This is a genomic window from Streptomyces sp. NPDC002403 (assembly GCF_053593015.1).
Window position 1 is genome coordinate 1 of record NZ_JBSFBQ010000017.1, and the last position, 57,671, is coordinate 57,671.

The following is a 57,671-nucleotide window of genomic DNA, read 5'->3' on the forward strand; positions in this document are numbered from 1 at the left end:
GCGTGGACGAGAAGTCGCAGATCCAGGCCCTGGACCGGTCCCAGCCCGTGCTGCCGATGATGCCGGGCGTCCCGGAACGCCGCAGTCACGACTACGTCCGCGCCGGCACCACCACCCTCCTCGCCGCCCTCGAGATCGCCACCGGCAAGGTCATCGGCTCCCTCCACCGCCGCCACCGGGCAGCGGAGTTCAAGAAGTTCCTGGCCAAGCTGGACAAGGAGGTCCCGGCCGGTCTCCAGGTGCATCTGATCCTCGACAACTACGCGACCCACAAGACACCCGACATCAAGAAGTGGCTGCTGGCCCACCCGCGCTTCCACCTGCACTTCACACCGACCAGCGCGTCCTGGCTGAACCTGGTCGAGCGATGGTTCGGCGAACTCACGCAGAAGAAGCTCAAACGCGGCGTCCACCGCTCCGTCCAGGCCCTCGAACGCGACATCCGTACCTGGCTCGCCGACTGGAACGACCACCCCAGGCCCTTCGTCTGGACGAAGACCGCCGACGAGATCCTCGACAAAGTCGCCCCCTACTGCCGACGAATCTCCGACTCAGGTCACTAGCGGGTCAGTGTCTCGAAGCCGACATCTTCGCAGTACTGCACGACGCGCCCCTCCGCCTCGGAGTCACTGTTGTTCATCGCTGCCACCGTCGCCTCCGCCAGGGTGCGGCCTCCGCCAACGGTCTCATCCCGGAGCGGTCGCACCGCGAGGAAGGCGTCCTGAGCGACGGCCCCGACCTCGTCGTACCCTGACGACTCCGGCGTGTCCGTGCCCGCCGCGTTCCGCGCCTTCTGCCATGCCCCCAGCTGCGTGCAGTAGTTCTCCCGCTGCGCCGTCAGCCGCTGCTCGTCCTTGCCCTCGGACGAGGAACACCCGGCTGTCACCGCCACCAGGGCGAGGACCGGGACTACCGCCTTAAGCACGCGCACCACGTTGCCTCCGACTGAAACTACGTCCGCTCGTACCTGTCACCTGCAACTCCCGCAGCAGGATACCCGCGTGGGACCCCTTGGCCGCCGCAGTGGTCGCTGACTCAGCGGCGCAGCGCCCGGCCGTCACCGTCACCCGCCTCTATGGGAAGGCCACCGCGCAGGCGTGGGACCGGCTGCATCCCCGGCTGACCACTCCCCATCATCGAGGGCACCGTCATCTGGCTGATCGTGGAGAAGCTGCCCAGCGGCGGGGTGAACAAGCCGCTCTGGCTGTGGTGGTCCGACACCGGCGCCACCACCACAGACGTCGACCGCTGCTGGCAGTCCTTCCTCCGCCGCGCTTGCGCAGGTGCTCGCGGATGGCGCGTGAGGAGTACGCCTTGTCGGCCAGAATCGTGTCCGGCCTGGTCCGGGGCCGCCCGCGTGGGCGAGGGACGCGAAGTTGGGCCATCACGTCAGGGAAAGCGGGCGCGTCGCCCGCCTGTCCGGCGGTGAGGACGAAAGCCAGAGGCCGGCAGTGGGCGTCGGACGCGAGGTGGATCTTTGTGGTCAGTCCTCCACGGGACCGGCCGATGGCATGGTCATGCGGCTCGCCGGCCGGGGCCCCTGTTGCGGCCCCGGCAGTGTGCTGGTGAGCGCGCACGATCGTCGAGTCCACCGAGACGTCCCAGTTCAGGTCCTCGTCGGCATCGGCCTGGGCCACAAGCGTGGTGAACACCCGCTCCCACGTGCCGTCAACGGCGCACATCCGCAGCCGGTTGTAGACGCCCTGCCAATTGCCGTACCTCTCCGGCAGGTGCACCCACTGCGAGCCCGTCTGGAACTTGAAAGCGATCGCGTCGATCACCTGTCGATGGTCACGCCACCGTCCACCCCGCTTTGGCGACCGGTCCGGAAGTAACTGCTCGATCCGCGCCCACTGCGCGTCAGTCATCCAGACCAGCGATCAGATGATCCAAACGAAACGGCCTAGTGTGGACGGGGTGAAGAACGTTCCGCTCGACGACGTCGACCACGTCGACCGAGCCGTCCTGCCGATCGGCACCGACTACCCGCCCGGCCACGTACTGGACTGGCACGAACACCGTCGTGCGCAGTTCCTCTACGGTGCCACCGGAGTCATGGTCGTCGACACCGCCGAGGGGACCTGGACCGTTCCGCCCGAGCGCGCCGTACTGATCCCGCCCATTACGCGGCACCGGGTCCGCATGCTGGGGGTGAGCACCCGGAGCCTGTACATCGAGCCGCATGCCGTCCCCTGGTGGCCCGCCACCTGCACGGTCGTGGACGTACCGCCGCTGCTGCGCGAGCTGCTCCTGGCCGCTGTCGAGTTCGATGTCGACTACAGCCTGTCCGGGCGTGAGGGAAGCATCGCCGCACTCCTCCTGCATGAGATCGCCGAGCGCGCCCCGCTCCCGTTCCACGTGGCGATTCCCGCCTCCGCCGACCTCGCGGAGCTCTGCCGGGCGTACCTGGCGGCCCCGGACGCCGACGCCACCAACGCCGCGTGGGCCGCCAGGACGGCGATGAGCGAACGGGCCTTCACCCGGCGTTTCCGCGTCGAGACCGGCGACAGCCCGGCCGTCTGGCGGGGGCGCGCCCGCCTGCTCGCGGCCGTCCCGCTGCTGCGCACCGGGTCGGTCAGCGAGGTCGGTGGCCGTATCGGTTACGCCTCTCCCGCGGCGTTCACCGCTGCTTTCACCCGCGCCTTCGGGATGCCCCCGTCCCGCTTCTCCGCGAGCCGCCGGGGCGGCGGCGGCTCGCGCCGACCGCCCGGGGAGGCGCGCTGATGCGGCGCGGCGACGGATGCGCCGGGGCGTGTCCGGCGGTCGGGTGGACCCGGGCACCGCGAGCGGTTCACCCGGGCTCGTCCACGAGTGCAAAAAATGTTGGACGACGATGTCGAGAACCCATGACCGGCTCCGTCCCTGCTATGAACGCGACCAGAATGGGTCGCATCAGCACCGAGGAGAGACACAATGGCCAAGTACTTGCTGCTCAAGCACTACCGCGGCGCCCCGGCCCCGGTGAACGACGTGTGCATGGACCAGTGGACGCCGGAGGAGATCTCGGCCCACGTCCAGTACATGCAGGACTTCGCGGACCGGCTCGAGAAGACCGGTGAGTTCGTCGACGGTCAGGCGCTCGCTCCCGAGGGGACGTGGGTCCGGTACGACGGCGAGGGGCGCCCGCCGGTCACGGACGGCCCGTTCGCCGAGACCAAGGACCTGATCGCAGGCTGGATGGTGATCGACGTCGACAGCTACGAGCGCGCCGTCGAGCTGGCCGGGGAGCTTTCGGCCGCCCCCGGGGCGGGCGGGAGGCCGATCCACGAGTGGCTGGAGCTGCGCCCGTTCCTGGGCGCACCGGCCACCATCACGGAGTGACCTCGGAGTGGACGAGAAACTGCTCCGGAGCCTCACTCCGAGCGTGCTAGGCATCCTCGTCCGCCGCGGAGCCGACTTCGCGGCGGCCGAGGATGCCGTGCAGGACGCGCTGGTCGAGGCGGTCCGTGTCTGGCCGTCCAATCCTTCCCCTGACTCTCCGGGCAGGGAAGACGCCATCCGGGACCCGAAGGGCTGGCTGGTCACCGTGGCCTGGCGTCGGTTCCTTGACGCGACCCGGGCGGACGCGGCCCGCCGCCGGCGTGAGGACCTCGTCGACGAGGAACCGGCTCCCGGGCCCGCGCCCGCGGTGGACGACACGCTCCAGCTCTACTTCCTGTGCGCCCATCCGTCGCTGACGCCGTCCTCCGCGGTCGCGCTCACACTGCGCGCCGTCGGCGGGCTCACCACCCGCCAGATCGCCCAGGCCTACCTGGTGCCCGAGGCAACCATGGCGCAGCGCATCAGCCGGGCCAAGCGCACGGTCTCCGGTGTGCGCCTGGACCGGCCCGGCGATGTCGCCACCGTGCTGCGCGTCCTCTACCTGGTCTTCAACGAGGGCTACTCCGGCGACATCGACCTCGCCGCCGAGGCAATCCGGCTCACCCGGCAGCTCGCTGCCGTAATCGATCATCCCGAGGTGGCGGGGCTGCTCGCCCTCATGCTGCTCCACCACGCCCGGCGTGCCGCCCGGACCGCACCCGACGGCAGCCTGGTGCCGCTCGCCGAGCAGGACCGCGGCCGGTGGGACACCAGGTCGATCAGCGAGGGCGTCGGGATCCTCCAGACGGCCCTCGCTCGCGACCGTCTCGGTGAGTTCCAGGCCCAGGCCGCCATCGCGGCCCTGCACGCCGACGCGCCCACCGCCGAGGAGACGGACTGGGTGCAGATCGTCGAGTGGTACGACGAACTCGTACGCCTGACCGACAGCCCGGTCGTCCGGCTCAACCGCGCGGTGGCCGTGGGCGAGGCCGACGGACCTCGTGCCGGTCTGGCGGCGCTCGCGTCCCTGGACGATTCGCTGCCCCGTTACGTCGCGGTGGCGGCGTACCTCCACGAGCGCGACGGTGACCTGACGACGGCGGCACGGCTGTATGCCGAGGCGGCCCTGAAGGCCACCGACCTCGCCGAGCGCGACCATCTGACGCGCCAGGCCGCCCGGATCAATACCCGGGGGCGTCGCTGACGATTCACGCTGGGAATTCACAGCAGTACTCGGCGTGGCCCATGGCGCATGCGGCCGAGCCGGCCCGGGCTCAGAGGCTCAGCACGACGGCGGCGCCGATGCCACCCGCGAACAGCGCGAAAGCGGCTTCCGGCCAGCCTCCCCTCCCCCAGCGGAACGGTCTGTCGAGGGCGAACCGGCCGGGACCGATGGCGGCGACGGCCAGCGCCACGGCCGCGATGCACACGTTGTATTCGGCGCCGCCCTCCGTCGCCCACAGGCCGTGTGCTGCGGTGACGGTCGCCATTGCATTGATCATCACGCCGATCAGGGCGGCCGATGCCAGTGGGGTGAGCAGCCCCAGGGCCAGGCCCAGGCCGCCGAGGAACTCGGAACCACCGCCGATGGCGGCATAGACCGCTCCCGGCCGGTAGCCCAGGGCCGCGAAACCCCTGCCCGTCGCATCGAGCCCTTCACCACCGAACAGTCCGAAGAGCTTCTGCGATCCGTGCCCGGCCATGAGGAGGCCGAAGGTGATCCTGACAAGCAGCAGTCCGCAGTCGCCGGCGGGGATCGCAGACCTCGCCGCACCGTGGACCGCCGACCGGGGCGGGGCGCGCAACTTCTCATCGATGAACTTCATTGGAGGCTCCTTCTCAGTCGGGGCTGCCACCCCCTCCTTCGAGCCGCCGTTCGCTTTCGTATCGAAATGCGCGGTACTGGATCTTCTTTCCATCGTTACCCCTCCCCCACCCGGTATCGACCCTGGAGCGATGGAGTGCGCGCGGTATCAGCAGGCGCGAGGGGGCTTGAGGACCCCTGCTGCGGACCCGATGACAGCGGGCTCGGGCCCTGAGGCCCCAGCCTGCTTTCATCAGCTGTCAACAGCAGACCGAAGCCCATGGGGCGCCGTAGGGCCCGGATTTGACGGGATTGAGGTGCGGGTCCGGGAGTACTCCGCGTCAGCTGCAGTTCACATAGACTGCGTCCGCCGCGTGGTGCGCGTCCGTGGAGCCCTTGGAGTTCCAGTCCTTGCCGCGGTCGTGCAGCACGACTGCCAGCCTCCCGCCGCTGATCCTCACGTTCGGGGCCGCCACCCACTGCCCGTGGTGGGCGACCTGGTCGATCGTGAAGCTCGCCAGCTGCGCCCCGGAGGCACTGCTCCCGGCGTGGACGGTGTAGTAGGACGGGGAGCCGCCGACATGCCGGATGTCGCTGGAATTGGGGATGTGCACACTGACGCGGCAGGAGCCCGAGGTGACGGAGCCTGTACTGAAGGACCAGGTCGCGTAATTGCCCGCGTCGCCACCGTCCCCGGACATCGGGATCGAGCGGAAGCGGCCGTTGCAGCCGTTGGAGGAGTAGCCGCCGACCGCGGTCGTCCACAGGTCGTCGTCGTTGGCGACCTTGGACGAGCCGTGCTCGCTGTAGGAGACTCCGGAGCCCGAGCAGTGCGGGCCCGCGTAGGCGGAGAACTGTTGGACCACGGTGGATTTGACGGTGGATCCGGCAGCCGTTTCCCCGCCGGCCGCTGTTCCCCCTGCGGCGGTCTTGGAGCCGGAGCCCGGCTTGGCGGATGCTTTGTGGTTCCCGGCGGGTGACGGTTCGTCGGCCGCCCTGCCCTTCCCCGTGGAGTCGGCGACGGCGTTGTTGTCCGGCGCGGGGGGCACCTTCGAAGTCGGCCCCTTCTTGTCGGCCGGCGCCTTGCCGCCGGGAGCCTTGCCGTTGTCCTGCTCGGCGCTGGGGACATATCCGGACGGGTAGGTGCTGGGGCCGTCGTATCCGGCGGCGGCGTTGTGGCTCTTGTTGTCCTTCGGGTCGTCGCCCGAGGTGGCGCTGATGATGAAGGGAGCGGCGAGGAGTACCACTCCACCGATCGCTGCGGCGGCGACCATGGGACGGGATATCCGGTTCGGGTTCCCCGAGGCACCGCCGGCCCCTGCGTCCGGATTCCCGTCGCCCGAGCCGCCGGACGCGGCGGCCGTGGCGGACCGCCCGGCGCGCAGCCAGGAGAACCGGGCGCTGGGCGCCGTGGCCGGCGCGGCGGTGGTGCCGGTCTCGGCGGTCGCGGTGGTGACGGCGGTCGTACCGGATTCGGCGGTCGCGGTGGCTGCCGACGGGGGCGTGGACACAGGCGGTTCCTCGGCCGTCGATGCCGCAGCTGTCTCCGGCTTCGCCTCGCGCTCGGCCGTCGGCGGCTCGGGAGCACTGCTCCCTCGCAGCGCGGAGGCGACACCCGCGGCGGTCTCGGGTTCGGCTTCGGCCTCTGCCACCCCTGCTGCCGCGGACCCGGTCTCCGCCTCCGCTTCGGTCTCCGCCTGGGCCTCGGCCTCAGTGTCCGGGTCCGGGTCCGCGCCGATCACGCCGTTACTGACGGACGCCGTGGCGCGCTCCCGGGCGGACGTCGGGGCCCCGGGCTCCTCCGGCCCGGTCCCGTCGGCGCCACCGGGGGTACCGCTCTGCGTCTCCGTGACTGCCACTGGTGCCTCTCCTCGTTGTTCTCGTCATGGGAACTGCTGATGGTCGTACCGGTCACTCGTCCAGTCCGAGTGCTTCCATGAGGCGCTCGATCTCCTGGACAAGGGTTTCTCCGTTGTCCTTCGGGGCCCGCCGCTGGGCCACCGTGTTCAGGAAGCCCGTCCTGCCGCCGGGGCGGATGAGGTCGATCGCCCGCTTGAATTCCTCGCGCTCGGCCCACAGGTCGTAGTCGGCCTCCGAATCCTCGAGCAGCTCGGCCAGGAAGTCGTCCTGGCCGGTCTCCTCCGATTCCGTCGGGTGCCTGCGGAGGTAGTCGCGCCAGTATCCGTCGATCCGCTGGAACCCGGCGGCCACCGCAGCCAGTTGCCCCGCCACAACGCTGATCTCTTCGAGTTCGGCCACGGACGGGACCGTCACGGGACCGTCGTCCGTGTGGCGCTCGCGGAGCCATTGGGTCAGGTCGAAGTGCGGGTTCACCTCGGCTTCGCCGATCGCCGCGAACACTTCCAGGGGTGTGGCGCCGAGGCCGGCGCCGGCCGCGGAGTAGGTGGTGAAGACCGCGGCGGTCGCCGTCCTGGTGTTGCCGTCGGTGAAGTACTGGTTCGACTTGATGTCCGAGGCGATGCGCGCGGCCCGCTCGTCGACGTCGACGGTGGTCCCGGCCTGGAGCATTGCCTTGCGGAAGGCGGTCATCCTGGTGTCGCGTGCGGCGGGGCTCGTCCCCTGGAACAGGTCGGCGTCGGCCAGTCCGGTCCGGTCCACTGCGCTGGAGGAACTCAACTGCTTGGCCAGGGCCAGCAGGGTATCGGGCAGCGCCTCGCCCTGCTCGGAGGGCGGCTCGGTTCCGGGCGGGCCGTTCACCGAGGACGAGTGGTTCGCCGTGGCGCTCCGCGACTCCGTCTCCTGCGTCATCGGGGGTTCCGACGTGGCCCCCTGGGTCGCCGCTTCCTTGTGTGCGACCCACTTGCGGACCGCCGCCGGTCCCGCTTCCCTGTTGCCGTCCCACAGCTCCGCCAGTTCCGAATCGCTCGTCCGGTGCTCCTCCACGTAGCTCCAGAAGTCCGTGATGTCCTTGTCCGTCACCACGGAGTCCTGGAACCAGGCCAGTTCGCCGGGCGCGAGTTCGAGTTCGGCGAGGCGCTGCCGCACCAGCTCCGCGTCGGAGAACGGATTGCCGTTCCAGAGCAACGTCGAGACAGTGCCCCTGCCGGGGACGGAGAGCTGCGGGATCCTGGTCAGGAGGTGGGGGGCGATGTTGAGAACGTCGGCCATCGCCAGCACGATGAGGGGGTTCGGTGTGCCGTTCCGCGCCGGGTCGTAGAACGCTCCGGCTGCCTTCTGGCCGGCCGCGTACCTCTGTTCCAGATGGACGGTCATCGGAAGGCGGCCCGTCTCCTTGCCAGGGCCCTCGATGTAGATGTGGGCATGCCCGGGCATGATTCCGAGCGACGTGGCCAGACGAGCGAGCGGGCGGGGGTCCGAATCGTCGGGGAGACTGTCGGCCGGGCCGCGCCGCCCGAGTCTCCACAGCGCCATGGCATGCGTCAGTTCCTTCAGTCCGCCGGGCGGACGATCCCCTGAAGCCCCGATCCACGCGGCGAAGTCGCCCCACGCGCTCTGTGGCACCGACACCCTGCCGAGCTGGGCCGCCATCCCGTCGAAGTCTCCGCGCGAGCTCCACCCGAAGTACCGCTCGGCAATCTGCTGCGGGGTGAGCGCTGCCCAGGCCTTCGGGTCGTGCCCGGCGAACACTCCGGGGTCGTTGATCAGTGCCGCGTTCATCACCATTTCCAGCCGACGCGGTTGGACGCCGAGTGCGAGGGCCTGCGTCACGATGTCCCGGCGGACCGGCCCCTGCGTCCGCTGCTCCCAGGCAGTGGCCAGGTCGCTGCCGGGTCCCGCGTGGATCAGGTCGGACACGGTGTGGCCGCTGCTCTGCAGATGGGCGGCGAGGTCCCACCAGTGCTCGACGCCGATACCGAACGCGCTCATCCGCTCGGTCAGCAGTCTCACGTCGTCGATGCCCAGCCTGGTGGACATCAGCCGCAGTTCGTCGATGACGGCATACGGGTCTCCGAGTCCGCGCAGGAGCGCCGCCGCGCTCGTCAGGTCCTGGGGGCGCAGGACCAGGACCTGGCTGAGAACGAAGAGGTGCCCCGGGTCGACGCCCATTCCGGCGGCCGCGGTCGCAAGGGCCTCGTCGGGCTGCCACAGCGGCGGCACTTCGGTGCCCTCGTCGGAGTGGATGGTGTAGTCGGCGATCCTCCACACCCCGTCGGCGCCGAGCTCGTGGTGGATCTCCAGGCGGACGCCCGGCTCGGGGAAGGCCTCCAGCACCAGTGTGTCAGGGGTCGAGCGCCCCTCGACGGGGCGACCGTACGAGGAGTGCTGCAGCGCGGCCAGGCGTACGCGGTCCGGCGTCCAGTCACCGCGCAGGCTCTCGGGGATCGTCAGATCGTTCCCGGCGCCGGTGTGGAACAGGTGGTTGGTGGCACCGATCAGGTCCTGCTGGGTGCGCTCGCGGTCGGCGTGGGGTGCGAGCTCCTGGGCGGTGTGCAGCTGTACGAGGGCGTCGACACCGGGTTCGTGGCTCAGTGCGTTCGGTCCGTGGTGTTCGAGCACCGCGGCGGTGTGGGCGCGCCAGGCGGAGTCGTTGGGCCTGCCGGCAGGCGGCATCCACTGGTCCGGGCCGAGGACGCGGGGGGCGGACAGCTTCATCGCGTCGTATCCGGAGCCGAGCAGAACACGGGTGTCCGCCATCCCGTGGGATGACGCGCGGTTCAGCAGATCGGTGTCGGGGCCGTTCCCGGTCACGTCGGGCTCGACCTCGAACACGAGTTGTGCCGGGCCGAGACCGGGAATCTCACCGAGGCCCAGCCGGGTGCTCCGCATCGACTCGGCCTGCATGCTCATGCTGTCCTCGGCCGACAGGTGCAGCACGCGGACGATGGAAGTGGCCTGTTCGCCGTTCGTGTACAGCGTCCGGAGCATCCGGTAATGCGCACCGTCGTCGGTGTGGAACTCGATGCCCTTCGTCCGGGCCAGCACCTCGTGGCTCCCTCGGGTCACCGGTTGCGGCTGGTGCCAGGAGGGCCGTATCCACTGGTGCTCGCCGTCGAGCACCTGCCCGTGCACCGGTACGCCCGCGACCACACCGTGCCAGATGTAGCCACCGGACGGCAGCACGGTGAAGTTGCCGTTGTTGAGAGCGTCCCAGTGGGCGTAGCCGAGGGTGCCGTCCAGTTGCCAGGACTGCCACTCGTCCGGGAAGACGGTGTTGAGGTTGCTCACACCGTCGGAGACGGCGACGGCCGGCCCCGGAGAGGTCAGGATGGACCGGATGTTCTGGTTCTGCGCGTTCTGTCGGAGTTCGAGGGAGTGGGCAGCGGCGCGGCGAGTTCCGGCGCGGGACCTCGTGTTGGTGAACAGGTCGTAGCTCACGGCCTTTCTGGTCGGGGGTGTGATGTTGTTCTGGGGGTTCTGGGCGGTATCAGCCGCAGGGCGCACGTGTCCGCCGATACCGTGGGAACGGTTGCCGATTTCGAGGAAGTCCCACAGCCGGTGGGTGGACATCGGCTCTCCGCCCTCGGCGAAGGGCTTCGAGCGCGGTTCGACGGTCGGGTCGGCGAGCGGGCGGGGGGCGAGGTCGCCCTGCCACTCCGACGGCTCGAAGTGGGTGATCGTGCCGTCGGGCCGGGCATGGCCGCGGATGCGCACTCCGTGGTGGACGCCCTCGAATTCGCCGTCCGGACCGATGTTCCCGTAACGCAGCTGGTCCCGGTGTACGTGAACGGCTGCTTCGGTGACCTCCTCCAGCGACCAGTGGTCGGGGAACATCATGATGGATTCGTTGTCGGGTCCTCCCCCGGCCGCACGGTAGGTGCCGTTGGGGTTGGTGTCGCCGAGTGGCTCGGGACGAATCCGGCCGCCGGTGCCGATGGGTGCCAGGTGGCCGGCCTTGCCGGTGGACGGATCGCCGCGCAGGACCCGTTCGGCGACGTGGAGCGGCAGCTCGGACCGCAGTCCGTCGTGCGGGGCGGGCTTGCGCCCGGCGCTCTTCCAGGTCTCCTCGATCACCGAACCGATCAGCCGCAGGTCGCGCGGCATCATCCGCTGGTTGTGGAGCCGGCCCTGGACTCTCTGGAGTGAGCCCACTGCGACGTTCCCGAAGCGGTCGCCGTGGACCGGGCCGCCCATGAGGGCCCGGTCGGTGTACACGGGGCGCAGCACGTTCGCGTGCTCCCGGTAGTAGTCCCACGGGCCGAGCAGATGGGTCAATTCGTGGGCGAAGACGGAGAGGTGGTCGCTGGGCAGCTTCCAGTCCCGTGCCTCCATGCGGCCACCGGGCTCGTAGGAGAGGTCGACGAGATGGATTCCGTTGCGGGGGCTCTTCAGCGAGCCGCCCGGCCAGCGATCCACGGTCACGTCGGCATCGGTGAACTCCACCGAGACGTGCAGCAGATCGCCATTGGACAGTCGGTATCGGGGAGCGTTGAGGTAGCGGTCGAGAGAGGTCTGGGCGACCTTCTTCGCGGCGTCGGCGAGGTGCTCCTGCCCGGGCTTGTGGAGCAGCTTGATGGGGATGACGACATCGGAGCGGATGTCCCCGTCGGGGAGTTCCACGCGCTGCACACGGAAGGCGCGGAGCCCGTTGGGTCCGAGGTAGTCGAGGAGCTTATAGTCCTGATCGTTCGGGGGCAGGATCTCGATGGTGCCGAGGATCTTCCCCTCGGCGGTGTCGTTCCCGCGCCAGGTCTCGACGTAGGTGAACGCCTCGATGGTGGGCAGCTCGCGCCATGCCCGGATCGCCGCATGCGGTGTGGTACCGAGGATCTGCTGATGGGCGAGGTAGCGGGCGAAGGAGTCCAGCTCCTCGGTCCCGATGGGGTCGACCATCGCGTGCCCGTCCCCTCCCATGGTGAGCGTGGAGAGGTCGGCCGTGGTGAAGCCGTGGCGCGCGAGGTCGACGCGGAAGGAGTCCACGGCCGCCCGGATCGCCTCGGGGGCCGCGGCGTGCTGGGCCAGGCGGCGCCCGAGCAGCTTCCCGAAGGGCCGCAGTGTGCCGGCGTCGATGCCCAACGCCCGGGTGAGTGGGCCGACTTCCTGGAGGCCCGCTCCGTGGCCGAGCGCCTCGGCGAGAGCGACGGCCTCCGCGAGACTGCCCTCGGTGAGGTGGTGCGTGACGTCCTGGTGGAATTGCGCGCTCGTGCCCGCGGCCTCGGCGGCCTGGCCGAGCCGCAGGAGTGCGTGTACGTCGATCTCGGCGGGGAGGTTGCCGATCTCCTGACGGGTGTCGAGGTACCAGCGCGCGACCGCCTCCCGCAACTGCTCGTCGGTGGTACGGGCCAGGTGTTCGTCCCCGCCGTTGTCGGCCTGCCAGCTGCGGAATGCGGAGAGCTGCGGTCCGTCGGTCGCCGTGGCGTGGGCCGCGTCGGTGTCCGGGACGGTGATGGAGAGCCGGTTCATCGTGTCCGCGAGCCGATCGCCGTCCTGCCGGTCCCGCAGCCGGGCGATCTCGTCACTGTGGGCGGCGAACCATTCGACGACGTGGGCGGTCTGGGTGACGGAGCCCTGCGGTGTGCTGCCCTCGATCGCCTCCACGAGCCCGTGGGCATCGTGCAGGCCATATGTGCGCAGGAGCCGTTCCAGGTGATGCGGCGACATTCCGCCATACCGTCCCACGACCTGGTGGACAGCTGCCGAAGGCACGTGGACGGGCTCGGCGAGCCAGTCCACGACGGCCTCACGGATGCGGGTGGGGTCGCCGGACTCGGCAAGTGCGGAGAGCGAGGAGCCGTCGCGGGCCAGGTGACCGTCGAAGGCGTACCAGTCGGCACGTCGGATGCCCAGGTTCTTCAGGTTCTCGTCAAGTGCGGCAATTCCGTCCCCCGGAAGGTTCAACTGGTCTGCCAGGTGGATGAGTTCCTCATCGAGGTCCGGGGCGGCGAGTTCCTCGCCGGGGGTCGGGTCGGCATATTGCTTGTCGAGGTTGGGGTCGGCGAGTTGCTCATCGGGGCTGACGGACGAACTGAGCACATCGAAAATGCCCTGCGAGATGGTGTTGCTGTCGTTCGGGCTGCCGAGCTCCTCGTCCTCCGAGACATCGGTCCGGATCCTCGGCTCCGTCACCTCTGGCACCGGCTGCGTCGGTGTCTTCCCCTCAACCACCGCCGGCGTCTCGGCCTCCGGCGGTGTCTCGTCCTGCGTCGACACTGTCGAGTTCTGGTCGACGTACCGGTACGTCCGGTCCTTCAGGTGCAGGAGGACGCCCGCCTTCACGTCGTCGACCTCCGCCTTGCCGCCGTCCGGCATGAAGGTGTGCAGCTTCCCGCCGTGTGCCACGGTCACCGGCACCTGCCACAGGGCCGCTGCCAGCGCCGGGTAGAGGTCCGCCGTGCCGTGGTCGGTCAGCACCTCGCGGTTGCCGTCCCGGCCGGCCGAGATCGAGGCGAGCGTGATGCGCTGCTGCTCCGTCAGCGCGTCCTTCATCGGCGGGACGGCACCGCGATCCCGGTACTCCCGTCCGGCCTTGCTCGTCGGCTCGTCGACCAGCTTGTCGAGCCCCGCCTGGCGTACATCCTGCTCGTCGAAAGCGTCCGCCAGGTCGGGCGGCACCAGCTTCGCCAGGTCAGCGAAGTACGACTCCCCAGGGTTCCCTGCTGTGCCGGCCGCCTTCGCGCCCAGTTCCTCGGCCAGTACGCGGCGGAGGTCCGAGCCGTTCACCTGCGGCAGGGCTTCGTCACCGCTCTGCTTGAACCCCTCCGCCAGTGCGTCGAAGAACCCCTCGCCCTCGTTCTCGACGTCCCTCAGCGGATGGGTCGTGCCGTCGATCGTGATGGCGGTCGGGTTGCCGTCCTCGTCCGTGACCTCCTTGAAGTCGTCCTCGACCTCCGGCTTGCCGTGGTCGTGGCGGACTATTTCCCTGAACTTGATGGGCTCCTCGGCCGTCGAGTTCGGGACGCTGAACATCGGGTCGGTGAGGCCGCGGAGCCGTACGTACTCGTTGCCGGCCTCGGCGATCTTCTTCTCCAGATCCTCCAGTCGCTTGCGAGCCTTCTCGTACTCCGTCGGGTTGTCCTCCAGGGCCTTCGCCCTGCGACGCTGCTCCCAGTACTCCTTGTAGTTGGCCTCCCACGCTTCCTCGGCCTGCTTGACCGCCGCGGCTGCTTCGATCTCGTCCTTGTTCAGCTCGTGCAGTCCCAGTTCCTTCACGCGCTCGTCGCTCAGCCAGACGAGTACGGTCGCCTCCGTCGTCCCGGACTGCAGTGCGCTGCGGGTGGTGAACGGGCGGCCGACGGTGCTGTCCTTTATGTGGTGCTGTGAACCTGCGGCCAGGTGGAAGGTCGCGGGAACGGCGTAGAGATGTCCGTGCCCGGCAGGGGGCTTGAGGTTGAGCCGGGACTGCTCGGCCTGAGCGAGCTTGTGCGTCTCACCGGTGGCGGTGTTGACACTGGCGACGGGGACACCCGGCGTGGTGGTCACACCGCTCTTGACCGCGGTTCCGGCGACGCCGGGGCCTCCCGCGGAGTTGCTGCTGATGGTGTCGGACATCTCGGTGCCGGTGCCGCTCCCGGTCAGGTCGTCGAACCTCATCTGGCCGGTGACGGCGATACGGCGCACCTTCGGCGACTTGAAGTCGAGGTGTGTGGCGACGACGAGTGTGGTGTCGATGCCACCGACGATGCTGTTGTTGGTGACGGTGACGGCGTGCTGTCCGGCCTGGGCGTGGCCCGAGGAGAGGGCGGCCGTGAGGGAGATGTCGTTCAGTGCCATGTCGAGCGCGTCGGCCCCGGAGCTTCCGGGTTTCACCACACCGCCGTCGTCGACGGCCTTCTTCACCGCCTTCGCGATCTCGTCGTCCCTGTACTCGTGCTGGGCCTTCAGCTTCCGGTCGTTGCTGTGGGACTTGGAGACGAGCAGCTTGCCGAGGTTCTGTACCTGCTCCGCACCGATGACCTCATGGATGTGGAGCCCGCCGTCGCCCTTGCGGGCCGACGGGCCGTTCTTCTTCGCGGTCTCCTTCAGGAGCGCGCCGGGGTCGCTGCCGTTCTTCGGGACCTCGACCGTCATCGTGGCCTTCGGCAGCAGGCTCGTGGGCTGTGTCTGCGACGCGCTGCTGTCGACCTTCGGCTCCAGCATCAGATACGACTCCGACGTGGTGACGGTGGCGTTCCACTTCACCGGGTCGATGACGTCGGTCCCGTCGGAGTAGGTGACGGTGACGATGGTCTCCCACTCGGTCTCCATCACCGCCTTGGGCCCGGGGACGGTGGTGACCTGGGTGACCACGCCGGAGACGGAGTCCGTCGCGGAGAGGGAGTCGCCGAGGCCGCCCCCGGCGGTGCCGGTGATCCCGCCGGTCCCGCCCGGACCACGCACCGTCTCACCGCCGTTGACGGAGTGCGCGTTGGACACCGCCGAGGAGTACGACTTCTCCTGCGAGGTGGTGCGGCCCGCCCCCCACTCGTGGTCGCCGAACAGGGTGTCGATGACCTTGGGCTTGCCGACGCGCCGGTGCTGGACGTTGATCGACACATCCTTGCCCAGGATGTTCAGCTTCTTGACGTGCGTCAGCGCGGAGGTGCGGCCGCGGGAGGTCAGCGTACCGCCGCTCTGGATGGCCGACCGGCCCGAACGGGCGGACACCATGCCGTTGATGGTGTGCAGGGTCTGCTCGGCGATGCCCGCCTTCCGCAGGTCCTCGCCGAGCTTCTTCAGCTGGGTGGCGTCCTGCGGAGCATTGTGCGCGAAGGCACCGCGGCTCGCCCCGTCGAGGCCCTTGCGGCCCTGCCATTCCACGTCCTCGATGGTGCCCTTGGGCACGTCGCCCAGGCCGTCCTTGATCAGCCCCGCCTTCAGCGCGTCGCTCTCCCGCATCAACCCGACCCAGCCACCCGGCTTGCGGATCACCGGGGTCCGGCCGTCGCGGGAGCTCCCGAAGGGGCGACCGAAGAAGCCCAGGGGCTTGTGATGGGCACCGACCCGGTAGTCGGTGTCGGCGACCACCATGACCCAACGATCGTTGCCCAGAACCTGGTTGAGGTCGCGCATCGAGGTGACGGACGAGTTGCCGCCACGGTTCCAGAACTTCTGCAGCCAGGTGTTGGACACGCCGCTCTGACCGCTGAAGTTCACATCGCCGGCCGCCTCCAGTCCGCCGAACGAACCGGTGGTCCCGAAGGCGCCTCCCGACGACCGGCCCTTGCTGAAGCCGAACGCCTGCTCCAGCGCGGTGTTCATCTCGGGCGACGCGGTGAACGGCTCGCCCACCACCTGCAGGTTGTGCCGGGTGCCGTTGATCGAGAGCGACTCGTCCCCCGCGAACAGCGTTCCCTTGTCGTGCAGGTTGCCCACGGTGTGACCGCCCGGTGAGAACACCTGGTCGGAGAGAGACGTGAAGGAGTGCTGCCCGAAGATCCGGCGGACCCGTTCCGACATGACCGCGCCCGCGTCGGTCAGCCGCCAAGTGCCCCCGGAGGTCTTCCCGATGAGATCGCGTACCGAACCGAACAGTGTCCGGTCCGATCGGGCCGCGAGGGTGACGGTGGCGAACCCCCTGGAGGAAATCTCGTCCGGCTCCAGGACCTCGGTCTCCGTGAGCACCATGGACTCGGTCCTCCCGGCGATCCGGTCCTGGTCCCCCTGCGGCATCTCCCCTGTCTTCGACAGACTGTCCGGCACACCGAAGGTGAACTCGATCGGATGCGGGGTGAGGAATACGGACTTGCTCCCGTCCTCCCGGGTCTCGCCCACGCCGCCCAGCCCGCTCTTCCTGTAGAGCCACTCCACGGCCTTGTAGTGCGAGTCGCTGCCGTACCGAGCCAGCGCCCGCCAGCCGCCCAGCGTGATCGCCTGGATGAGGGGCTGCGGGAACGAAGAGCGCTGAAGTTCGAAGGTCAGATCGCCGTTGAAGTCGTAGTAGTCGGTGCCCGGTGTGGGCGCGAACAGGTCCTCGCGGTTGGCGGTCCCGCCGGACTTCACCTGTCGCGTGGACCGGTACATGCCGCGGGCACCGATGCCGCCGGTGCCGGTGGCAACCGGTGCGCCGAACGCGTCCTTCTCGTTGCGCCGGGCCGAGAACGTCGCTTCCACGCCCGCACTCACGGTGTGTGTGATCTGCTGCGCGGTGTCGAACCGTTCCCCGCCGCTGAAGGCCTGGGTCGTGGTACGGCGAGCGCTGCCCACGTACACGGGCTGATTGAGATCGGCCCGGATCGTCAGGGTGTAACCGCGGTCCCGGGTGAACGACGAGCCGATCAGCTGCACCCGGACCCCCTCCTTGGTGGCCGCCTGGTGCATGCGACGGCCCATCCCCTGCTTGGCGACCGCGACCATCAGCGAGCGGGTGTTCGCCACCGCGTTGACGGAGACCCTGCCGCGGCGGAAGAGCCGATTGAACCAGCTGCGGTGCTCGTCGGCCTTCTTCACCTCCTCCCGGGTGGCCAGGGGCAGGTTCGGGTCCGCCTTCCTCAGGTCGTCGAGGAGGGAATCGACGAGCTCCTCCTCGGCTTCGCGGCGGTCCCTTTCCGAGGTGTTCCGAACGGTGGGGTTCTGGTCCTGATCGTGCTCGCTCGGGGTGTTCTCGTTCTGGTCGTTCTCGTTTCGTTCGCTCTCGTTCCGGTCGTTCCGATTCGGGGTTTCCTGGGGCGATGTCTCCTTGCCGAACTTGATCTCGCCGGTCCGCCCGGGGCCGAGCATGGTCACCTTGCTGTCCCCGCTGTCACCGGTGTTCCAGTAGGCCGGCTTCTTGGGCTCGTTGTCGCTGCCGACCCGCAACTGCTCCTGGTTGTCCCAGCCGGCCAGTCGCTGGGCCTCGCCGACCGGCATGCGCACCAGGCTGCCGACGGTGAACGTCTTGCGGGCGCCGTCCGGTGTCTCCACCGTGACGTCCGACTCCCGCATCACGAGCACCGTCCGGACGTCCTTCGGGGAGCGTTCGGCGTGCTTGGCCCCGGCGGTGCCGCCGAGGTTGGACGTGTTGCTGGAGGAGTGGCTGTAGCCCACTGTCAGGCCCACCTGGGCGCGGGGCGCGGCGTAGGCCTCGGAGTATCCGGTGGGGTCCACCGCACCACCCACGAATCCCGAGACGTCGAGGTTGTGGGAGCGGGTGACGTTGCTCTCGTTCTTCTCGCTGAACTGGGCGGTGTCACGCAGCTCGAAGTCGGTCGAGGAGTCGATCACCCAGTGGCGCTTGGGAACCGGGGCGCCGATGGTGACGGTGCCGGCCGCCGAGCCGTCCTTCTTGTGCAGACGCAGCGCAGGGACGGGGTCCCGGCCGTCGATCTGGGTGAAGTGCTCGGCCGAGAAGTGGTTGACGACCGCCTTGTAGTTCTCGCTGCCGATCGCGGAGTCGGTGTGCTGGAGCACCCAGTCGGTCATCGGATCGAGGTGGAAGTACGACTCGGTGTGCTCGATGCTCGCCCGCTCGCCGGACTCGGTTGTGAACTTCAGCGGGACCCGGTCCTTGCGCGGGTCGGGCCGACTGTTGCTGGTGGTGTGTGCCTCGGGAACCTGGATGACCAGGCCCTTGGCGACCGTGTGCTTGATGGTGACCGGGGTGTCGGGGGTGTTCTGCGTACCGGTGGACTCGGTGGTGGGGATGTCGTGCAGGGACAGCTCGTACGTGACGTTGGTGCTCAGCTTGACGGAGGGACCGTGGCTGCGGGTCTCGCGTTGCGAGAGCTGCTGGGTGTTGAGGTTGGCATCCCGGCTGGTGGTCATCCCGGGCGTGACAGTCCCCCGGCCCGCCACCCCGGCCCCGGCGACCGCGGCGGAGATCGGCGCCTGGATGGTGCTGGACTCGGAGAGGGAATGGCCCTCGGTCTGCTGATTGCGGGCGACGGTGTCCATCTTGACGGCATCGCCGGGGGCGCTCTCATGCTTCGGGACGAACTCCCAACCGTTCTGGTCGGGGATCGCCTTGACACGGAGTTCACGCGGCCGGCCGCCCTCCGTGACGATGAAGCGGCGGCCGTCGCCGAGGAAGGTGTTCGCCTGGTTCGCCAGGGCGAAGGCGAGCTCCGACGGAGTCTTCAGGGTCACCTTGGCCGCGTCGGCCAGTTCGTCGGCGAGCTGCGCGGAGTCCCTGTCGTGGTTGAGCTGGACGGCGTGATGCCCGCCGACCGCGCCCTTGAAGGGGATCTGCTCGCTCTCCTCGGCGTAGGTGGAGACATCGTTCAGGAAGCCCGGTATGTGGATGGTCTTCTTGTCGCCCTTGGAGTCGATGACCTCAAGGGGCGGGGCCGTGGTGGAAGCAGCGGTGGTGGTGTCGTTGGTCGCGTGATTCTGCTGAGTGCTGTCCTGGAGCTGATCGTTGTTGTTGCCGGTGTGGTCGTTGCCGTCGTTGCTGTTGCCGGTGTGGTCGTTGCCGTCGTTGCTGTTGGCCTGTCCGCTGTCGTTGCTGTCGACCGTTGACGTGATCGGCTCGGCCGAAGTCGACAGGTCCTGCATCTCGATGCTGTTCTGAACGATGAGCGGGTCTGCATGCGATTCGGTCCGGCGGGAGTTCAGCGGGCTCTGTTGAAGCATCTCGTTGAACTCGGAGGAGAGCGGCGTGGAGTGCAAGGGGTAGTGCTTCGTCGGATACGCACCGGAGTTGTTCCCGGCCGCGGAGGGGGCGGGATTCGGCGTCACCTGGGGTGGTGTCTGGTTCTGTGCGTCGGGCTGCGGTGCCGGCTGGTTCAGCACCTGCGCAGCTTTCTGGGGAGTCACCGTCGGGTTCGTCGACACCTCCGGAGGCACCACGGGAGACACCACCGGGGGAACCGCCGCGGACTTCGCCGCCTGTGTAGCGGTCTCGACCGGCGTCTGCTTCACGGCCGGTATGACGGGCGCTGCGGGCGGGGCCGCCGGCTGCTGCGCGTTCTCCTCCACCTCCGTCTCCAGGTCCGCGTTCGGGCCGGGCCCATTGTCCAGACTGACGGTCGCACGGTCCCCCGCACCGGGCGCGGGCGTCACCGTCGAGTCGTTCGGCACGGAATCGACCGCGGCGTTGTTGACCACGGCCTTCGGCGCGAACTCCCCACCCGGCTTGTCCAAGGTGTCGAACTTCGAGTGGAGGTCCTTGATGAAGTTGGCGAGCCCCGAGTCGGACTGGGCGATGAGCGGATGCACAACGGTGTGCCGCATCACATGGCTGAACATGGTCGGCGCGACGCCCGAGACGAACGTTTGCCAGCTCGTGGTGAACTCGCCCTGCGTCATCGAGTTGTACGTGCCCTCGGCCAGGTTCTGCGCGCCCGCGTCGACGAGCGCCGACGTTCCGTACAGACCCGCCGCGAAGCCGAACTTCTGCGTCCTGGTCAGCGTCTCGGCCATCGCCTTCGAGCTGAGGGACTTGGCCACGTCCTGGGTGATGGTGTGCGACAGCGTCCTCAGCGCGTCCGCGTCGACCTGGTCGCCGACGCTCTTGGCCAGGTCCTTGGCGATGCTGCCGGACACCACATCGATGGTTCCGTCCGTCGTCCAGTGCTTGTTGAGGGAACTCGCCCAGGCCTTGCCGACGTTCCGCGCCGCGTCTCCCTGGAGGTTGTGGAAGCCGAACTTGGCGAAGGCGTCACCCACCTTGTCGACGAAGCTGTCCGAGATCAGCTTCCCGGTACTCTTGTCGAGGTTCTTGACCAGCTCGCTCTCGGTCCCGCCGAGGATGTTGCCCAGCGAGTTCGCCAGCCCCTTGCTCGCGCCTGCCTTCGCCCCCTCCTTGGCACCCAGTGTGTCGAGGTGCTTGCCGATCTGCGTGCTCAGCCACTTGGTCGCGTCGCTGCCGATCGTCTTGCCGATCTGCTTGCCGAGCGCACCGCCGATCGGGCTGAAGACACCGCCGAACACGCCCTGCAACGCACCGAACCCGAGCGCACCCTTTGTGGCCTCCAGGTCCCAGTCGGTGCGGTTCCCCATGCCCTTCTGGATCAGCTGGACGGCGACGTCCATCGCCTCACCGATCACCACGCTCATGGCGGTGTGGATCATGATGCTCTTGACCAGGGCCTTGATGACCTGCTGGACCACTATGCGGAGCGTGATCTCCGCGGCAACCGTGTTGGCGTGGGCGACCGCGTTCAGGCCTGGAATCCAGCTCACCGCGGCCTCGAACGCCATCTCGGCCATCAGCTGGATGACCTGCCCGAGGATCATCCACTTCGAGTACTCCGCCTGGTTGGCGGTGTCCCTGGCGATCTTGGCCAGGTTCTCCGCCTGCACGGCGCAGGCGTTCAGGATCGATGCCTCGCCGCCTCCCGACAGGTACTGGGCGTACTTCTCGAACTCCTCCGCGCTCTTCCCGGAGAAGTTCTCCTTCACGTACTTCTCGACCGCGATGAGGTACGTCTGCAGATCCCTGAAGTTGCCGATCAACTTGTCGTAGTGGTCGGCGGCCTCGCGCAGCAGATCCTCGTTGATGGACGGCCATTTCTCGCCCGAGAAGACCATGAGCAGCGTCTGAGCCTCGGGCGACGGGGTCAGCACGGGCGCCGCCGAGCGATGGTGCGCGTCACTGGTCCCCTCCAGCCGCCTTCCAGTCCTTGGCCAGCAGGGTGGCCAGTTCCTCGGCCTCGCCGAAGAGCTTCTTGACGTCCTGGCCGTTCTCACCCAGCCGGGTGATCAGGATGTCGAGCATCTTCAGGCTGTCGGCGAGCGGCGGCATGCCGACCTCGATCAGCTCCCGGTACTGCTTCGAGGACTCGTCCTCGCCGTCACCGCCGCCTCGCTTGTTGAGGTCGTTGATGGATTCGACGTGGGCGTGCGTCTCGGCCAGGGTCGCGCCGAGTTTCCCGTACTCCTCGATCCCCTTCCAGGTCGCATCGCTCGCCTTCAGCTCGTTGCCGTCAGCCATCGCTGCGGCCTCCTCGGGGCTTGGACGCCTCGGCGGCGCCCTTCGCCATCTCTCGGAGGGGGGCCAGGAACTCCTCGATGGGGGTGCCGGCCAGCATCGAGCGGCGCATCTCGTCGCCCTTGCCGCGCAGGGGCTCGAACGCCTCGCGCGCTGCCTCGCCGCCTTCGCTCTGTGCCCGGCCGATCAGGTCCACCAGCGTCTTGCCGAGGCGGACCGGGTCCATCTGGCGATAGTCCTCGGTGTGGAACTTGATCTCGCGGACATCGCCCTGGGCACCCACGGTGATGCTGATGGTGCGGTCCTTGGAACGCACCGTGGAGGTGCGGGCGGCCAGCTCGCGCTGGACGGCGGCAAGCTTCTCGGCATGCTCGCGGACCTGCTGCTGCATCTCGCCGAACTGCTCCTGGAGCGTCGAGCCGAGGATCGACTCGAACTGCTCGCGCGCGGACAGCGGGGCGCGGGCGTCACCGCCGGCGCGCATGCCGCCGTCGTCGCGGCCCGTTCCTCCGTTCTGGTTCGCCATCAGCCGATCACTCCTGTCGTGGTGCACTCCTGGGTGCCCCACGTCTCCTCGTCCTCGTCCAGGTAGCTCTTCCGCTCCCGGTGCTGTTCCTGCCCCGACCCCGCGCCGGCCCCTGCGCCCGCGCCGGGAGGCATCATCGGTGACTGGGAGGAGGTACGCCGCCCGGTCCCGGTCGCTTCCTCGACCGCCTTCGTGCTGGGGTCGACGGAGGTGGTCCTGACCCGGCCGGTCGGCTCGATGCCGATGCTGTTCCTGCCGCCCTTGCCGCTCGTGTACTCGGAAAACGTACCGTCGGCGTTGCGGACCTTGAACACGCCCTTGCTCTGCTGCGTTCCGCCCTCGCCGTTGGTGCGCAGGCCGGAGTGGTCGCTGGACAGCCTGGAGCTCTCGCGGAGGCGTGCCAGCGCCTTCTCGTTGTCGCGCCGCTGCTGCTCGGCGCGCCGCTGCGCTTCCTCCTGCTCCTTGGCCTGCTGCTGGTACGCCTTCTGCTCCGCCTCGGCCTGACGGCGCAGGGTCTCCTGCTGCTTCTGCTGTCGCTGGAACGCGCCGGGCGGGGCCTTGTAGACGGAGCCGTCGGGGTTCTTGAGGATCTTGCCGTCCGGGCCGGTGACGGTGCCGTTCTTGTTGATCGTGGAGCCGGGCGGGAGGTTCGTCAGGCTGCCGGGGCCGAACGTCCCCGGGCCGGTGGTGTTCTGGTCGCTGCCGCCGATGCCCGTATCGCCATTGCCGGTGATGTTGTTGGTGCCGAAGCTTCCCGGGCCCTCGGCGTTCGGATTCTTGAGCTGGTCCTCCAGCGCCGAGCCGGGACCCTGACCCTCTCCCTCCGAGCCGTTCTGCTCGAAGGACGACCCGTCGCCGTCTCCGCTGAAGCTCCCGGCCCCTTCGCTGTCCGGGAGTTCCGTCTCGTCGCCGCTCCCGCCCCCGCCGGGCAGGTCGTTCGCGTCGCCCTTGGGGTTCGTCAGTCCCTTGAGCAGATCCGCGATGGCGTCGGACGTGGTGGAATCGCCGTTCAGCCCGCCCTTCCCGGGACTGGCGGGGGCGTCCCAGGTCGGCTTGCGCAGGAGGAGCAGCGCCTCCTTCGCCTTGCCGTATGCATCGACGATCTTGCCCCGGGCGTCGGTCGCGGGCTGGTCGAGACTCGCGGCGACCTGGTCGAGCCACCGGTTCTTGGCCTTCTGCTCGAAGGCCGCCCAGAAGCCCGCCGCATTCGGGTCACCGAGCGTCTTCGTCGTCAGCCAGCCGTTGTTGAACGTGTAGGAGCCCTCGCCGAACTCCTCGTGGAACAGGTCTCCCAGGATCTGGGCGGGCCAGGCGTTGTGCTCCGTGCCGTACGCGTACATCACGTGGTACAGGTTCTGCAGCTGCACCATGGCCGCAGTCCGGGCGTCGTCGACCTCCTTGGAGGGGTCGCTCGGATTGATCATCTGCGTGTGCAGATCGGCGAACTGGTTCGCGACTCCGATGAGCATGCTGCGGAACTGTCCCGCAGCACTGCCCTGCATCTCGGAATCAGGGACATCGATCCCGTCGGCCCAGCCCTTGACCGTCTGGAACCAGGTGTCCAGATACCGCTGGACGCCCTTGATCGTGTTGCTGACATCGTCGAAGCTGTACAAGGAGAAGACACTGCTGCCGCTCGCGAGCGCGTCGCCGAGGATGTCCCGGGCATGGAAGTGCCACTGGTAGACCGGCTTGTCCTGAGGCAGTGGGTCCTTCAGATCCGGGCTGATATTGAAGCCGACCTGGTAATTGACGGGCCAGAAGTTGTTCAGTTTCCACGGCTTGTTCCAGCCGAACTCGTAGCCTCCGGGCGGACCGACCTCGGGCCCCCACTCGAAGTGCCAGGGGTCCACATGGGAGTTGGCGATCCACTGCAGCTTGGTGACATCCGCCCGGCTTACCGGGGGAGACTTGGAATCGGTGAAGATCCCGAGAACCTCTTCCCAGCTCTCGACCGCCATCCTGCCTTCCCCTCTCCTTCCGATCCCGCCCCGCGCCCGGTCCCGGGGTCAGCTGCCGGTGTTCGTCGGCTGGTTTCCCGATGTCGGCTGTGTGGTGGTGCTGCTGCTCCCACCGCCGAACAGCGCCAGCGGCTCCTTGAGGTCGTCCATCATCGACTGCAGGGCGATGTCCTTGGCGTCCTCCTCGCCCTGCATACTGATGTGGTTGACGCTCAGCACCTTGTTGGAGAGGGCCAGCATCCCGTCCCTCAGACCGTCCAGGATCTCCGTGATCTTTGTGGCGTACTCCCCGAACTGATTCTCCAGGGCCTTCACCTGTTTGACCGGCGAGCTCGGTTCACCCGCGGCCAGGACCGCCACGGCATCGCCCCCGCCGGCCTTGCTGTAGTCGTGCAGCCTCCGGATGTAGGGGTCGTTCTTGAACTGCTCGAGGAACTGACCGTTGATCCTGTCCCGGGCGAAGCTCTCCAGGAACTCCGACGAGATCTTGTAGGTGCCGCCGTCCTCAGCCATGGGTCAGCCCCCGTCAGCCCGCCATGACCTTGGCACCGAGGCCGTCATGCTCGTGGTGGGTGTTGCCCATGTTGTTCAGGGTCTGGTGGCCCTGGTTGAACGCGTTGTCCATCTCGTTGATCGCGGTGTTCAGCTGCTTCTGGACCTCGCGCCAGGTGTTGGCGCTCTCGCCCTCGGCGGTGTTGGCGAGTTCCTGCACGCCCGCGATCAGCTCTTCCAGCGCGTTGCGCATGTTGGCCGTGAGCTGCTGCATGTCGTTGGTGGCGTCGCCAAGACCGCCCCAGTTGATCATGATGTTGCCGGACACGGTGTGCCCCCTTCTTGCCGCGATGGATGAGGCCGAATCAGTTGTTGTTGAGAACGCCCAGGATGCCGTCGGAGACCGCGGAGCTCTCGAACCCGCTCTTGGCGTGCTGGAGGGCGGCCTCCTCACCGGCGTCGAGCACGTTCTGCTGCTGGTTCAGCTTGTTCCAGACGTCGTCGACGGCCGCCATCGCCTTGGTGTAGCCCTGCTGCCACATCGAGAACTTGTCCTGGAAGGTCGCGGCGGACCCGTCCGTCGTGCTGTAGTGCGTCGCGACGTTGCTCCTGATGCCTTCGGCGACGCCGCCGGCCTGCTTCATGAACCCGAAGTGGGTGTCGAGCGCGACGACAGCCTTCCGTGCCGCCGCAGCATCCTTGACGAGCTGGGACACCGTTGTCTCCCTCCAGTCGGAACCCGATTGGTTGCGGGAAGGCACGACCCATGCGTCGCACAGTCCTCCCCAACCCCATCTGCACCAGAGAGATTATCTGATCTTGGGGATTCATGTCAGCAGCCGGGGAAGGCAGTTCACCGTTGCTTGTACATCTCTACAATCCCGCGCCGCATTGTTCACGGAGTTGTGTTCTCTTCTGCGGAACCTTCCCCTCCTCTCGGGCATCCGCGTCCACGACTCCGTCCTTCGAAACCCCCGACGGATCCAGCACGGGACCGCTCGGAAGAAGGCTCAACAATCGCCCCGGAACATCCACGGCGGCTCCCGCCGAATACCCGAGTTGTTTCAGTCCCGCGGCCGTCACCGGATAGGAAACGCCCGAATCCGTCACCAAATACATGGAGTTGCCGGTGCCCGCCGAGGACCGGGCCCGGACCAGCGTCCCCGTCCCCGGGCGCACCCAGATCCGGTCCACCGCCACGCACGCCGCCGTCACCCCCGGCTGCTTGTCGGGCAGCGAGCCGGGGACCCCGTCCGCCGGCATCAGGGACACCGTCGTCGTATGGCCACTGGCGGACGGCTTCACCCGGACACAGACCTGCTCCTGGGCCGGGTCCACCGTCGACACCTTCGGTGCGGAGGCCGGCAGCCCCGCCGCCACCTGCTGCGCCGCCGATGCGGGCGCCTGATGGGCCGCCAGGTCGGAGGGGCCCACCGGACGCTCGACAACGGCCTTTCCGCCGTAGGCCTGGTCCTGGGTCCGCGGGTCGCCGCGCAACAGCCCTCGGGCCAGCCCGGTCAGCGGGGCCAGCCCGTCCTTGCGCAGCACATAGTGCTGTCCCCCGGCCGAGAAGAGCTGACCGATGCGGGTGGCACCGCCCGCCAGCTCGGGTCCCGGGCGTCCCCGTCCGGCGATCTCCGGCGGGGCGAGCCCCGGCCCGGCGTCGAGCGCTGTCAGGAACGACGCGCTGACCGGTACGGGCGTGACGCCGGCCCAGCTCAGGGCCGCCTCCGTGCCGTGCTGGGTGTCGACCCGGAACCGGCGGCCGTTCCACACCAGTTGCCGCCCCTCCCCCGGTGCCGTCACCAGCACACCGCGGTCTGATCCGAGTCCGTCCTCAAAGTCCGCGGGGCCCGCCAGGACCACGCTGGTCAGTGGCTTCGTCCGGTTCGCCGGGCCGGCCGGCTGCGTACCGGCGCACACCGCCCAGGCCCCGGAGCCGGGTGTGCCCGGCAATCCGTCCGGGGCGCCCACGATCCCCATGGGCGTGCCGCGCGGCGCGTCCTCGATCGACCCCGCCGCGACCTGCTGCACCGCCATCCGGTCTCCCGCCACGAGCCGTGCGGACGCCTGGTTGAGCACCGGATGGAGCACCCCGCCCACGTTCAGGTAGCGGGTGCCGGTGTCCTTCACCACGACCAGCGTGCCCGGCGTCTGCCAGGAGGTCCCGCCCCCCGGCTTCACCAGTCCGAAGAGTACGGTGACCACGCAGGCCAGGGCCACTGTCAGGGCACCCCAGCGGATGCCCCGCCAGGTCCGCGCGGTCGGGGTGTCGGGCGAGTCGGGATCGTCCCGCAACAGGCCGCTGGAGAGCCGGCCCATCACGTACAGGTGCGCCTGCACCTGGTCCTTGCGCGACTGCACCGCCATCAGCCCCTCACCCCCTGATTCCGCGCAGCGCGCCGAACACCCCGGCGAGCAGCACCGCGAGCGGCAGCAGAACGAGCGCGCAGAGCGTGTGCAGCAGGTCGGCGATCCGGCCCCAGTAGGGGACGAGCCGTCGTCCCGGCACCGTCCATGCGGCGATCGCGGTGATCGCGGCCAGCACGGCGAAGGCGGCGGTGATCTCCAGCCGCCCCGGAAGTCCCAGGCCGATGGCGCGGAGCACCCCCGCCAGGGCGAGTCCGTACGCCCCCGGGACCGCCATCGCGAGCCGGTGCGGCACAGCGCCGACCACCCTCATGTGCAGGAGCAGCAGCGTGCTCAGCACCACGGCGAGCAGTTCGGCCGTCCAGCCGCCGTCGGCGGCGAGCAGCGCGGTCTCGCAGGCCGCGGCCAGCAGCCCGAGTGCCACGTACATGCCGGTCAGGTAGCGGTCGGCCAGTTCGGCTCGCTCGCGGACCTGTGCGGCGGGGAACGGGTCGATGCCTTCCTGCAGTTCGCCCGCGTTGGACGGCAGCGGCGGCATCCGCATCCCGGCGAACCTGAAGGCCAGGCCGGGTACGAACCCGCCTGCGAGGACGACCGCGACCGCCAGCCACCCCGCGACCTGGGCGATCGGCATCCCGGACAGCGCGACCGCGCCGGCCGCCGCGGTGAACGCGGCCACTGTGAACGCCCCGAGGAAGAGCGGTGCGAAGGCCCCGACCGCGGCCAGCGCGATGATGGCGGCGCCGGCCCCGGCCGCGCCCCCGGCCAGCAGCCTCGGGCCGAGCATGCTCTCGCCGTGCCCGGCGGCCGGGACCAGCGCGCCCGCGACGGCCAGGTAGGGCACGGCCAGCACGCCGAGTGCCGCCCCGGCGCCCGCGTCGCCGACCGCCCGTGAGGCGGCCAGCCCGCCCGCCACCAACAACAGCGCGACGGCACCGGCGGCTCCGGCCCGCCACATCGCGGCGCCCGGCAGCAGCACGGTGATCAGTCCGGCGGCCAGCGCCGTCACGGTGAATCCGATGAGCAGCCGACGCGTCAGCTCGGGCCGCCAGGTGTCGGGCCGGGCGCGCAGCGTCTCGCCGATCCCGTCGATGAGATCGTCGAAGTCGGCTTCCGGCAAAGTCTCATGACGGGCCCTCAGATATAGGGTCTCGCCGTCGCGCAGCTCCATCTCGGTCGGGGTGCGCTCCTCGTCGAGGGGGGCGGCGCCGAGCCGTTGGAGGGTCCAGCCGCCGTGTTCCAGGCCTTGTTCGTCGAGGTCCCCGCCGGCGTACTCGACCAGTACCGGCAGCAGATCGGCGAGCGGAACATCGGCGGGTATGCCTAGTTCGAAGGTTTTCTCCGGACTTCTGACGGTTATCCGGCAGAGTCCGGCGGTCTTGTCGCCCACGGTGCGCGATTCACTCCCGCCTGTATTTCCGATCGGGATTCGACCCGAGAACGAGTGCACATTATCGTGAAGTTCGTTATGACTGTACGTTCGTGCGACCAACCGATAATCGGCGGCGTGGGCCGCGGATTTCGAGTCGTCGACACTTCGAGTCGGGAGCCGGTTTGAGCACCGTCATTTTTCGACGGCCCCCGCGCCGGGTCGGCCCGCGCATGCCCGAGGGCGAACTGACGCTTCAGGAACCACCGTCCCTGCCGGAGCCCCAGGGCGCCATGGGCGGCATCATCACCTACCTGCCGATGGCGTTGAGTTCACTCGGCATGGTGCTCATCTTCATCCGGCCCGGCGACGGCAACGGGGTGCTGATGTGGGTGTCGGTCGGCATGATGGCCACTTCGGCCATCGCCATGCTCGTCGCCCAGTTCCTCCGGGCCGCCGGAGACCGCAAGCGCAAGCTGCGCGCCGAACGCCGCGACTACCTGAGGTACTTGACGACGAGCCGACGCCGCATCCGCAAGGTGGTCGAGCAGCAGCGGCAGGCCCAGGAGTGGCGCCACCCGCTGCCGCAGGCGCTGTGGTCGGTCGCCCGCACCGGGCGCCTCTGGGAGCGCCGCGCCACCCACGACGACTTCGGCGAGGCGCGGATCGGGACGGGTGAGCAGCAGCTCGCGCTAGCCCTCGCGCCGCTGTCCACCAAGCCGGTCGAGGACCTGGAGCCGCTCTCCGCGCACGCCTTGCGCCGTTTCATCCACACCTATTCGACGGTCGACGACCAGCCGGTGGCCGTACGTCTGCGGTCGTTCGCCCGGGTGCTGCTCACCGCCACGGACGAGCACCGCGCCGCTTCCCGGGCCATGGCCCGAGCGCTGGTCGCCCAACTCGCGGTGGCCCACGCCCCGGAGGACCTGTCGATCGCCGTGGTCGCGGACGGCGACGCGCTGCCGTCCTGGTCCTGGGCCAAGTGGCTGCCCCACGTACAGCATCAGGCCGATGTCGACGGGGTGGGCCCGGCCCGTCTGGTGGCCGAGACGGTCTCGGAGCTGGAGCCGCTGCTCGGCGAGGAGTTCGCCGGACGGCCGCCGTTCGAGCCCGGCGCCGAGCCGAGCCGCGACGAGCCGTTCACCGTCGTCATCCTGGACACCGCATCCGTGCCCCCCGGGGCCCGGCTCGCCGAGTCCGGCTACCGCAACACCGTCGTCGTCGACGTACGCGGCACGCTGGAGGGCGCCTGCCGGACGCGCGGCACCCTGCGGCTGCGCGTCGCTCCGGACGCGCTGACCCTGCTGTCCACCGCGCCGGACGGCAAGCCCTCGGAGACGGAGCTGGGACGGCCTGACGCGCTCGGTCTGCACGCCTCCCGTGCCCTCGCCACCACCCTCGCGCCCTTCCGACTGGGCGCCGCGGCCCGGGCCGAGCGCCCGCTGCAGGAGGACATGGAACTCACCGACCTGCTCGGCATCCGCGATCTGCACGCCGCCGAGGCGGCCGATCTGCACCGCCCCCGCGTCGCCGCGGAGCGGATGCGGGTGCCGATCGGCATCGGCCCGGACGGCGCGCACGTCGATCTCGACCTCAAGGAGTCCGCGCAGGGTGGCATGGGCCCCCACGGCATGCTGATCGGCGCCACCGGCTCCGGCAAGTCGGAGCTGCTGCGCACCCTGGTGCTCGCGCTGGCGCTCACCCACTCCTCCGAGACGCTGAACTTCGTTCTCACCGACTTCAAGGGCGGCGCGACCTTCCTGGGCCTGGACCGGCTGCCGCACACCTCGGCCGTCATCACCAACCTGGCCGACGAGGCGGCGCTGGTGGAGCGGATGAAGGACGCCCTGCACGGTGAACTCGTCCGCCGCCAGGAGCTGCTGCGCAAGGCCGGCAACTACTCGTCCGTCCGCGAGTACGAGGAGGCGCGGGCGGGCGGCGCCGACCTCGCCCCGCTGCCCACCCTGTTCGTGGTGGTCGACGAGTTCAGCGAACTGCTCGCCGCGCACCGCGACTTCCTCGACCTCTTCGTGATGATCGGGCGGCTCGGCCGCTCGCTCTCCGTACATCTGCTGCTCGCCTCGCAGCGCCTGGACGAAGGCCGGATCAACCAGCTGGAGGGCCACCTCTCCTACCGCATCGCGCTGCGTACCTTCTCGGCGATGGAGAGCCGGGGCGTGCTCGGTGTTCCGGACGCCTACGAGCTGCCTCCGCAGCCCGGCAGCGGTCTGCTGAAGAACGACGTCGGTGCGCTCACCCGCTTCAAGGCCGCCTATGTGTCGGGCCGTTACCGGGCCACCCGCACCTCGGCCCGCCGTGCCGTGGTCGCCGGACAGGTGGTGCCGTTCGAGGCGGGCTGGGTTCCGCCCCGGAACCTGCCCACCGCCCCGGAGACGGAGCCGGAGAACGAGCCGGAGGAGGAGAACGCCTCCGGGCCCAGCCTGCTCGCCGTCGCAGTCGACAAGCTGGAGCGCTCCGGGCCGCCCGCCCATCAGGTGTGGCTGGCCCCGCTGGACGAGCCCCCGACGCTCGACCTCCTGCTGCCGCCGCCCGGAACATCCGGCGGGAAGTTCCTCTCCGTCCCGGTCGGTGTCATCGACCGTCCCTTCGACCAGCGTCGCGACGAGCTGGTGGCCGACCTCTCGGGTGCGGGCGGCCATGTCGGCATCGCGGGCGGTCCCCAGTCCGGCAAGTCCACCCTGATCCGTACGCTGATCACGGCGCTCGCGCTCACCCACACCCCGCGCGACGTGCAGTTCTACTGCCTGGACTTCGGCGGCGGGACGCTCACCTCGCTCACCGGGCTGCCGCATGTCGGCGGCGTCACCGGGCGCCTCGACCCCGAGCGGATGGCGCGTACCATCGCCGAGGTCAGCCAGGTCATCACCCACCGCGAACTGCTCTTCGCTGAGCGGGGTGTGGAGTCCATGGCCGACTTCCGGCGCCGTCGGGCCGCCGGTGAGTTCCCGGACGAGGCGCACGGCGATGTCTTCCTGGTCGTGGACGGCTGGAACACCATCCGCCAGGACTTCATGGATCTCGGCCCCACCTTCAACCTGATCGCCTCGCGGGGCCTCAACTTCGGGGTGCACCTGATCGTGGCCTCCGGCCGCTGGATGGAGATCTCGGCCGCCCTGCGCGACCAGCTCGGCACCCGCTTCGAGCTGCGTCTCGGCGACCCCGTGGACTCGATGGTCAACATGCGGGCGGCGGGCACCGTCCCGACGATCCCGGGCCGCGGTCTGACCACCGACCGGATGCACTACCTCACCGCTCTCCCCCGCAACGACGGCGATCCGAGCGCGGAGACCGTCGCGGACGGCGTCGCCGCACTCGTACGGGAGGTCGCGGCAGGGTGGGACGGGCCGGTTGCTCCGCGGGTCCGGATGCTTCCGATGAGCCTTCCGGCGACCGAACTCCCCGCCCCCGACGGCGACCTGCGCGTCCCGCTCGGTCTGGAGGACCAGCGGCTCGACATCTTCCACCACGACTTCGAGGAGCATCCGCATCTCGTGGTCGTCGGTGATGTGGAGTCCGGCAAGTCGAACCTGCTCGCCCATGTGGCGGACGGGATCTGTGCCCGCTACACCCCCGACGAGGCCCGTATCGTGCTCGTCGACTACCGGCGCGGCCTCGCCGAGGCGGTTCCCGAGTCGCACCGCCTCGGCTATGCCACCGGTGCCAACCTGTTGGCGCAGATGGTCGACGGGGTGGCGCGGGCGATGAAGGACCGGGTCCCGGGCCCCGAGATCTCCCCGGCCCGGCTCAAGCTGCGCGACTGGTGGAGCGGGCCCCGGCTGTTCCTTCTCGTCGACGACCACGAACTGGTCTCCACGAGCGGGCTGAGCGGCGGCGATCCGTTCGGTGCGCTCCACGAGTTCCTCGCCCAGGCCGACGAGATCGGCTTGCACATCGTCGTGGCCCGCAGTGCGAACGGCTCCGGCCGGGCGATGATGTCCGACCAGTTGCTGCGGCGCATGGTGGAGGCCAACACCCCGGTGCTGATGATGAGTTGTCCGCCGGCGGAAGGGCAGGTGGTGGCCGGCACGAAGCCACGTATCCTGCCTGCGGGACGGGGCCTGTACATCACCCGCCGCCGCACGGTGCAGATCCAGACGGCACACCGGTCCTGACGGCCCGGCGCCCTCCCGCCACCCTCCTCGGCCGCCCGTGCCCGAGCCGCCCGCACCCCGATGCGGGCGGCCGCCTCGGTGGGGCCGGGTGCCGAGGAACCGGCGAAGGGCCGACCACGACGACGCAGAAAGGAACGCCATGGCCCGCCAGACCATCGTCGCGGACCCGTACCAGGGCATCACGTCGGCTCTCACCGCCGCCCGCCCGGGGGGTGTGATCCGCCTCCGCCCCGGCCGCTACGACGAGTCCCTGGTCATCACCAAGATGGTCACCCTCGTCGCCGACGACCCCGACGACCCGCCCGAGATATCCCCCCGTTCGGGCAGCGCCGTCCAGGTCGTCGCCGAGGCCGTCAAGCTCTCCGGCCTGATCCTGCGCGGCAGCGACGAGGACGCCCCCGTCGTCGATGTGCCGCGCGGCCAGGCCGCGCTGGAGAACTGTCGGGTGCACGCCCACTCCTGGACCGCGCTGCTCTCCCGCGAGCGCGGCTCCCTCGCCATGCGCGACTGCGTCATCGCCAACCCCGCGGGCGCCGGGTTCGTCGACCTCTCCCCCGAGCCCAGCGTCGTCGAGCACTGCGTCTTCGAGGACCTCGGCAGCTCCGGGCTGGTGCTGGGCGACGACTCCGCACCCGCGATCCGCGACTGTGCGGTCCGCGGCGCCCGCGGCAACGGCCTGCTGGCCAACGGGCGCGCGGGCGGCACCGTCGAGCGGCTCACGGTCGACAGCACCCCCAAGCCCGGGATCGCCCTGGAGGAGCAGGCCACCACCCGTCTCACCGATGTCCGCACCGTGGGGTGCACCATCGGCTTCCACATCTCCTCCACCGCCCAGCCCGTCCTCACCGGCTGCTGCGCCGTCAACAGCGTCACCCACGGGGTGCTGCTCTCCGCCACCACCGCGCCCGCCCTCAACAACGTGGAGGCCCGGGACTCGGGCGGCAGCGGCTTCGTCGCGATCGAGCAGGCCCGCGGCACCCTCTCCGACTGCCTGGCCGAGAACTCCCTCGCCGCCGGCATCCTGGTCCGCGGCAACGCCGAGCCCACCGTCCAGCGCACCCTCGTGACCGGCGGCAGGGCCGAGGGCCTCCTCCTCGACGCCGACAGCGCGCCGCGCGTCGACCGGGTGACGGTGCACCGTACGGGAGGACACGGCATCGTCCTCGCCGGCGCCAGCCGGGCCAGGCTCCGCGATGTCGAGATCGTCGAGGCCGGCGGCCACGGGCTGCACGCCCGTGACGAGGCGCGCGGACGTATCGAGACGAGCTCGGTCATCGATGCCGCGCAGTGCGGGGTCCACGTCGACGGGGCGAGCCCGGCCTTCCAGGACGTCGCCGTGCGCGGAAGCGGGGCAACCGGGTTCGCCGCTGCCGGGAAGTGCGCCCCCGAGATCGTCGACACCCTCATCGAGGACTCCGGCAGCGACGGCGTCACGGTCACCGACGACGGCGCCGGGCTGACCGCCGTCCGGGCCCGCGTCCTGCGCAGCCGAGGCCATGGCGCCCTCATCGGCGCGGGCGCCGCCGCCGAGCTGACGGAGTGCGAGTTCACCGGCGGCAAGGCCGACGGCATCCGGATCGCCACCGAACGCCCGGTGCGGGCGGCCGGCTGCACCGTCACCGGAAACGCCGGGGCCGGGGTCCGCCACACCGCCCCCGGCGGCAGCCTCGCCGCGGACGAGCTGACCAGCGAGGGCAACGGCGAGCCCGATGTCCTCGGCGGGCGGGGCGACGGCGCCACCGCCCCGGAGGGCGAGGGCGCGGGCGGCGGACCGCTCGCGGGGCCGCTCGCCCGGCTCGACGAGCTGGTGGGGCTGCGTGCCGTGAAGGAGCAGGTGGCCACGCTCGTCAACCTCAACAAGCTGGCCCGGCGGCGCCGCGAGATGGGGCTGCCCGTCCCGGCCACCGCCCGCCATCTGGTCTTCGCCGGGCCGCCCGGCACCGGCAAGACCACCGTCGCCCGTCTCTACGGGTCGATCCTCGCCTCGCTCGGCGTCCTGCGCTCCGGGCACCTGGTGGAGGTGGCTCGTGCCGATCTCGTCGCGAAGATCATCGGCGGCACCGCCATCAAGACCACGGAGGTGTTCGAACAGGCCCTCGGGGGCGTGCTGTTCATCGACGAGGCGTACACCCTCACCGCGGACGGCGGCAGCGGCCCCGACTTCGGCCGGGAGGCCGTCGACACCCTGGTCAAGCTGATGGAGGACCACCGAGAGGACGTCGTCGTCATCGCCGCCGGGTACTCGCGGCAGATGCGGAGCTTCCTGGAGTCCAACCCCGGTCTGGGTTCGCGGTTCAGCCGCACCGTGGAGTTCGAGAACTACTCGGTGGACGAACTGCTCACCATCGTGAAGCGCCAGGGCGAGCAGCACCGGTTCACGTTCCGCGAGGACACCGAGAGAGCCCTGGCCCACCACTTCGAGCAGATGCACCGGGACGAGTCGTTCGGCAACGCCCGTGCGGCCCGCAAGGTGTTCGAGGAGATGGTGGACCGCCAGGCCTTCCGGCTCGCCGAGTCCCCGGACATCACGGAGGAGGACCTGACCGTTCTCGTCCCGACGGATGTCGGCGAGGAGGCCGCGAGTGCTGTCGCGGGGCAGAGCGGTCCGGACGGCGGCCGGTCCGAGCGCCTCACCGCACTGCTCGCCGAACTCGACGGCCTGATCGGCCTGGAGGGCGTGAAGGCGCAGGTACGCGATGTCGTGAACCTGGTGTCGGCGGCGCGTCGCCGCAAGGCCGCCGGGCTGCCCGCCCCTGCCGTCGGCCACCATCTGGTCTTCGCCGGTCCCCCCGGCACCGGCAAGACGTCGGTGGCCAGGCTCTACGGCGAACTCCTGGGCGCGATGTCGGTGCTGCCGCGCGGTCAGCTGGTGGAGGTGTCGCGCGCCGACCTCGTCGGCCGCTACGTCGGCCACACCGCTCAGCTCACCAAGGAAGTGTTCGCGCGGGCCCGGGGCGGTGTGCTGTTCATCGACGAGGCGTACGCGCTCACCCCCGAGGGCGGTTCGGGCTCCGACTTCGGCCGGGAGGCCGTCGACACCCTGCTGAAGCTGATGGAGGACCACCGTGACGACACGGTCGTGGTGGCGGCGGGGTACGAGGGCGAGATGCAGCGCTTCCTGGGCTCCAACCCCGGTCTGGCCTCCCGCTTCGGACGCACCGTCGCCTTCGCGTCGTACAGCGCCGCCGAGCTGGTCGAGATCGTTCGCCGCCAGAGCACCCGGGACGGCTACGAGTGCACGCCGGCCACGCTGGAGGCACTGCACCGGCACTTCGTCGGGGTCGACCGCGGTCCGGGCTTCGGGAACGGGCGCTACGCCCGCACCGTGCTCGAACGGATGATGACCCACCAGGCCGGGCGGCTCGCGTCAGTCCCGGATGCCGACACGGACCAGCTGCGGCTGCTGCTTCCCGAGGATGTGACGGAATGACGGAGGAACACAAGCTGACCGGCGGGCACCCGAGGGCCGGCCGGTGTGCCACCTGCTTCGAGTCCTTCAACCCCGCGTGCCCGCGCGCGGTGCTGGACGAGAGCACGCGGGAAGTCCCGCGGCGGCCGGCGGAGCCGGTGCAGCCACTGAACCCGGTGGACCGGCGCCGTACCACCGCCGGTCCCACCACACCCGAGAAGCCCGCCACGTCCGAGAACCCGGGTGACACCACCCGGCCGAGGGTCGCCGCGCAGCCCCCTGCCACCTCCCGTCCCCGGAGCACCGCCGCTTCATCGGGCTCGGCCGCTCCCGCCACGGGGCTCCGTGCGCCGGGGCGCTCCTCCGTCCCGGTCCGTGACCCGCGCCGCCCCAGGACGGACGCGTCGACCGGCCCGACACCGTGGCAGGAGCGCACCGCACCGCGCTCGGCCCCCGGTCCCGCCCCCGCACCCGGTACGGCGGACCGCACGCGCACCACGACGCCGGGCGCCGTACCTGCCCGTGCCCCGCGCCCCGGCACCGCTGCGCCCGGCAGGGCCGAGGCCCCGGCGACGGAGGGGGGCACGTCGCGATGACCCGGCCGCCCCGCAGGGCAGTTCGTACCCTTCCCGTGCTGCTGGCCGCCGTCCTGAGCGCGGCGGGCCCACTCCTGGCGGCCTCCCCCGCCGCGGCCGACCCCGGCCTGCCCCGGATCTCCACCGCCCCGCCCCGGGACGGCGGCTGCGTCAAGCCGTCCCGGCAGCATCCCGCCGACGTCCCGTGGCCGCAGCAGTACATCGCACCGTCCCGCGCCTGGGACACCACCCGGGGCGCGGGCGTCACCGTCGCCGTCGTCGACACCGGTGTGGACGCCGCGCACAGTCCCGCACTCGCGGGCCGCGTCACACCGGCCACCGCGGCCGCCGGGACCGACTGCATCGGCCACGGCACGTTCGTCGCGGGCCTGATCGCCGCCGCGCCGCGCGCCGGCACGGGGTTCGCAGGGGTCGCCCCCGAGGCCGGGATCATCGCTGTCCGCGCCACCGCGTCGGACGGCACCGCCACCGCGAACAGTGTCGCCGCCGGGATCGACGCGGCCGTCGCCCGTCGTGCACGTGTCATCGACGTCCCGATCGCCCTGGCAAGGAGCAGCCCGGCGCTCGTCGCGGCGGTCCGTGACGCGGGACGCAACGGCGCGGTGGTGATCGCCCCGGCGTACGCGTCGGGCAGCACGGTCACGGGATCCGGGGACGCCCCCGCCCCCGCCGCCTATCCGGCCGCGTTGCCGGATGTCCTGGCCGTGGCCGCACTCGGACCGGGCGGTGTCCCCGATCAGAAGCTCGCGCCCCGCACCCGGCCCGATCTGGCCGCGCCCGGCAATGCCGTGATGAGCGTCGGCCCCGGCGGCACGGGCAGCTTCACCGGCGACGGCGCCGAGCTGGCCACCGCCTTCGTCGCGGGCGCTGTCGCGCTCGCCGTCGCCGCGCACCCGGATCTGACACCCTCTCAACTGTCCGACCGCCTGACCGCGACGGCATATCACATCCCGGCCGACAGGGCGCTGGTCGGCGCGGGCACGGTGGATCCGGCGGCGGCCGTCACCGCCCCGGCCCCCGATCCCTCGGCCGCCCCGTCCCCCACGGCCCCGGCAGCCCTCCGCATGCCGCCCCCCGAGGCCCATTCCGGCCGCACCACGGCCATCGCCATCACCTCCGCCGCCGGGGCGGCCGTCCTGATCACGGGCTTCGTCGCGTTCACCCTCCCCCGGGCCCGCCGTCGGGGCTGGCGGCCGGGAGGATCGGCGCCGTAGGCGGCAGGCCGCCGGACACGGGCCGGGGCGAAGGGCTGTTCGTGGCCCGGCTCCGGCCCGGCGTGCCGCGTCAGACGGCCGGAGCGCCGGCGATGCGATAGCCGACACCGGGAGTGGTCGTGATGACGGGCGGACCGCCCAGTTTGCGGCGCAGCCGGCCGATGGTGACGGTCACGGTGTTGGTGAACGGGTCGGCGTTCTCGTCCCACACCTGCTCCAGGAGGTCCTCGGCGCTCAGGAAGCCGGGCACGGCACGCAGCAGGGCCTCCAGGACGGCGAACTCCTTGACGGACAGCTCCAGTGGGCGGCCCTCGCGCAGGGCGGTCCGCCGTACCGGGTCGAGTTCGAGGCCCGCGGCGCGCAGGGTGCGGGCCCGGGCGGCCGGTCTGCGGCGGGCCAGGGACCGGATGCGAAGGATCAGCTCCGGGAAGTGGAAGGGCTTGGCGAGGTAGTCGTCGGCGCCGAGGGTGAGACCGCTGACCCGGTCGCCGGGCGCCCCTGCCGCGGTGAGCATCAGGACCATCGCCCGCTCGTCCCGCTCGGTGATCATCTGGCAGAGCGTGTCCCCGTGGATGCCCGGCAGGTCGCGGTCGAGAACCACCACGTCGTACGCGTTCACGTCGAGCCTGGCTGCGGCGGCCAGGCCGTCGTGCGCGACGTCCACGGCCATCCCCTGGTCCCGCAGTCCCTCTGCGACGACCTCGGCGAGCGACCTCGCGTCCTCCACGACCAGAATCCTCACCGCCCCGCTCCTTCCGAACCGGCCGCCGTCGGCAGCGCCGCGCCGACGCGCAGGCCGCCCTCCGGCCGGGCCATGAGGGTGAGGCGGCCGCCGTGAGCCGCGACGATCGCTGCGACGATCGACAGTCCCAGGCCGGAGTTCCCCTCCGGTCCCGTGCGGTCGGCGCCGAGCCGTACGAACGGCTGCGTCAGCCCGTCCACCCGGGCCTGGTCGAGTACGCGCCCGCCGGTCTCCACGACGAGCCGTGTCCCGGTGTCGTCGTGTCCGGTGGCGATCCGGATCCAGCCGCCCTCCTCGTTGTGCACGATCGCGTTGTCGACCATGTTCTCCACCATCCGGGACAGCAGTGCCGGATTGCCCCGGGTCCAGGTATCCGGGTGCGCCTCGTCGTCGACGGTCAGCTTCTTCGCGGCGATGTCGGCGGCCCGGACGGTCAGTGCCTCGCGGGCCAGCTCGCCGAGCGACACCGGACTCTGGCCGGCGAGGGTGCCGTGCTGCGCCCGGGCGAGGACGAGGAAGCCGTCCAGCAGGTGGTCCACCCGGTCGAGCTCTCTGCGCAACCGTCCGGCGAGCGCGACGGTCTGTGCCGCCGGCTCCGGTTTGGCGACGGCGACGTCCAGCGACGCCCTCATCGTCGCGAGCGGCGTACGCAGTTCGTGCGAAGCGTTTCCGACGAACCGGCGCTGGGCGACGAAGGAGGCCTCGAGACGTTCCAGGAGTCCGTCGACCGTGTCGGCGAGCTCCTTGACCTCGTCGACGGGTCCGGCGACGGCGAGCCGCTGATGCAGGTTCTCGGCGGAGATCCGCCGTGTCGCAGCGGTGATCAGCCGCAGCGGGCGCAGGACTCGGCCGGCGAGAGCCCGGCCGAGCAGGAGCGAGACGCCCGCCATCACCGCCAGCGCGATCAGCGAGCCGACCAGCAGCCGGTGGTTCTGCTGCGCGTGCACGTCCGAGAGCTGCCGCTGCAGATCCCGGATCTGCTGCTCGGCCGCGGCGAGGCCGGGCCGGACGGCCGGGGGCTGTTCAGGGGCGACACCGGTCACCCGGCCACCCGACATCAGGTAGGTCAGGGCGAGCAGCACGCTTCCGGACCCGAGGAACCCCGAGGCGTACAGGATCGTGAATCGCCGTCCGACGGTACCGCTCCGCACTCTGCCCATGTGTCTCTTCCTCCTCGGGTCCGGCCGGACCCAGGTTGTCCCACCGCGCCTAACAACGACATGACAGCAGGGGTTCGGACCGCGTTATGCCCCGATCCGTAGAACCGGGTCCATGCTCACCACCAACGAAACACTTCAGCTGCTCCGGCGGGAGTGGACCCGGTTCCGACGCCCGGGCCGGCTTGTCGCGATGGCGGCCGCGGCTCTGGTCGTCGTCGCCTTCGGTCTGCTCTCCGCGCTCGGCGGCCACGCATCCTGCGACGGTCCGTGCCCGGCCGAACCGACCGGGCCGGACGGCTCCCGCGTCGACGACCAGTTCTACTTCCTCCATCGCGACCTGGGCGAGAACGGCAGCATCACGGTCCGGCTGACGTCCATGTCGGGAACGATCACCTATCCGCCGCCGGACCACGACCGGATCGTCCCGGGCCTGGTGCCGTGGGCGAAGGCCGGAATCATCATCAAGGACGGGATCCGTCAGGGGTCCTCGTACGCGGCGCTGATGCTCACCGGCAGCCACGGGGTGCGGATGCAGTACGACTACCACCATGACATCGCGGGCGGCGGCGGTGGTGTCTCGGCCGGGTCGCCGCGCTGGCTGCGGCTGACACGGTCGGGCGACACCGTCGCCGGTTACGAGTCCGCCGACGGCGAGCGGTGGGCGAAGGTCGGCACGGCACGGCTGTCCGGGCTGCCCGGGAGCGTGCAGGTGGGCCTGTTCGCCACCTCTCCCGGCGACCTGACACTGCGGTCCGTGGGCCTCGGCGGCGCCACGGAACAGGTGCGTTTCACGCAGGCCGGCGGTGTCTTCGACAACGTCGCCCTCAAGGGCGCTGCCCCTGCGGGGGGTTGGAGCAAGGATGCCGTCGGCGAGATGAACCGGACCGACTGGGAGAAGTACCACAAGGCGTCCGGAGCGGTGGAGAGGAACGGTACGTTCACCGTCACCGGCACCGGCGACATCGGGCCCGGAAGCACTGAGGGCGGCGGCCTCCCGGTGGAACGCTCCCTCGGCGGCCTGACCCTCGGGCTGATCGTCGTGCTGGTGGTCGCCGTGCGGTTCGTCACCCCCGCCCCCGGCCACCGCCGCGGGTCCGCGGACGGCATGCCGGTCACCCGCCGGGCGCTCGCGGCGAAGGCGGTCGTCGTCGGGACCGTCACATTCGTGACCGGTCTCCTCGCCACCGGCATCGTCATCCCGGTCGCCGTGGCGGCCTCGACGGGGAACGGGGCCTCCGTCGTCGAGGTGTCCGCACTCACCTCGGCGCGCGTCGTCGTCGGAGCCGCCGCCGTCCTCGCCCTCGCCGCCGTGTTCGCGCTCGCGCTCGGTGCCCTGCTCCGGCGCGGCCGGCTCGCGATCGCCGTCGTCGTCCTGACGATCGCGGTCCCGTACGCCGTGACCTCGTTCCCCCTGCTGCCCGACGGCCTGTCGCAGTGGCTGCTGCGGGTCACTCCGGCCGCCGGCTTCGCCGCCCAGCAGACCCTGATCGAGTACCCACAGGTCGTCGCCCACCACGTACCCTCCACCGGATACTTCCCCCTGCCGTGGTGGGCCGGACTCGCGGTGCTGTGTGCGTACACGACGGTGCTTCTCGGGCTCGCCCTGAGCCGCCTGCCGCAAGCCGGACGGCGCACCGGACAGCCGGTGAGCCGGAGCTGACCCATGAGGGCGCGGGAGCTCGTGAGTGCTCGTGAGTTCCCGCGCCCGATCAGCTGCAGCAGCCTCCGGCGTCGGCCTGACCGGCTGCTCGGTCGTCGAAGAGTCCGGCGCCGCCGCAGACTCCTGTTTCGGGGAGGGTGAGTTCGACACGGTCGGCGGAGTCGATGTCGCCGGCGATGGCGGCGGCGACGGAACGGGCCTGCTCATAGCCCGTCATGGCCAGGAACGTGGGCGCCCGTCCGTACGACTTCATGCCGACCAGGTAGATGCCGGGTTCGGGGTGGGAGAGTTCGCGGTGGCCGTGCGGGTAGACGGTGCCGCAGGAGTGCTGGTTCGGGTCGATGAGCGGGGCCAGCGCGGTGGGGGCCTGGAGGCGTTCGTCGATGCCGAGGCGGATCTCGGAGAGGAAGGACAGGTCGGGGCGGAAACCGGTCGCCACGATCATCTCGTCCACCGGGTCCAGGCGGCGTCCGTCCTCGCCGGCAATGATCAGTCGGCCGTCCTCGTCACGCTCGATGGCCTCGGTGCGGAAGCCGGTGACCGCGTCCGCGTGGCCGTTGTCGACGGCGGCCTTCGCGGCCAGGCCGAGAGCGCCCCGGGCGGGGAGTTGGTCGGCGGTGCCGCCGCCGAAGGTGGAGCCGCTGATGCCGCGGCGCAGGATCCACACCGTGTGTGTGCCCGGCTCGTCCTTCGCGAGGTCGGCGAGGGTGGCCAGGGCGGTGAACGCGGAGGCACCGGAGCCGATGACGGCGGTGCGCCTGCCCGCGTAACGGGCTCGGACGGCCGGGTCCTTGAGGTCGGGGACGCGGTAGGTGATGCGGTCGGCCGCGGTCTTCTCGCCGAGAGCCGGCAGGCCGTCGGCCCCGGCCGGGCCGGGGGTGGTCCAGGTACCGGAGGCGTCGATGACGGCGCGGGCGAGGACGCGCTCCTCGCCGCCGTCGGCGGTGGTGAAGTGGACGGCGAAAGGCTGGGTTTCGCGGTCGGCGTCGACGACACGGTCACGGCCCGCGCGCGAGACTCCGGTGACGGTGGCGGTGTGGCGGACGCGCTCGCCCAGGGCATCGGCCAGGGGCTGGAGGTACTGCTCGGCCCAGTCCCCGCCGGTCGGGCAGGTGGCCGCGTCGGGCCTGGTCCAGCCGGTCGGGGCCAGGAGCTTCTCCGCGGCCGGGTCGGTGATCTCGCCCCAGGTGGAGAACAGCCGCACGTGCGACCAGTCGCGTACGCCGGAGGCGGCGGCCGGTCCTGCTTCCAGGACCAGCGGTTCGATGCCGTACTCGACCAGGTGGGCTGCGGCTGCCAGCCCGGCGGGGCCGGCCCCGATGACGACGACCGGAAGGTCTGCAGTGGTGGTCATGGCGGTGTTGTCCTCCGAGATGGATGGCGTGACCGACAGTTGATTCGATAACTGTCGATATCCCGAGCTTGGCATTGGGTATCGACGAGTGTCAACATAGACACATGTCGAATTCAGAGATTGCGGAGCTGCCGGTCCTGGACGCGGAAGCCGTGGTGCCGTGCTGTCCGCCGATCACTGCCGGGGAGCTGTCTCAGGACGACGCGGAGAAGATGGCCGTCATGTTCAAGGCCCTGTCCGACCCGGTGCGACTGCGCCTGTTCTCCAAGGTCGCCTCGCATCCGGGCGGCGAGGCGTGCGTGTGCGACATCTCCGATGTCGGCGTCTCCCAGCCGACCGTCTCCCACCACCTGAAGAAGCTGCGCGAGGCCGGGCTCCTCACCTCGGAGCGGCGCGGGACCTGGGTGTACTACCAGGTCGCGCCGTCCGTCGTGGCGGCCATGTCCGCCATGCTCGACCTGCGCTCCTGACCGGTGACGCCACGTGGCCGCCTGGACGGACCGTGGGGTCGGACCGCTGCCCAGGGCTCGGCGCGCCGGTCCGGCAGTCCCTTGTCCGGCCATCCCTCGACGGTCCGCCGCCAAGGGTCGCCGGAGTCACTGCCGACGGCATCGGCCCGGATGTCCGCCGCCGGGTCCGGGGCGCCGACCAGACTGTCGAGGAAGGCGTCGAAGTCGTCGGCGACTGCGGTGAAGACGGGCTTCGACAGGTATCCGGGGTGAGGGATGCCATGCGCCTACGCCCGGTCTCCCGTTCCAGTGCCTCGAGTTCGGCAACGTCGAACGGCCTGGACGGCCCCACGACGAGGCGGCCCCGGTACCAACGCGACAACTCCTCGGCCTTGGCGGGATCTTCGCACCCCACGGCGTCGCGGAAAGCCCCGGCTCCGGAACGAGCTGCCGTGCCTGGAGCGCGCCTTGCGACCGGGTCGACAGCTCGGGCCGGCCTGGTCGATTTCGGGGAGAGCGTCCGTACCTGCGAAGTCGCGGTCCATGAGGCGTCGGAAGGCAGTGCCCCCACGGGTCGGGAAGCGGCTCCGACGGCGTGCGGGCCGCGGACCTGGTGCCCGCGCGCCTCGCTGCTCGGCTTCGACAGGCCGGAATCCGACCGCCTCCTCTGCCAGAATCGCCACATGGCTGAACACAACACGGATCACGGCTACCTCCTGGACAACCAGCAGTCGGAGGCCGGGGTCCGCTTCGGCGCGCTCAGTGAGTTGTTCGATCCGGTGACGTTCCGGCATGTCGACCAGCTGGGCATCACCGGCGGAATGCGCTGCTGGGAGGTCGGGGCGGGCGCTCCGTCCGTACCCCTCGGGCTGGCCGAGCGGGTCGGCCCGGAGGGGGCGGTGGTAGCCACCGACATCGACGTGTCGTGGACCCGGGACATCGACGGTGGTGCGATCGAGGTGCTGCGGCACGACGTTGCGGCGGACCCGCCCCCGCCCGGTGCGTTCGACCTCGTCCACGCCCGGCTGGTGCTGGTGCACGTTCCCGATCGCGCCGAGGCGCTGCGCCGGATGATCCAAGCACTGCGGCCGGGTGGATGGCTGTTCCTGGAGGATGCCGACCCGGGGCTGCAGCCACTGTTGTGTCCGGACGAGTCCGGACCCGATCAGCGGCTCGCGAACCGGCTGCGATCCGGTTTCCGCTCCTTGATGGCGGCCCGCGGAGCGGACCTCGCCTACGGCCGGACGCTGCCCCGGCTGCTGCGCGAAGCGGGCCTTGAGGACGTTCAGGCCGACGCCTACTTCCCGATCACCTCGCCGGCCTGTGCCGTTCTCGAGACCGCGACCGTGCAGCAGATCCGCCACCGTCTGGTGGCGGAGGGGTTGGCCACCGACGAGGAGATCGACCGCCATCTGTCCAACGTGGCCACCGGGCGCCTCGATCTGGCCACCGCCCCGATGATCTCCGCGTGGGGGCGCCGCCCGTAACAGCCGGCCGACAACGTCCACCGGCCGGTTTCAGGCCCCTCCACTCGTCCGGGCTCAAGGGCTGTCCGGGCTCAAGGCGCGGCATCCGTCGACAATTTCCGGAGGTACGACTCCGGTTCGGCGCTCGTCCATGCCCACGACTGCCATCTCCAGCGCGAGGAGAGCACGATGCAGATGGGGGAGGGACCGGTGGAGCGGTGAGGCGTCGGTGCACTGGTGAACGCCCGGCCTGGCGGAGTCGAGGCCCCTCGTTTGGATCGCGCCGGGCTCGCGGGGCGGGCCGGCAGGTCGTTCAGTGGTGCCCGGCGAGAAGTGCGTTGAGCTCGGGAAAGGCGATGCCTTCGGTCAGGGAGTCGTACGTGCCGGAACCGAAGAGCTCCTGCGCGGCGCGGCGTGCGGCGGCATAGGCGGCTTGCGCCACGCCCGAGCCGAGGCTGACGCGGGCCACCCCGAGGGCACCGAGCTCGGCAACGGCCGGGGTGCCGGGGCCGGCCATGATGTTCAGCGGTACGGAGATCTCCCCGGTCAGCGCCGCGATGGTGGCGGAGTCGCTGACGCCGGGGACGAAGATGCCGTCCGCGCCGGCGTCGATGTACGTGTGCGCCCGGGCCAGGGTTTCCTTCAGTCGGGTGTCCGGATCGCCGAGCCCGGAAAGGAAGGTGTCGATGCGGGCGTTGAGGAACAGGTCGGCGCCCGCGCGGTCAGCGGTCCGCCGGGCTGCGGCGAGCCGCGTCGCAAGCTCTGTCGGAGGCCGGGTGCCGTCCTCGATGTTGACGCCGACGGCACCCGCGGCGAGCACCCCGGCGACGGTCTCGGCCACCTCGGCGGCGTCGTTCCCGAACCCGCCCTCGATGTCGGCGGAGACCGGGACCGAGACCGCGGAGACGACTCGGGCGATCAGCCGCAGCGCCCGGTCGCGGGCCAGAACGTCGCCGTCCGGGGCACCCAACGACCAGGCGACGCCGGCACTGGTGGTGGCGATCGCGGGAGCGCCCGAGGCCTCGATGACGCGGGCGCTCGCGACGTCCCAGGCGTTGGCGAGCGCGAGGGGCGCGGAGGGGGTGTGCAGAGAGCGGAAGAGGTGGGCGGTGCCCAGCTGTGTGAGAGTCATGGTCGCAGTCAAACACCGGCTGGTGTCTGTCTTCCGGCAGGAATCCGACGTGGACGCCGATCTTGATGCGGGCGGGCGGAACGCCCCGGCTATGCCACCGGAGTGTGGTTCCCGGACGAGTCGGCGTTCGACGACGGGATCGCGAAGCGGGCCAGTGCCGCGAGGGCCGCCACACCCGACGCGAGTGCCAGGGTGCCCGGAACGGACCAGGTCGCAAGCGGTCCGCCGATCGACGCTCCGAGGGCGAACCCGGTGATCTTCAAACTGGCACCGGTGGTGAAGATCTGGCCGCGCAGGTGTTCCGGAGCTTCGCGGTGGCGGACCGCGAACAGAGCTGCCAGTTGAGGTCCTTCACCGATCCCGGCCAGCAGCGCGGCCACGATCAGCACGGCCGGCCGGCCCGACGCGGCCAGGGCCAGGGCGGCGGCCTGGACAAGGGCGCCGGCCCAGATGATGGTGTCGGGCACGACCGAGCGCGGGAATCGCGCGAGTACGGCGGTGGCCGCGAGGGCGGAAATCGCCGTGCAGGCGAGCAGCATCGCACCGCGGCCGGCTCCGCCCAGGACGCGCTCGCCGAGGATCGCGACGCAGGCCGTCAGCATGCCCTGAGCCGCACAGGAAACGATCGAGGTGAGAGTCACCCGGGCCAGGGGAGGTCTTCTGACAATGACTCGTATCCCGGCGGCAAGGTCGCTGAACACCGAGCCCGGCCGAGGGCCCCTGCCCCGGCCGGGACGGTCGGGGAGCGTCCATGCGGCAGGAAGCGCCAGACAGATGAGCGCCGCGGAGACCGCCACGGCCGCAGGGGCTCCCAGCGCCTCCGCCACTCCGCCGGCGAGAGCGGGACCGGCCAGGCTCGCCGCGCCGAACGTCATGGCGTCGAGGGCGTTGGCCCGGGGCAGGCGGTCACCCTGCACCACTCGGGGCAACTGGGCCGTCCATCCCCCCGAGAGGGCCGGCCCCAGCATCCCCGTACACACTGCGATCAGAAGGGTGACGGCGAACGGCAGACGGCCGAGCGCCGCGAGGATCAGTCCCAGGCCGGCCGCGTACAGGACGAGGGCTCCGGCCAGCAGGCCGCCCGGCCGTCCTGTTCTGTCCAGGAGCGCCCCGAACACCGGCCCGCCGACCGCGGCGGAGATCGTGACGCCTGCGAGCAGCGACGACGCGTCCGCGGCCGAGCCGGCCAGTGCGAATCCTGCCAGCATCAACGCCGGCCCCGACATCTCGTCCCCGGCACGGGCTGTCACGGCTCCGGCCAGATAGAGGTGGAGCGAGTAACGCCTTTTCATGAGTGAGACGTTACGGAAGTAACTCAAATATCAGCAATATGCGTTACATTCCCTGAGTGCCTTCCCACATCGACGACTGGTCCACCCGGCACTCCGTGCTGACCATGGCCCGGCGGACCGCCGCCCTGATCAACGTCCTCGACCACGACCGTCCCGACCCGGTCGAGGTCGCCGATGTGCTTCGTGCCTACGGCGAGCCTGAACCCATCGCGCTCACCACCGGCGATGTCGCCGGGATGCGTGCGGCTGCCGCCCTGCTGCGGGAAGTCTTCGCCGCCGGGAGCACCGACGGCGCCGCCGCCGGTCTCAATCGCCTCCTGCGGGAACACACCGGACCGCTCCGCCTGACGTCGCACGACGGCAGCGCCCCTTGGCACCCCCATCTCGACGACGATGACAACGCCCCCTGGGACGAGTGGCTTCTCGCCTCGTCGTGCATCGCCCTGACCGTCCTCATCTGGGAACACCAACGTCCGCCCGGCAGGATCTGTTCGTCGCCCGGCTGCCGGATCGTCTTCATCACCCGGGGCAGTGGCCCGGAACGCCGCTACTGCTCGCGCCGGTGTGCGACCCGCGAGCGGGTCGCGGCCCACCGGCGCTCCCGATCCGCCGCACAGTCGCGCCGGTCCGAGTAGGCGGCGCGCCGATCGGTGCGCGACCGGGTCCGGATGCGCGACGGTTGGCGGATGAGGTCGGGGGCACGGCCGCGAGGACGGCCGGGAGCTCCGGCGCGGTGGGGAGCCTCGGTGGGCTACCGGCCGGCGTCCGACCGGCAGGGCCAGAAGTCCGCACGCTCGGGAGCGGTGCGCTGTCCCGGGGGTCAGCCCTACCCGAAGCCCGCCGGGTAGCAGGATCGTCCCGGGCGGACGGATCCGGAAATGTTGGTTCCGGTACATACCGCTGGTTTCCCAACGTTTCCACAGGAGTTGGCTCGTGCGTGAGCAGGCATGGCAGAGGGTTCGTTCTTCAGGGCGGCGGCGGGGCGGCCGGCGCAGAGCCGTGCACGCCGCGGCCGCGGTGGTCGTCGGTGTCATGACCCTGGGAGTACTGACATCGCCCGCGGCGTCCGCCGCCCCCAGGCCGGACTCCGTCCAGCAGAGCCTGAACGCGCTGCTGCACTCCGACGGCCTGCCCGCCGCGCTGGCGGGCGTCACGGACCGTGCGGGACATACCCGCACCTACACCGCGGGAGTCGGCGATCTGGCCACCGGCTCGAAGGTGCCCAGGGACGGGCAGATCCGGATCGGCAGCAACACCAAGACGTTCACCGCGGTGGTCGTGCTCCAACTGGTCGGCTAGGGGAAGATCCGCCTCGACGCGCCGGTCGACACCTATCTGCCGGGGCTCGTACGCGGGGAGGGTGTCGACGGGCGCCGCATCACCGTCCGCCAGCTCCTCCAGCACACCAGCGGACTCCCCGACTACAGCAAGTACCTCGGTGAAGAAGTCCGTTACTTCGCACCCCGTGAGCTTCTCGGCATCGCTCTCCGGCACAAGGCCGACTTCGACCCCGGGGAGGGCTGGAAGTACAGCAACACGAACTACGTGCTGGCCGGGCTGATCGTGGAGAAGGTCACCCGCCACTCCCTGTCCAGCGAGATGGACCGGCGCGTCATCAAGCGCATCGGGCTGCACCACACGTACTTCCCCGCCCCGGGAGACGCGACCATCCGTGAGCCCCATCCCAAGGGCTACTACCGGGATTCGGCCGACGCGCCACTGGTCGACGTCACCGAGATCGACCCTTCCTGGGGCTGGGCCGCAGGTCAGTTGGTCTCCACCGGCTCCGACCTCAACCGGTTCTTCACCGCGCTCCTGTCCGGCGGCCTCCTCCGGGAAGCCCAGCTCACGCAGATGCGCAGCGGAACCGAACCCGCCGGCGCCACCTTCGGCCCCGGCGCCCGCTACGGACTGGGGCTCGTGAGCAAGCCACTGCCGTGCGGCGGCCTCTACTGGGGCCACGGCGGCAGCTTCCCGGGATACGAGACCAGGGGCGGCGCCACCGACGACGGCCGCGCCGCCAACATCGCGGTGACCATGCAGATGACCGACGAGGCGGCCAGGAAGCGTGTCGACGATGTCGTGGACACGACCCTGTGCCGCTGAGCCACACCTGACAGCGGGTCCGCCCGCCCGGGCCGGTGCGCGCTCCCGCCGACCGCCGGTCACGGAAGTGCCCCGGAATGCCCGCGCGTCAGTCCCGCCCTGCCCGGGTCAGGGCGTCCTCGGCCTGGGCAGCCAGTGCGGCGACGAGATCGGCCGCCGGTGGCACGTCATTGACGAGGTCGACGCCTTCGCCGGCCCACACCGGCAGCGGCGGCACGTCGCCTCGGGCCACATCGGCCTGATAGGCGTGCCGGGCGTCCGGGTCGGCGGCGAGTTCCGCCTCCCTGCCTCGCCACTGGTCGAGGTAGGGATGGCCGAGGGTGCGAGCCGTGTACTTCGCCGTCGACCATCCGGCTCCCCTGGCGATGTCGAGGACACCGCTGCGTTCCGTGTCCTGCCCGCGACCGCTGACGATCGCCTCGGTGGTCGCGGGATCGGCCAGAGATTCGGCGGTGGCCTGGAATCGCGTGCCGATGAGCGCACCGGCGGCCCCCAGGGCCAGGGCAGCCGCCACGCCGCGGCCGTCGGCGACCCCACCGGCCGCCAGCACCGGCACCGGCGCGGCCAGGTCCACCACCACCGGCACGAACGGCAAGGTGGCCCTGCCGCGCCGGGCCCCGTGTCCGCCGCTCTCGGTCCCCTGCGCGACGATGACATCGGCCCCCAGATCCACCGCTGTCCGGGCCTCCTCCGGATCGGTGACCTGAACGATCACCGCCGCGCCGGCGGCCCGGATCCGCTCGACGAACGGGCTCGGGTCCCCGAAGGAGAGCATCACGGCCCGGGGGCCGTGCTCCAACGCCTGCTCGACCGCACCGATACCGGCCGCCCAGCTCAGGAATCCGATGCCCCACGGTCTGCCGCTCGCGGCCGCGACGGGCAGTTCGCGGGCCAGCCACTCTCGGTCCCCGTACCCGCCGCCCAGCAGTCCCAGTCCGCCGCCGCGGGAGACGGCCGCGGCCAACGCGCCGCCGGCCGACCCTCCCATGGGCGCCAAGGCGATCGGGTGACGCACACCGAACATCTTCGTGAACGCAGTCGACAATGCCATGACCACCATCCTCGCCCGGTTCGTCCTTCTGAACCATCAGCCAGGAACCCGGCCCGGAATCGAGGGAACTGCCCCGCCCCGAAGACCCTCGTCCCCTGCCCCGCCCCATGACCCGGTGCTGCGCCCGTCGGACGGATGCTACTCGGACCGGGCCGCGGTTCGTCCGGCCGCCGAGGCGAAGCCGAGCCAAGTGTGCCGGTTCCCCGCCCAACACCAACCCGCCTTCGGCGCGCCACGGTTGTCCCGGCCGTCACGCCCGGTCCCGTTACTGATCCACAGTGCCGGGGTTCGCGCGTCGAGCGTGCCGTTGTCCCTCCGCAGGCGGGAGCCGATGGTCATGAAGCAGTGTCCGCGTTCAAGTGCCGCCGGTTGCTGAAGCACCCAGTGCATGCCCTCGGCCAGGAGCACAGGAGTGCGGCCTTTTTCGACGATGGCGGGGAGCGCCTCGTCAGGGCTCCAGTTCGCCATGTGATCGCCTCGGTCGATGCCTTCCAGGACGTAGAACGGCTCGTCGGGCACCTTCGTGGATTCGATGGGCGAGAACTGATCGATGTCGGCCATGTCGACCACGACGAACCCGGGCTTCCCCTGATGCCGGAGCAGCGGTGCGAGGGCCGACGCCGGGACGCGGTCCGGGTGGACGACAAGAAGGCCGGCACGGGCCTCGGCCCTCGCGGCCGTCGTGCGCAGCTCGGCGGGCCGGAAGCCGCCGAGCTCATGAACTCCGAGCTCGATCAGTCGCTCTGCCTGTTCGGCGACCGAGGGCAGAGTGTGCGATTCGGCTGACATGCGACTCCATGAGATGTCGAAGCAGGGCAAGTGGAACGTGCCCGCCTACAACGCGGCGGGCGCCGGATTCGTTCCCCGACGCCACTGCCGCTGACGCTGCCGGACAGTTGTCGCCCGCGTGGAAGGATGAGCTCATGTGGTCGCGACTGCCGTTCGGAGACGGGCTACGAACCGAACTGGGCTCCCCCGGGCGCTCTCGGCGTCTGAGCAGTAGCCCTCGCTCCCGTGTGTGGCAGGTGGATTTGGCCGGGAGGCCGGCCATGGTGAAGCAGATCGTCGGCGGTCCCGACGCCGAGGAGCGATACGCCCGCGAGGTGCTCTCGTTGCGGCTCGCCGCCCGGATCGAGAAGCCCGTGGTTCCCGCCCTGCTGGGCGTCGATCCCGGCGAGCGGGTCCTGGTCCTGGAGCATCTTGACCACCGACGCCCGTCCAGCGACTGGCTGGTCGAGAGGGCCCGCCGCGGAACCATCGACCACCTGGCCCGGATTCCGGACCGGGACTGGAAGTGGGGCACCGCGACCGCCCGGCAACGCCTCGTCCACCGGCTCGGCGTCGTCGGCCGGATGACTGCCGACCGCGCTTGCCCGAGCGGCCTGAGCAGGCTCAGCACGGACATGCGCCAACGCATGCTCACCCGCTGGCCCGAGCTCCCGCCCGTCCCGGCACAGCACCCGTAGTGATCCGCCGGTGTCCCGATCCCGGCCCTGCAGCCGTAGTGCCCGAGCGTGTCAGGTCAAGGCGCGTTCAAGCGACCGCAGTTCGGCTTCCTCGGCACCGTGCGCCAAGAGGTAGTCGGGTACGGACCCGTAGTGGCTGCGGATCCAGATCATGGCGTGGAGCAGGTGAGTCGCAGTGACGGCGCGGGTCGCGTGGCCGGCACCAGCTGTGACCCCGCTGAGGCCCAGGGCCGTGTTCGAGCGGAGGAAGTCCTCCGTCACCTCCTCCTCGGAGGCGCTCGCGAGCGTCTGGAGGATGGCCACGGTCACACCGGTCCGGTCCTTGCCCGAGGCGCAGTGGAGGAGAGCCGGCAGTGCTCCGGGAACGATGAGCCGGCGGATGGCCGCAACGGTCGAGCGCCCGGCGTGCTCGGCCATGGCGGGGTAGAGCTCACGCTGGTCCGAAGGCCAACGCTGTTCGACGAAGAGCGGTATGTGGCTGTACTCGAACTCCAGGTGCCGACGCAGATCAGGTCTGGCGACCGCCTCCGGCCGACTGCGCAGGTCGATCACGCTGCGCAGGCCGATTTCCTCCAGTCTCCGCGCGCCTTCCGGCTGCATGGCATCCAGCGCACCGGAACGGTAGAGAACGCCGCGGCGCAGCGCACCCACACCACCCGCATCGCGGAAGTTCCGGACACCGGGGATGTCGTTGGGCGCGCATCCTCGCCGGTCAGTACGTTCGTTCACGAAGTGAATATAACGAGACCGCCCTGCTGACCTGCACCCTGCCCTGATGCACGGCGCAGGTCGCGGGCCACGCATCCTCTCGCCGGAACTCCGTCCGATTCGGTCGAGGAGCGCAGGCAGCCGGGACAGGGTCAGGGCCTGCTGATGCCCGGTCGGCCGAGGGGGCGGAGGCCCCGGCTTCCTCAGCGTCTCAGAGATCGGGGTTCAGTACCGGGCTCCGCCGGCCCGGGATCATGTCCGTGCGCGAGCGCAACACCGCGTCCACCGTCTCCGGCTGCGTTCCCTCGCTCGTAGCGTCTCCCTCGACGATCTCGCTCCGGACGGAGTCCGGGAAGGCGACGGACGCCTGGATGTGCGACTGCTTCATCTGCAATTCGTATGCGAGCGACTCGGTCAGCGCCAGCGTGCCGCTACGCTCGTGGGCACCGGACGCCGCGGTGTCCCTGAGGGCGCGGGACACCACGGAGGTGCGTGAGGCCTTCGCCTTCGCCATCGCGCAGCTGCCGGGGTGGGAGCTGTTCGCGGCGTTCGCCCTCCGGGCCGCCGGCATCGACGGTGACCCGGCCCACCACCGCGACGCGGTCCACCGAATCACCGACCACTACATGCGCACTGCCGTGGAGCTCCCCGACGGCCGTTCCTGAAATGTCGTCCCGAGGAGGCGGCGCATCGCACGTCCACCTGGATGATCAATTCCAAGGGATGCCTGCGGAGGGTGTGGGGTGGGCGGCGGCCGAAGCCACCGCGAGACGGTCAGGCGGCGGGCTGCCGGCCCTGGTTGTCCAGGTGGCAGCGGGCGGTCAGGCGTCAGGGTCGACTTCGGGGTGCGTGAACCGCACGGGCTTGCCCAGCGACCGGGCGTAGGCGATTTCGGCTCGGGTGCTGTCTCCGATGTAGTCGCCGACTACGAGCACCTCATCAGCGAGCCGGATCTTCGCCCGGTGCAGATCGTCGAGTCGAACCTTCAGCGCCTCGGCCTCGACAGGATCGGACCAAAGTTCGTGCGGCGACTTCATGTCACAGCCCGGTTTGACGACAATCCTTCCGGCTTTGGTCTCCCGCAGATCGGCCTCGTTCATCTCGGTCATGAAGCGGGTGGAGCCGCAGATCACGACGATACGCGGGAGGCTCAACAGCTTCTTCGCGTCGGCGAACTTCTCCTCGGGGGTGAGCAGTTGCGGGTATGACACTGGTTCCTCCTGGTGGTGTGGTCCAAGGGGTGCCTGCGGAGACGAGAACGAGGGTGCCCAAGATCGTTTTGTGACGAACGACGTGGACACCCTCGCGACAGCACTCTATGCGACGACCGACGACATGCTGAAGGAGCATCCCGACCTGGCGCCGTGGCGCCCGCCGGTCGGCATTACGCCCCGCCTGAGCGATGCCGAACTGGTCCCCCTGGCCACGATGCAGGCCATACTCGGCTACGCCTCCGAGGCCAAATGGCTCCGCCATGCCCGTGCCCACCTGCGCCACCTCTTCCCCTACCTGCCCCAGCAGCCCGGCTACAACAAGCGGCTGCGCAAGGCCGCCGGTCTGATGCGAAGCGTCAACCGGATCCTGGCCACCACCACCTCGGTGTGGAGCGCCGACGTATGGGTCGTGGACTCCACCCCGGTGGAATGCGGCCGCTCCCGCGAGAGCGTCAAACGCTCCGACCTGGCAGGTTGGGCCGAATACGGCTACTGCGCCAGCCACAGCCGCTTCTTCTGGGGCCTGCGCCTGCATCTGGTCTGCACCCTTCAGGGCCTCCCCATCGCCTTCGCCCTGACCGGGGCCAAGGCCGACGAACGCGAGCCCCTCCTCGACCTCCTGGCAGCCGAATGCGAGCTTCTGCGACAGCGCCCCGCCAGACTCTCATCGGCGACAAGAACTACTTCGGCCGTGGTTTCGAACGCGAACTGTCCAAGCATGGAGTCCAGTTGCTGCGGCCTGCCCGTAAAGGTGAACGGGAACGGCCTGGCGCAGCCCTGTTCAAGCCGCTGCGACAGGTCATCGAATCGATCAACGAGACCTTCAAGGGACAGCTTGACCTCGAGCGGCGTCGAGGGCGCACACCCGGAGGTGTCATAGCCCGCATCATGCAACGCATCCTCGCACTGACCGCCGCGATCTGGCACAACGACGCCACCGGACAAACCGTCCTACGCTCACTGATCGCCTACGATCACTGACCCCTTGAACTAGATCATCTAGAGGCGGCGCGCCGCCATCACCACCGAACTGACCGGCGTCGTGAGTACTTCAGTGGCATCCAGGTCCGGATGACCGAGGTAGAACAGGCGGAGCTCGTCGACCTCACCCTCGAAGCGGGGCGGCCAGTGGGACGAGGGGGTGAAGTCGTCCAGGATGAGCACGCCTCCGGGAGCCAGCAGATCGACGACCCCCTGGGGGTCGTCACGCTTGCCTCCGCCGTCGCAGAAGAAGACGTCGAACGGGGCATGTCGTTCGATCAGCCGCCAGTCCCCGACGAGAACACTGACGCGCTCGTCGTCCGCGAACACACCGGCCGCTCGACGGGCCAGGTCCTCGTCGCGCTCCACGGTGACCAGGCGTGCGCCGGCACCGAGGCCGCTGTGGAGCCAGGCGGTACCCACTCCCGAGCCGGTGCCGCTCTCCGCGATCGTTCCGTGGGGTTTCGCAGCGGTTGCCAGCCTGAGCAGCCTTCCCACCTCGGGGATACAACTCTTCTTGAACCCCACCTCGGAGGCGGCACGCTCCGCCGCGACCACACGATCCGGAACAGCACGTTCAGCCATGGATGGCACCCTTCTTCGACGTGGTCATGACGCTATCCGTGAGCAGAGGTCCGCGCACCGGATTCCGTCCGACCACTGGCTTCGGAAGCTCTGCGGGCCGCTTGGTCACCACGACGATCACGAGGCTGACCGCCCGGTAGCGGACATCGACGCCGGGCAAGTCGGCGTACGACCGTGATCCGTATGTGATCGGCGCCTCGTAATCTCCATGGCCAGGGGTTCACCGGATGAGCGGTCGAAGCGGGGGCGGCACATGACATACCGGCGCGCGGCAATACCGGCACTGGCAGGAGGCCTGCTCCTCACGGCCCTTCTGTGGTGGGCGGGGGCGAGTGCGCAGGCACTTCACCTGCCCGGCAGCGCCGGCGTCTTCGGCGGCCAGGCCACCGCCGAGCTCGAACGGTGGCTCGTCCCCTGGTCGTACGACCCTCCGGCCTCGGTCCGGTTCGGCGCCGGAGTGTCCGGCGGGATCGGGGACACGGCAGCGACCGACGGCACCCGCTATCTCTCGCTGTACGAAACCGCGATGCAGATCCGGTTCGCCGCGGTCTTCGCCTTCTTCGTGCCCGTGGCCCTGCTCCTGATCCGCAGGCTGCCACCCGTGCGGGGTCGGATGCCGGCCGCACTGCTCGCGGTGTGGGCCTGGGGTCTGGTGGCCGGAACCCTGGCCGTGACCGTCTCCGCGCCGTGGCTCATCGCCTCGCAGGGACGCGGCAGTTACCGCTTCCTGCCCCAGCTCGCGAGCGTGATCTCCTCCGGGCGGCAAGCCCTGGTGGCGGCCGCGCTGGTGGCGGCCGCGGGTGCGGTGCTCATTGCGCGCATCACCGCCAAGGGAGCCGGTCCGCTGCCGCAGGAGACCGTCCCGGCGCGCCCCGCCCGCCTGGCCGCCACCGTCGGAACGGCGGTGATCGCGCTGTCCCTGGTGGTCCTCTCGTACCAGCCGGTCGCCGCCGCCATCCAGCAGGTCTCCCCGGACAGCGGGTTGCTCTCCGAACCGGGCGATCTCCTGCGCCAGTGGCTGCTGCTCGGTGCCTGGTCCGACCCGGCGGGTGCACCGCTCGGCGACTGGCTCCTGTACCGGGCCGCCGACGCGCTGCTGCTCGCCGTCGTGTGGCTGGCGCTGCGGCGGCTGCCCGCACTGTTCACCCGGCCCACTGTCCCGGCGATGGCGACGGGCGCGGTCTGCGCGACCGTCCTCGGGCTCCTGGCGAGCCAGTTGCTGCGGGTGGCCACGGACTGGGTGGGCCTGCGCCGGGGCCTGCTGCAGTTGTCCGCCGGCATCGGTGGCGGCGTCCCGGCCGCCCTGACCTGTGGGCTGGTGGCGGGTGTCGCGGCTGCCGTGACGCTGCGGATGGCTGTGAACCGTTCCGATACGGGAGACACCACGGCCCCATTCCAGGGTCCGCCCGACGCCGGTGCGGTCGGGGCTCGATGAGAGACGCGCCCAGCGCCTGCCGCCACCACGACCACTGAGGCCATAGTGGCGTGCGATCCCGGCCCGGCAGACCGTGACGTCCTCGGATGAGAGGCTTCGACACGCACCGGGGCGGGTTCACAACGAGAGCCTGCCGCCCCTCGTCCGGCATACGAATTCGCGATCGTGCCTCGCGAACCTCGCGGCCGCCGCAACTGACCCGTTGTCGTCGGCTCGGAACGCTACCGGCCACCGGGCTGCGACAACCAGGACAATGCGCTTGCACGGCTTCTGCCGGACATCTAGCCTCACGTCCATCGACGTGTAGCTCAGTAGCAGAGCACCGGGCTCTGGACCCGGAGGGCGCAGGGGCAGAACCTGCCACGTCGGCTTATGAACGAATACGCTGAGCAGCAGCAATCCGCAGGGTCCACGAACTCCACGGCCTTTCCCGAGGCCATGCGGAACCAGGCTTTTCTGACCTGGCTGACCCATGGTGAATCCGCCACCCGGACCCGCGCGGCGGAGCGCATCGAGCGTTGGAAGGCTGTCCTCTCCGGAATGGCAGACGGCCGCCTGACCATCGGCTCACGCACCCCCGTGGCGGGACTGCCCGCCTGGGTGACCCCGGAAGTCGTACGAGGCGGCTTCGCCACCTCCGCGGCGCGAGCCGAGGGCCCGCTCCAGCCGTACGAACACGAGGCCGCGTCCCTGGCGGGGGTACCCGCCGAGCGTCGGGCACTGTTCGCATACTGCCTCACCGAACCGGGCCTCGCGCGGCTGTACTCGCTGCTCGACAGCGGACGTTACGAGATCCTGGTGCCCGAGGAGGCCGCGCTGCTGGTCGTGGCGTGGCTGGTGCGAGCCGGGGACGTGGCCGGTGCGCTGGATCTCGTCGAGATCCTGGAACCGTGGGCCGACCGGCTCCGCTTCATGCCGCGGCCGTCCGCCCTGCCTGCGCCCGACGTCCGGGCGGTGCACCGGCGCACGGTCGGCGACGTCGGGGCGTCCTTGTCCGCCCGACGCCTCAACT

39 protein-coding genes, 1 tRNA gene and 4 pseudogenes (1 of these 44 running past the window's edge) are annotated in these 57,671 nt (G+C 70.3%); 20 read left to right on the forward strand and 24 right to left on the reverse strand.

Annotation, left to right across the window (positions count from 1 at the left end; genetic code table 11):
• Window positions 1–563: IS630 family transposase (locus ACWCPY_RS20065; protein WP_451266721.1), on the forward strand; the 563-nt coding region annotated here is incomplete at its 5' end.
• Here ACWCPY_RS20065 and ACWCPY_RS20070 read toward each other — a convergent pair.
• Entirely contained in the window at window positions 560–925 is a 366-nt protein-coding gene (locus ACWCPY_RS20070) for a hypothetical protein (protein ID WP_451266723.1), read from the reverse strand. The two genes, ACWCPY_RS20065 and ACWCPY_RS20070, sit on opposite strands and share 4 nt — an antisense overlap.
• Window positions 926–1,056: 131 nt before the next feature.
• Between ACWCPY_RS20070 and ACWCPY_RS20075 the strand changes: the two are divergent.
• Window positions 1,057–1,273, forward strand: a pseudogene (locus ACWCPY_RS20075) (NF041680 family putative transposase); the annotation flags it as partial.
• On the opposite strand, the pseudogene ACWCPY_RS20080 reads toward ACWCPY_RS20075, so the two are convergent.
• Window positions 1,269–1,868: pseudogene (locus ACWCPY_RS20080) on the reverse strand (IS5 family transposase); the annotation flags it as partial. The pseudogenes ACWCPY_RS20075 and ACWCPY_RS20080 sit on opposite strands and share 5 nt — an antisense overlap.
• A gap of 49 nt (window positions 1,869–1,917) precedes the next feature.
• On the opposite strand from ACWCPY_RS20080, the gene ACWCPY_RS20085 reads away from it, so the two are divergent.
• From ACWCPY_RS20085 to ACWCPY_RS20095, 3 genes are all read left to right on the forward strand, one after another.
• Window positions 1,918–2,724 (forward strand): AraC family transcriptional regulator, encoded by an 807-nt coding sequence (locus ACWCPY_RS20085; RefSeq protein WP_451266725.1) that lies wholly within the window; start codon window positions 1,918–1,920, stop codon window positions 2,722–2,724.
• Window positions 2,725–2,913: 189 nt separating this feature from the next.
• Window positions 2,914–3,321 carry a YciI family protein gene (locus ACWCPY_RS20090; RefSeq protein ID WP_451266727.1) on the forward strand — a complete coding sequence of 136 codons (408 nt, stop codon included), beginning with the start codon at window positions 2,914–2,916 and terminating at the stop codon, window positions 3,319–3,321.
• Window positions 3,322–3,328: 7 nt separating this feature from the next.
• Window positions 3,329–4,504, forward strand: coding sequence for an RNA polymerase sigma factor (locus tag ACWCPY_RS20095; RefSeq protein WP_451266729.1), 1,176 nt, complete (start codon window positions 3,329–3,331; stop codon window positions 4,502–4,504).
• Window positions 4,505–4,574: 70 nt separating this feature from the next.
• Here ACWCPY_RS20095 and ACWCPY_RS20100 read toward each other — a convergent pair whose 3' ends face one another.
• The 11 genes from ACWCPY_RS20100 to eccD form a co-directional block, all read right to left on the reverse strand.
• A complete protein-coding gene (locus tag ACWCPY_RS20100; protein ID WP_451266731.1) occupies window positions 4,575–5,126 on the reverse strand; it encodes a DoxX family protein in 552 nt (183 codons plus the stop codon).
• Window positions 5,127–5,445: 319 nt separating this feature from the next.
• Window positions 5,446–6,963 carry a hypothetical protein gene (locus ACWCPY_RS20105; protein WP_451266733.1) on the reverse strand — a complete coding sequence of 506 codons (1,518 nt, stop codon included), beginning with the start codon at window positions 6,961–6,963 and terminating at the stop codon, window positions 5,446–5,448.
• A gap of 52 nt (window positions 6,964–7,015) precedes the next feature.
• Window positions 7,016–21,424: a WXG100-like domain-containing protein gene (locus tag ACWCPY_RS20110; protein ID WP_451266735.1), complete on the reverse strand. Its 14,409-nt coding sequence runs from the start codon at window positions 21,422–21,424 to the stop codon at window positions 7,016–7,018.
• A 25-nt stretch (window positions 21,425–21,449) separates the two neighbouring features.
• A complete protein-coding gene (locus ACWCPY_RS20115) occupies window positions 21,450–21,791 on the reverse strand; it encodes a hypothetical protein (protein ID WP_451266737.1) in 342 nt (113 codons plus the stop codon).
• Complete coding sequence (locus ACWCPY_RS20120; RefSeq protein WP_451266739.1) at window positions 21,784–22,314, reverse strand: YbaB/EbfC family nucleoid-associated protein; 531 nt, start codon at window positions 22,312–22,314, stop codon at window positions 21,784–21,786. Before ACWCPY_RS20120 ends, ACWCPY_RS20115 begins: the two co-directional genes overlap by 8 nt.
• Window positions 22,314–24,275 (reverse strand): MAP7 domain-containing protein, encoded by a 1,962-nt coding sequence (locus ACWCPY_RS20125; RefSeq protein ID WP_451266741.1) that lies wholly within the window; start codon window positions 24,273–24,275, stop codon window positions 22,314–22,316. Before ACWCPY_RS20125 ends, ACWCPY_RS20120 begins: the two co-directional genes overlap by 1 nt.
• Before the next feature lie 48 nt (window positions 24,276–24,323).
• Window positions 24,324–24,788 (reverse strand): hypothetical protein, encoded by a 465-nt coding sequence (locus ACWCPY_RS20130; RefSeq protein WP_451266743.1) that lies wholly within the window; start codon window positions 24,786–24,788, stop codon window positions 24,324–24,326.
• 13 nt (window positions 24,789–24,801) lie between these two features.
• Entirely contained in the window at window positions 24,802–25,095 is a 294-nt protein-coding gene (locus ACWCPY_RS20135) for a WXG100 family type VII secretion target (protein ID WP_451266745.1), read from the reverse strand.
• A 37-nt stretch (window positions 25,096–25,132) separates the two neighbouring features.
• Window positions 25,133–25,483 (reverse strand): hypothetical protein, encoded by a 351-nt coding sequence (locus tag ACWCPY_RS20140; RefSeq protein WP_451266746.1) that lies wholly within the window; start codon window positions 25,481–25,483, stop codon window positions 25,133–25,135.
• 157 nt (window positions 25,484–25,640) lie between these two features.
• Entirely contained in the window at window positions 25,641–27,137 is a 1,497-nt protein-coding gene (gene eccB / locus ACWCPY_RS20145) for a type VII secretion protein EccB (protein ID WP_451266748.1), read from the reverse strand.
• A 7-nt stretch (window positions 27,138–27,144) separates the two neighbouring features.
• Window positions 27,145–28,527, reverse strand: coding sequence for a type VII secretion integral membrane protein EccD (gene eccD / locus ACWCPY_RS20150; protein ID WP_451266750.1), 1,383 nt, complete (start codon window positions 28,525–28,527; stop codon window positions 27,145–27,147).
• A gap of 164 nt (window positions 28,528–28,691) precedes the next feature.
• Here eccD and eccCa point away from each other — a divergent pair, with 164 nt between their 5' ends.
• The 4 genes from eccCa to ACWCPY_RS20170 all read left to right on the forward strand — a co-directional run bounded on the left by eccCa (window position 28,692) and on the right by ACWCPY_RS20170 (window position 37,858).
• Complete coding sequence (gene eccCa / locus ACWCPY_RS20155; RefSeq protein WP_451266752.1) at window positions 28,692–32,639, forward strand: type VII secretion protein EccCa; 3,948 nt, start codon at window positions 28,692–28,694, stop codon at window positions 32,637–32,639.
• A 139-nt stretch (window positions 32,640–32,778) separates the two neighbouring features.
• Window positions 32,779–36,069, forward strand: a complete 3,291-nt coding sequence (locus ACWCPY_RS20160; protein ID WP_451266754.1) for a right-handed parallel beta-helix repeat-containing protein — start codon at window positions 32,779–32,781, stop codon at window positions 36,067–36,069.
• Window positions 36,066–36,644: a hypothetical protein gene (locus ACWCPY_RS20165; RefSeq protein ID WP_451266755.1), complete on the forward strand. Its 579-nt coding sequence runs from the start codon at window positions 36,066–36,068 to the stop codon at window positions 36,642–36,644. The genes ACWCPY_RS20160 and ACWCPY_RS20165 overlap by 4 nt, the downstream gene beginning before the upstream one ends.
• A gap of 35 nt (window positions 36,645–36,679) precedes the next feature.
• Complete coding sequence (locus ACWCPY_RS20170; protein ID WP_451266757.1) at window positions 36,680–37,858, forward strand: S8 family serine peptidase; 1,179 nt, start codon at window positions 36,680–36,682, stop codon at window positions 37,856–37,858.
• Between the two features lie 70 nt (window positions 37,859–37,928).
• Here ACWCPY_RS20170 and ACWCPY_RS20175 read toward each other — a convergent pair whose 3' ends face one another.
• Window positions 37,929–38,600 (reverse strand): response regulator transcription factor, encoded by a 672-nt coding sequence (locus ACWCPY_RS20175; protein WP_451266759.1) that lies wholly within the window; start codon window positions 38,598–38,600, stop codon window positions 37,929–37,931.
• Window positions 38,597–39,760: a sensor histidine kinase gene (locus ACWCPY_RS20180; RefSeq protein WP_451266761.1), complete on the reverse strand. Its 1,164-nt coding sequence runs from the start codon at window positions 39,758–39,760 to the stop codon at window positions 38,597–38,599. The genes ACWCPY_RS20175 and ACWCPY_RS20180 overlap by 4 nt, the downstream gene beginning before the upstream one ends.
• 112 nt (window positions 39,761–39,872) lie before the next feature.
• Between ACWCPY_RS20180 and ACWCPY_RS20185 the strand changes: the two genes are divergently transcribed.
• Entirely contained in the window at window positions 39,873–41,420 is a 1,548-nt protein-coding gene (locus ACWCPY_RS20185; RefSeq protein ID WP_451266763.1) for a hypothetical protein, read from the forward strand.
• Window positions 41,421–41,469: 49 nt separating this feature from the next.
• On the opposite strand, the gene ACWCPY_RS20190 is transcribed toward ACWCPY_RS20185, so the two are convergent.
• A complete protein-coding gene (locus ACWCPY_RS20190; protein ID WP_451266765.1) occupies window positions 41,470–42,774 on the reverse strand; it encodes an NAD(P)-binding domain-containing protein in 1,305 nt (434 codons plus the stop codon).
• Window positions 42,775–42,878: 104 nt separating this feature from the next.
• Between ACWCPY_RS20190 and ACWCPY_RS20195 the strand changes: the two genes are divergently transcribed.
• Complete coding sequence (locus ACWCPY_RS20195; protein ID WP_451266767.1) at window positions 42,879–43,244, forward strand: ArsR/SmtB family transcription factor; 366 nt, start codon at window positions 42,879–42,881, stop codon at window positions 43,242–43,244.
• A gap of 662 nt (window positions 43,245–43,906) precedes the next feature.
• Window positions 43,907–44,710 carry a methyltransferase domain-containing protein gene (locus ACWCPY_RS20200; protein ID WP_451266769.1) on the forward strand — a complete coding sequence of 268 codons (804 nt, stop codon included), beginning with the start codon at window positions 43,907–43,909 and terminating at the stop codon, window positions 44,708–44,710.
• Between the two features lie 292 nt (window positions 44,711–45,002).
• Here ACWCPY_RS20200 and ACWCPY_RS20205 read toward each other — a convergent pair whose 3' ends face one another.
• Together ACWCPY_RS20205 and ACWCPY_RS20210 are read right to left on the reverse strand one after the other, a co-directional pair.
• Window positions 45,003–45,821 carry an isocitrate lyase/PEP mutase family protein gene (locus tag ACWCPY_RS20205; protein WP_451266771.1) on the reverse strand — a complete coding sequence of 273 codons (819 nt, stop codon included), beginning with the start codon at window positions 45,819–45,821 and terminating at the stop codon, window positions 45,003–45,005.
• Window positions 45,822–45,910: 89 nt separating this feature from the next.
• A complete protein-coding gene (locus tag ACWCPY_RS20210) occupies window positions 45,911–47,113 on the reverse strand; it encodes an MFS transporter (RefSeq protein WP_451266773.1) in 1,203 nt (400 codons plus the stop codon).
• Window positions 47,114–47,217: 104 nt separating this feature from the next.
• Here ACWCPY_RS20210 and ACWCPY_RS20215 point away from each other — a divergent pair, with 104 nt between their 5' ends.
• The gene (locus tag ACWCPY_RS20215; RefSeq protein WP_451266971.1) at window positions 47,218–47,748 is read left to right on the forward strand and encodes a CGNR zinc finger domain-containing protein; all 531 of its coding nucleotides are present in this window, start codon (window positions 47,218–47,220) and stop codon (window positions 47,746–47,748) included.
• A gap of 397 nt (window positions 47,749–48,145) precedes the next feature.
• A pseudogene (locus ACWCPY_RS20220) lies at window positions 48,146–49,219 on the forward strand (serine hydrolase domain-containing protein).
• Between the two features lie 88 nt (window positions 49,220–49,307).
• On the opposite strand, the gene ACWCPY_RS20225 reads toward ACWCPY_RS20220, so the two are convergent.
• Together ACWCPY_RS20225 and ACWCPY_RS20230 are read right to left on the reverse strand one after the other, a co-directional pair.
• Window positions 49,308–50,270 (reverse strand): nitronate monooxygenase, encoded by a 963-nt coding sequence (locus ACWCPY_RS20225; protein WP_451266775.1) that lies wholly within the window; start codon window positions 50,268–50,270, stop codon window positions 49,308–49,310.
• 138 nt (window positions 50,271–50,408) lie between these two features.
• Window positions 50,409–51,059, reverse strand: a complete 651-nt coding sequence (locus ACWCPY_RS20230) for a DUF5701 family protein (protein ID WP_451266777.1) — start codon at window positions 51,057–51,059, stop codon at window positions 50,409–50,411.
• A gap of 134 nt (window positions 51,060–51,193) precedes the next feature.
• Between ACWCPY_RS20230 and ACWCPY_RS20235 the strand changes: the two genes are divergently transcribed.
• Window positions 51,194–51,736: a hypothetical protein gene (locus ACWCPY_RS20235; RefSeq protein ID WP_451266779.1), complete on the forward strand. Its 543-nt coding sequence runs from the start codon at window positions 51,194–51,196 to the stop codon at window positions 51,734–51,736.
• 51 nt (window positions 51,737–51,787) lie between these two features.
• Here ACWCPY_RS20235 and ACWCPY_RS20240 read toward each other — a convergent pair whose 3' ends face one another.
• Window positions 51,788–52,465 (reverse strand): tyrosine-protein phosphatase, encoded by a 678-nt coding sequence (locus tag ACWCPY_RS20240; RefSeq protein ID WP_451266781.1) that lies wholly within the window; start codon window positions 52,463–52,465, stop codon window positions 51,788–51,790.
• Window positions 52,466–52,655: 190 nt separating this feature from the next.
• Window positions 52,656–52,832, reverse strand: a complete 177-nt coding sequence (locus tag ACWCPY_RS20245; protein WP_451266783.1) for a hypothetical protein — start codon at window positions 52,830–52,832, stop codon at window positions 52,656–52,658.
• A 70-nt stretch (window positions 52,833–52,902) separates the two neighbouring features.
• Between ACWCPY_RS20245 and ACWCPY_RS20250 the strand changes: the two genes are divergently transcribed.
• Complete coding sequence (locus ACWCPY_RS20250; protein WP_451266785.1) at window positions 52,903–53,109, forward strand: hypothetical protein; 207 nt, start codon at window positions 52,903–52,905, stop codon at window positions 53,107–53,109.
• 156 nt (window positions 53,110–53,265) lie between these two features.
• Here the strand turns inward: ACWCPY_RS20250 and ACWCPY_RS20255 are convergent, their stop codons facing one another.
• Window positions 53,266–53,655, reverse strand: a complete 390-nt coding sequence (locus ACWCPY_RS20255; RefSeq protein WP_451266787.1) for a hypothetical protein — start codon at window positions 53,653–53,655, stop codon at window positions 53,266–53,268.
• Between the two features lie 70 nt (window positions 53,656–53,725).
• Here ACWCPY_RS20255 and ACWCPY_RS20260 point away from each other — a divergent pair.
• Window positions 53,726–54,639 (forward strand): annotated as a pseudogene (locus ACWCPY_RS20260) (IS982 family transposase).
• 18 nt (window positions 54,640–54,657) lie between these two features.
• Here ACWCPY_RS20260 and ACWCPY_RS20265 read toward each other — a convergent pair.
• Complete coding sequence (locus tag ACWCPY_RS20265) at window positions 54,658–55,224, reverse strand: O-methyltransferase (RefSeq protein WP_451266789.1); 567 nt, start codon at window positions 55,222–55,224, stop codon at window positions 54,658–54,660.
• Between the two features lie 253 nt (window positions 55,225–55,477).
• Between ACWCPY_RS20265 and ACWCPY_RS20270 the strand changes: the two genes are divergently transcribed.
• The 3 genes from ACWCPY_RS20270 to ACWCPY_RS20280 form a co-directional block, all read left to right on the forward strand.
• Window positions 55,478–56,659: a hypothetical protein gene (locus tag ACWCPY_RS20270; RefSeq protein WP_451266791.1), complete on the forward strand. Its 1,182-nt coding sequence runs from the start codon at window positions 55,478–55,480 to the stop codon at window positions 56,657–56,659.
• A 297-nt stretch (window positions 56,660–56,956) separates the two neighbouring features.
• Window positions 56,957–57,028, forward strand: a tRNA-Gln gene (locus ACWCPY_RS20275).
• Window positions 57,029–57,031: 3 nt separating this feature from the next.
• On the forward strand, window positions 57,032–57,671 hold the 5' portion of the coding sequence (locus tag ACWCPY_RS20280; protein ID WP_451266793.1) for a hypothetical protein. 1,649 nt of this gene lie beyond the right edge of the window; the window shows 640 of its 2,289 coding nt (coding positions 1–640); its start codon is at window positions 57,032–57,034; its stop codon lies beyond the right edge, outside the window.

Excerpts from the sequence above, each read along its gene's own strand:
- ACWCPY_RS20270 (WP_451266791.1), top strand. The coding sequence starts at position 55,478 with ATGACATACCGGCGCGCGGCAATACCGGCACTGGCAGGAGGCCTGCTC.
- ACWCPY_RS20090 (WP_451266727.1), top strand. The coding sequence starts at position 2,914 with ATGGCCAAGTACTTGCTGCTCAAGCACTACCGCGGCGCCCCGGCCCCG.
- ACWCPY_RS20100 (WP_451266731.1), bottom strand. The coding sequence starts at position 5,126 with ATGAAGTTCATCGATGAGAAGTTGCGCGCCCCGCCCCGGTCGGCGGTC.
- ACWCPY_RS20210 (WP_451266773.1), bottom strand. The coding sequence starts at position 47,113 with ATGAAAAGGCGTTACTCGCTCCACCTCTATCTGGCCGGAGCCGTGACA.
- ACWCPY_RS20215 (WP_451266971.1), top strand. The coding sequence starts at position 47,218 with ATGGCCCGGCGGACCGCCGCCCTGATCAACGTCCTCGACCACGACCGT.
- ACWCPY_RS20205 (WP_451266771.1), bottom strand. The coding sequence starts at position 45,821 with ATGACTCTCACACAGCTGGGCACCGCCCACCTCTTCCGCTCTCTGCAC.
- ACWCPY_RS20190 (WP_451266765.1), bottom strand. The coding sequence starts at position 42,774 with ATGACCACCACTGCAGACCTTCCGGTCGTCGTCATCGGGGCCGGCCCC.
- ACWCPY_RS20195 (WP_451266767.1), top strand. The coding sequence starts at position 42,879 with ATGTCGAATTCAGAGATTGCGGAGCTGCCGGTCCTGGACGCGGAAGCC.
- ACWCPY_RS20130 (WP_451266743.1), bottom strand. The coding sequence starts at position 24,788 with ATGGCTGAGGACGGCGGCACCTACAAGATCTCGTCGGAGTTCCTGGAG.
- ACWCPY_RS20160 (WP_451266754.1), top strand. The coding sequence starts at position 32,779 with ATGGCCCGCCAGACCATCGTCGCGGACCCGTACCAGGGCATCACGTCG.
- ACWCPY_RS20185 (WP_451266763.1), top strand. The coding sequence starts at position 39,873 with ATGCTCACCACCAACGAAACACTTCAGCTGCTCCGGCGGGAGTGGACC.
- ACWCPY_RS20230 (WP_451266777.1), bottom strand. The coding sequence starts at position 51,059 with ATGTCAGCCGAATCGCACACTCTGCCCTCGGTCGCCGAACAGGCAGAG.
- ACWCPY_RS20125 (WP_451266741.1), bottom strand. The coding sequence starts at position 24,275 with ATGGCGGTCGAGAGCTGGGAAGAGGTTCTCGGGATCTTCACCGATTCC.
- eccB (WP_451266748.1), bottom strand. The coding sequence starts at position 27,137 with ATGGCGGTGCAGTCGCGCAAGGACCAGGTGCAGGCGCACCTGTACGTG.
- ACWCPY_RS20165 (WP_451266755.1), top strand. The coding sequence starts at position 36,066 with ATGACGGAGGAACACAAGCTGACCGGCGGGCACCCGAGGGCCGGCCGG.
- ACWCPY_RS20265 (WP_451266789.1), bottom strand. The coding sequence starts at position 55,224 with ATGGCTGAACGTGCTGTTCCGGATCGTGTGGTCGCGGCGGAGCGTGCC.
- ACWCPY_RS20200 (WP_451266769.1), top strand. The coding sequence starts at position 43,907 with ATGGCTGAACACAACACGGATCACGGCTACCTCCTGGACAACCAGCAG.
- ACWCPY_RS20235 (WP_451266779.1), top strand. The coding sequence starts at position 51,194 with ATGTGGTCGCGACTGCCGTTCGGAGACGGGCTACGAACCGAACTGGGC.
- ACWCPY_RS20180 (WP_451266761.1), bottom strand. The coding sequence starts at position 39,760 with ATGGGCAGAGTGCGGAGCGGTACCGTCGGACGGCGATTCACGATCCTG.
- ACWCPY_RS20120 (WP_451266739.1), bottom strand. The coding sequence starts at position 22,314 with ATGGCGAACCAGAACGGAGGAACGGGCCGCGACGACGGCGGCATGCGC.
- ACWCPY_RS20245 (WP_451266783.1), bottom strand. The coding sequence starts at position 52,832 with ATGAAGCAGTCGCACATCCAGGCGTCCGTCGCCTTCCCGGACTCCGTC.
- ACWCPY_RS20225 (WP_451266775.1), bottom strand. The coding sequence starts at position 50,270 with ATGGCATTGTCGACTGCGTTCACGAAGATGTTCGGTGTGCGTCACCCG.
- ACWCPY_RS20115 (WP_451266737.1), bottom strand. The coding sequence starts at position 21,791 with ATGGCTGACGGCAACGAGCTGAAGGCGAGCGATGCGACCTGGAAGGGG.